Annotated in this window: 58 protein-coding genes, 1 tRNA gene, 1 other RNA gene and 1 pseudogene (1 of these 61 only partly in view); 23 read left to right on the top strand and 38 right to left on the bottom strand. The window is 63.0% G+C overall.

Features of this window, described 5'->3' with window-relative positions:
• Together I8N66_RS09085 and pnp are read right to left on the bottom strand one after the other, a co-directional pair.
• Positions 1 to 529: the 5' portion of a class I SAM-dependent methyltransferase gene (locus I8N66_RS09085; protein WP_291152606.1), read on the bottom strand. Its footprint begins 488 nt before the window's first position; 529 of the gene's 1017 nt are visible here — the first part of the coding sequence; it begins with the start codon at positions 527 to 529; its stop codon lies beyond the left edge, outside the window.
• A gap of 81 nt (positions 530 to 610) precedes the next feature.
• Positions 611 to 2764 carry a polyribonucleotide nucleotidyltransferase gene (gene pnp / locus I8N66_RS09080; RefSeq protein ID WP_113538860.1) on the bottom strand — a complete coding sequence of 718 codons (2154 nt, stop codon included), beginning with the start codon at positions 2762 to 2764 and terminating at the stop codon, positions 611 to 613.
• 65 nt (positions 2765 to 2829) lie between these two features.
• Here pnp and I8N66_RS09075 point away from each other — a divergent pair, with 65 nt between their 5' ends.
• Complete coding sequence (locus I8N66_RS09075; RefSeq protein WP_291152603.1) at positions 2830 to 3096, top strand: hypothetical protein; 267 nt, start codon at positions 2830 to 2832, stop codon at positions 3094 to 3096.
• A 17-nt stretch (positions 3097 to 3113) separates the two neighbouring features.
• Here the strand turns inward: I8N66_RS09075 and rpsO are convergent, their stop codons facing one another.
• From rpsO to rimP, 9 genes are all read right to left on the bottom strand, one after another.
• Complete coding sequence (rpsO, locus tag I8N66_RS09070) at positions 3114 to 3383, bottom strand: 30S ribosomal protein S15 (protein WP_029742369.1); 270 nt, start codon at positions 3381 to 3383, stop codon at positions 3114 to 3116.
• 533 nt (positions 3384 to 3916) lie between these two features.
• A complete protein-coding gene (locus I8N66_RS09065; protein WP_291152598.1) occupies positions 3917 to 5704 on the bottom strand; it encodes a sensor histidine kinase in 1788 nt (595 codons plus the stop codon).
• A 106-nt stretch (positions 5705 to 5810) separates the two neighbouring features.
• Positions 5811 to 6746 (bottom strand): tRNA pseudouridine(55) synthase TruB, encoded by a 936-nt coding sequence (gene truB, locus I8N66_RS09060; protein WP_291152596.1) that lies wholly within the window; start codon positions 6744 to 6746, stop codon positions 5811 to 5813.
• An 8-nt stretch (positions 6747 to 6754) separates the two neighbouring features.
• Positions 6755 to 7162, bottom strand: a complete 408-nt coding sequence (gene rbfA, locus I8N66_RS09055) for a 30S ribosome-binding factor RbfA (protein ID WP_104662459.1) — start codon at positions 7160 to 7162, stop codon at positions 6755 to 6757.
• 82 nt (positions 7163 to 7244) lie between these two features.
• Complete coding sequence (locus tag I8N66_RS09050) at positions 7245 to 7697, bottom strand: hypothetical protein (RefSeq protein WP_291152592.1); 453 nt, start codon at positions 7695 to 7697, stop codon at positions 7245 to 7247.
• Positions 7697 to 10408 (bottom strand): translation initiation factor IF-2, encoded by a 2712-nt coding sequence (gene infB / locus I8N66_RS09045; RefSeq protein ID WP_291152590.1) that lies wholly within the window; start codon positions 10406 to 10408, stop codon positions 7697 to 7699. The genes I8N66_RS09050 and infB overlap by 1 nt, the downstream gene beginning before the upstream one ends.
• 105 nt (positions 10409 to 10513) lie before the next feature.
• Positions 10514 to 11221 carry an RNA-binding protein gene (locus I8N66_RS09040; RefSeq protein ID WP_113538853.1) on the bottom strand — a complete coding sequence of 236 codons (708 nt, stop codon included), beginning with the start codon at positions 11219 to 11221 and terminating at the stop codon, positions 10514 to 10516.
• 5 nt (positions 11222 to 11226) lie between these two features.
• The gene (gene nusA / locus I8N66_RS09035; protein ID WP_113538852.1) at positions 11227 to 12846 is read right to left on the bottom strand and encodes a transcription termination factor NusA; all 1620 of its coding nucleotides are present in this window, start codon (positions 12844 to 12846) and stop codon (positions 11227 to 11229) included.
• A gap of 46 nt (positions 12847 to 12892) precedes the next feature.
• Positions 12893 to 13513, bottom strand: coding sequence for a ribosome maturation factor RimP (gene rimP, locus I8N66_RS09030; protein WP_113538851.1), 621 nt, complete (start codon positions 13511 to 13513; stop codon positions 12893 to 12895).
• A 272-nt stretch (positions 13514 to 13785) separates the two neighbouring features.
• Between rimP and I8N66_RS09025 the strand changes: the two genes are divergently transcribed.
• The gene (locus tag I8N66_RS09025; RefSeq protein WP_291152587.1) at positions 13786 to 15420 is read left to right on the top strand and encodes an MFS transporter; all 1635 of its coding nucleotides are present in this window, start codon (positions 13786 to 13788) and stop codon (positions 15418 to 15420) included.
• Between the two features lie 121 nt (positions 15421 to 15541).
• Here I8N66_RS09025 and I8N66_RS09020 read toward each other — a convergent pair whose 3' ends face one another.
• The 6 genes from I8N66_RS09020 to ffs all read right to left on the bottom strand — a co-directional run bounded on the left by I8N66_RS09020 (position 15542) and on the right by ffs (position 20721).
• Positions 15542 to 16780 carry a lytic murein transglycosylase gene (locus tag I8N66_RS09020; RefSeq protein ID WP_113538849.1) on the bottom strand — a complete coding sequence of 413 codons (1239 nt, stop codon included), beginning with the start codon at positions 16778 to 16780 and terminating at the stop codon, positions 15542 to 15544.
• Between the two features lie 42 nt (positions 16781 to 16822).
• Positions 16823 to 17428 (bottom strand): recombination mediator RecR, encoded by a 606-nt coding sequence (gene recR / locus I8N66_RS09015; RefSeq protein WP_113538848.1) that lies wholly within the window; start codon positions 17426 to 17428, stop codon positions 16823 to 16825.
• Positions 17429 to 17505: 77 nt separating this feature from the next.
• Positions 17506 to 18117, bottom strand: coding sequence for a LysE family translocator (locus I8N66_RS09010; RefSeq protein WP_113538847.1), 612 nt, complete (start codon positions 18115 to 18117; stop codon positions 17506 to 17508).
• Positions 18118 to 18347: 230 nt separating this feature from the next.
• Positions 18348 to 18671: a YbaB/EbfC family nucleoid-associated protein gene (locus tag I8N66_RS09005; RefSeq protein ID WP_029742357.1), complete on the bottom strand. Its 324-nt coding sequence runs from the start codon at positions 18669 to 18671 to the stop codon at positions 18348 to 18350.
• 39 nt (positions 18672 to 18710) lie between these two features.
• Positions 18711 to 20579, bottom strand: a complete 1869-nt coding sequence (locus tag I8N66_RS09000; protein ID WP_291152574.1) for a DNA polymerase III subunit gamma/tau — start codon at positions 20577 to 20579, stop codon at positions 18711 to 18713.
• Between the two features lie 45 nt (positions 20580 to 20624).
• An RNA gene (gene ffs / locus I8N66_RS08995) (signal recognition particle sRNA small type) lies at positions 20625 to 20721 on the bottom strand.
• A gap of 64 nt (positions 20722 to 20785) precedes the next feature.
• Between ffs and I8N66_RS08990 the strand changes: the two genes are divergently transcribed.
• The 4 genes from I8N66_RS08990 (at position 20786) to I8N66_RS08975 (ending at position 23398) form a co-directional block, all read left to right on the top strand.
• Positions 20786 to 21235, top strand: coding sequence for an HIT family protein (locus tag I8N66_RS08990; protein ID WP_162768814.1), 450 nt, complete (start codon positions 20786 to 20788; stop codon positions 21233 to 21235).
• Positions 21236 to 21237: 2 nt separating this feature from the next.
• Complete coding sequence (gene nudC / locus I8N66_RS08985) at positions 21238 to 22218, top strand: NAD(+) diphosphatase (protein WP_291152570.1); 981 nt, start codon at positions 21238 to 21240, stop codon at positions 22216 to 22218.
• Positions 22219 to 22246: 28 nt separating this feature from the next.
• Positions 22247 to 22954, top strand: coding sequence for a YafY family protein (locus tag I8N66_RS08980; RefSeq protein WP_113538843.1), 708 nt, complete (start codon positions 22247 to 22249; stop codon positions 22952 to 22954).
• Positions 22955 to 23029: 75 nt separating this feature from the next.
• Complete coding sequence (locus I8N66_RS08975; protein ID WP_291152565.1) at positions 23030 to 23398, top strand: VOC family protein; 369 nt, start codon at positions 23030 to 23032, stop codon at positions 23396 to 23398.
• Between the two features lie 106 nt (positions 23399 to 23504).
• On the opposite strand, the gene I8N66_RS08970 is transcribed toward I8N66_RS08975, so the two are convergent.
• The 3 genes from I8N66_RS08970 to I8N66_RS08960 all read right to left on the bottom strand — a co-directional run bounded on the left by I8N66_RS08970 (position 23505) and on the right by I8N66_RS08960 (position 25734).
• Positions 23505 to 23642, bottom strand: a complete 138-nt coding sequence (locus I8N66_RS08970; protein WP_064817013.1) for a DUF1127 domain-containing protein — start codon at positions 23640 to 23642, stop codon at positions 23505 to 23507.
• A gap of 454 nt (positions 23643 to 24096) precedes the next feature.
• A complete protein-coding gene (locus tag I8N66_RS08965) occupies positions 24097 to 24951 on the bottom strand; it encodes a prephenate dehydratase (protein ID WP_113538841.1) in 855 nt (284 codons plus the stop codon).
• 18 nt (positions 24952 to 24969) lie between these two features.
• A complete protein-coding gene (locus I8N66_RS08960; RefSeq protein ID WP_113538938.1) occupies positions 24970 to 25734 on the bottom strand; it encodes a 3-deoxy-manno-octulosonate cytidylyltransferase in 765 nt (254 codons plus the stop codon).
• Positions 25735 to 25890: 156 nt separating this feature from the next.
• On the opposite strand from I8N66_RS08960, the gene I8N66_RS08955 reads away from it, so the two are divergent.
• On the top strand, positions 25891 to 26580 hold the full coding sequence (locus I8N66_RS08955; protein ID WP_291152552.1) for a cytochrome c family protein: 690 nt from the start codon (positions 25891 to 25893) through the stop codon (positions 26578 to 26580).
• A 165-nt stretch (positions 26581 to 26745) separates the two neighbouring features.
• Here I8N66_RS08955 and I8N66_RS08950 read toward each other — a convergent pair whose 3' ends face one another.
• A complete protein-coding gene (locus I8N66_RS08950) occupies positions 26746 to 27690 on the bottom strand; it encodes an AEC family transporter (RefSeq protein ID WP_291152549.1) in 945 nt (314 codons plus the stop codon).
• 241 nt (positions 27691 to 27931) lie between these two features.
• On the opposite strand from I8N66_RS08950, the gene I8N66_RS08945 reads away from it, so the two are divergent.
• From I8N66_RS08945 to I8N66_RS08925, 5 genes and pseudogenes are all read left to right on the top strand, one after another.
• The gene (locus I8N66_RS08945) at positions 27932 to 28204 is read left to right on the top strand and encodes a BON domain-containing protein (RefSeq protein ID WP_113538937.1); all 273 of its coding nucleotides are present in this window, start codon (positions 27932 to 27934) and stop codon (positions 28202 to 28204) included.
• Between the two features lie 154 nt (positions 28205 to 28358).
• On the top strand, positions 28359 to 29159 hold the full coding sequence (locus I8N66_RS08940) for a nucleotidyltransferase domain-containing protein (RefSeq protein ID WP_291152545.1): 801 nt from the start codon (positions 28359 to 28361) through the stop codon (positions 29157 to 29159).
• Positions 29160 to 29364: 205 nt separating this feature from the next.
• Complete coding sequence (cml, locus tag I8N66_RS08935; protein WP_113538837.1) at positions 29365 to 30561, top strand: CmlA/FloR family chloramphenicol efflux MFS transporter; 1197 nt, start codon at positions 29365 to 29367, stop codon at positions 30559 to 30561.
• Between the two features lie 122 nt (positions 30562 to 30683).
• A complete protein-coding gene (locus tag I8N66_RS08930) occupies positions 30684 to 31577 on the top strand; it encodes a MerR family transcriptional regulator (protein WP_291152543.1) in 894 nt (297 codons plus the stop codon).
• Between the two features lie 16 nt (positions 31578 to 31593).
• A pseudogene (locus I8N66_RS08925) lies at positions 31594 to 32523 on the top strand (hypothetical protein).
• A gap of 116 nt (positions 32524 to 32639) precedes the next feature.
• Here I8N66_RS08925 and I8N66_RS08920 read toward each other — a convergent pair.
• From I8N66_RS08920 to I8N66_RS08910, 3 genes are read right to left on the bottom strand one after another with little or no spacing between them, the layout of a single operon-like run.
• Positions 32640 to 33260 (bottom strand): dihydrofolate reductase family protein, encoded by a 621-nt coding sequence (locus tag I8N66_RS08920; RefSeq protein ID WP_291152540.1) that lies wholly within the window; start codon positions 33258 to 33260, stop codon positions 32640 to 32642.
• Between the two features lie 12 nt (positions 33261 to 33272).
• The gene (locus I8N66_RS08915) at positions 33273 to 33749 is read right to left on the bottom strand and encodes an SRPBCC family protein (protein WP_291152537.1); all 477 of its coding nucleotides are present in this window, start codon (positions 33747 to 33749) and stop codon (positions 33273 to 33275) included.
• Between the two features lies 1 nt (position 33750).
• On the bottom strand, positions 33751 to 34083 hold the full coding sequence (locus I8N66_RS08910; RefSeq protein WP_291152619.1) for a metalloregulator ArsR/SmtB family transcription factor: 333 nt from the start codon (positions 34081 to 34083) through the stop codon (positions 33751 to 33753).
• Between the two features lie 188 nt (positions 34084 to 34271).
• Between I8N66_RS08910 and I8N66_RS08905 the strand changes: the two genes are divergently transcribed.
• Positions 34272 to 34694 (top strand): DUF6636 domain-containing protein, encoded by a 423-nt coding sequence (locus tag I8N66_RS08905; RefSeq protein WP_291152535.1) that lies wholly within the window; start codon positions 34272 to 34274, stop codon positions 34692 to 34694.
• 132 nt (positions 34695 to 34826) lie between these two features.
• Here the strand turns inward: I8N66_RS08905 and I8N66_RS08900 are convergent, their stop codons facing one another.
• Positions 34827 to 35180, bottom strand: coding sequence for a MerR family transcriptional regulator (locus tag I8N66_RS08900; RefSeq protein WP_291152532.1), 354 nt, complete (start codon positions 35178 to 35180; stop codon positions 34827 to 34829).
• A 92-nt stretch (positions 35181 to 35272) separates the two neighbouring features.
• On the opposite strand from I8N66_RS08900, the gene I8N66_RS08895 reads away from it, so the two are divergent.
• A complete protein-coding gene (locus I8N66_RS08895) occupies positions 35273 to 36088 on the top strand; it encodes an aminotransferase class IV family protein (RefSeq protein ID WP_291152529.1) in 816 nt (271 codons plus the stop codon).
• 48 nt (positions 36089 to 36136) lie between these two features.
• Here I8N66_RS08895 and I8N66_RS08890 read toward each other — a convergent pair whose 3' ends face one another.
• The 7 genes from I8N66_RS08890 to I8N66_RS08860 form a co-directional block, all read right to left on the bottom strand.
• On the bottom strand, positions 36137 to 36775 hold the full coding sequence (locus tag I8N66_RS08890) for a class I SAM-dependent methyltransferase (protein WP_291152526.1): 639 nt from the start codon (positions 36773 to 36775) through the stop codon (positions 36137 to 36139).
• A 131-nt stretch (positions 36776 to 36906) separates the two neighbouring features.
• Complete coding sequence (locus I8N66_RS08885) at positions 36907 to 37764, bottom strand: sigma-70 family RNA polymerase sigma factor (protein WP_291152523.1); 858 nt, start codon at positions 37762 to 37764, stop codon at positions 36907 to 36909.
• A gap of 125 nt (positions 37765 to 37889) precedes the next feature.
• Entirely contained in the window at positions 37890 to 38195 is a 306-nt protein-coding gene (locus I8N66_RS08880; RefSeq protein WP_291152520.1) for an antibiotic biosynthesis monooxygenase, read from the bottom strand.
• 185 nt (positions 38196 to 38380) lie between these two features.
• Positions 38381 to 39013 (bottom strand): ATP-dependent Clp protease proteolytic subunit, encoded by a 633-nt coding sequence (locus tag I8N66_RS08875; protein ID WP_223726063.1) that lies wholly within the window; start codon positions 39011 to 39013, stop codon positions 38381 to 38383.
• 44 nt (positions 39014 to 39057) lie between these two features.
• Entirely contained in the window at positions 39058 to 39414 is a 357-nt protein-coding gene (locus I8N66_RS08870) for a hypothetical protein (RefSeq protein WP_291152518.1), read from the bottom strand.
• Positions 39411 to 39725: a metalloregulator ArsR/SmtB family transcription factor gene (locus I8N66_RS08865; protein WP_113539964.1), complete on the bottom strand. Its 315-nt coding sequence runs from the start codon at positions 39723 to 39725 to the stop codon at positions 39411 to 39413. The genes I8N66_RS08870 and I8N66_RS08865 overlap by 4 nt, the downstream gene beginning before the upstream one ends.
• A 188-nt stretch (positions 39726 to 39913) precedes the next feature.
• Positions 39914 to 40003, bottom strand: a tRNA-Ser gene (locus I8N66_RS08860).
• A 379-nt stretch (positions 40004 to 40382) separates the two neighbouring features.
• Between I8N66_RS08860 and I8N66_RS08855 the strand changes: the two genes are divergently transcribed.
• From I8N66_RS08855 to I8N66_RS08845, 3 genes are all read left to right on the top strand, one after another.
• Positions 40383 to 40700, top strand: a complete 318-nt coding sequence (locus I8N66_RS08855; protein ID WP_291152516.1) for a hypothetical protein — start codon at positions 40383 to 40385, stop codon at positions 40698 to 40700.
• Positions 40701 to 40741: 41 nt separating this feature from the next.
• Positions 40742 to 41395 carry a peptide-methionine (S)-S-oxide reductase MsrA gene (gene msrA / locus I8N66_RS08850; RefSeq protein WP_113539963.1) on the top strand — a complete coding sequence of 218 codons (654 nt, stop codon included), beginning with the start codon at positions 40742 to 40744 and terminating at the stop codon, positions 41393 to 41395.
• A 404-nt stretch (positions 41396 to 41799) separates the two neighbouring features.
• Positions 41800 to 42792 (top strand): BMP family ABC transporter substrate-binding protein, encoded by a 993-nt coding sequence (locus I8N66_RS08845; RefSeq protein WP_113539947.1) that lies wholly within the window; start codon positions 41800 to 41802, stop codon positions 42790 to 42792.
• Positions 42793 to 42867: 75 nt separating this feature from the next.
• Here I8N66_RS08845 and I8N66_RS08840 read toward each other — a convergent pair whose 3' ends face one another.
• Both I8N66_RS08840 and I8N66_RS08835 read right to left on the bottom strand, forming a co-directional pair.
• Positions 42868 to 43077 carry a SlyX family protein gene (locus I8N66_RS08840; protein ID WP_113539946.1) on the bottom strand — a complete coding sequence of 70 codons (210 nt, stop codon included), beginning with the start codon at positions 43075 to 43077 and terminating at the stop codon, positions 42868 to 42870.
• A gap of 94 nt (positions 43078 to 43171) precedes the next feature.
• Complete coding sequence (locus I8N66_RS08835; protein WP_113539962.1) at positions 43172 to 43909, bottom strand: sulfate transporter family protein; 738 nt, start codon at positions 43907 to 43909, stop codon at positions 43172 to 43174.
• Between the two features lie 198 nt (positions 43910 to 44107).
• Between I8N66_RS08835 and I8N66_RS08830 the strand changes: the two genes are divergently transcribed.
• From I8N66_RS08830 to I8N66_RS08820, 3 genes are read left to right on the top strand one after another with little or no spacing between them, the layout of a single operon-like run.
• Positions 44108 to 45469: an amidase gene (locus I8N66_RS08830; RefSeq protein ID WP_113539961.1), complete on the top strand. Its 1362-nt coding sequence runs from the start codon at positions 44108 to 44110 to the stop codon at positions 45467 to 45469.
• A complete protein-coding gene (locus I8N66_RS08825; RefSeq protein ID WP_113539945.1) occupies positions 45466 to 46377 on the top strand; it encodes an ROK family protein in 912 nt (303 codons plus the stop codon). Before I8N66_RS08830 ends, I8N66_RS08825 begins: the two co-directional genes overlap by 4 nt.
• Positions 46374 to 47108: a copper homeostasis protein CutC gene (locus I8N66_RS08820; RefSeq protein ID WP_113539944.1), complete on the top strand. Its 735-nt coding sequence runs from the start codon at positions 46374 to 46376 to the stop codon at positions 47106 to 47108. The genes I8N66_RS08825 and I8N66_RS08820 overlap by 4 nt, the downstream gene beginning before the upstream one ends.
• A gap of 75 nt (positions 47109 to 47183) precedes the next feature.
• Here I8N66_RS08820 and nagA read toward each other — a convergent pair whose 3' ends face one another.
• From nagA to I8N66_RS08800, 4 genes are read right to left on the bottom strand one after another with little or no spacing between them, the layout of a single operon-like run.
• Positions 47184 to 48344 (bottom strand): N-acetylglucosamine-6-phosphate deacetylase, encoded by a 1161-nt coding sequence (gene nagA, locus I8N66_RS08815; protein WP_113539943.1) that lies wholly within the window; start codon positions 48342 to 48344, stop codon positions 47184 to 47186.
• Positions 48341 to 49363: an SIS domain-containing protein gene (locus tag I8N66_RS08810; protein ID WP_113539960.1), complete on the bottom strand. Its 1023-nt coding sequence runs from the start codon at positions 49361 to 49363 to the stop codon at positions 48341 to 48343. Before I8N66_RS08810 ends, nagA begins: the two co-directional genes overlap by 4 nt.
• A 28-nt stretch (positions 49364 to 49391) precedes the next feature.
• A complete protein-coding gene (locus I8N66_RS08805) occupies positions 49392 to 50156 on the bottom strand; it encodes a GntR family transcriptional regulator (protein WP_034804855.1) in 765 nt (254 codons plus the stop codon).
• Entirely contained in the window at positions 50153 to 51037 is an 885-nt protein-coding gene (locus I8N66_RS08800) for an N-acetylglucosamine kinase (RefSeq protein WP_291152499.1), read from the bottom strand. The genes I8N66_RS08805 and I8N66_RS08800 overlap by 4 nt, the downstream gene beginning before the upstream one ends.
• A 199-nt stretch (positions 51038 to 51236) precedes the next feature.
• Between I8N66_RS08800 and I8N66_RS08795 the strand changes: the two genes are divergently transcribed.
• From I8N66_RS08795 to I8N66_RS08785, 3 genes are all read left to right on the top strand, one after another.
• Positions 51237 to 52133, top strand: a complete 897-nt coding sequence (locus I8N66_RS08795) for an N-acetylmuramic acid 6-phosphate etherase (protein ID WP_291152496.1) — start codon at positions 51237 to 51239, stop codon at positions 52131 to 52133.
• A gap of 58 nt (positions 52134 to 52191) precedes the next feature.
• The gene (locus I8N66_RS08790) at positions 52192 to 53451 is read left to right on the top strand and encodes an ABC transporter substrate-binding protein (RefSeq protein ID WP_291152493.1); all 1260 of its coding nucleotides are present in this window, start codon (positions 52192 to 52194) and stop codon (positions 53449 to 53451) included.
• A 348-nt stretch (positions 53452 to 53799) separates the two neighbouring features.
• Positions 53800 to 54375 (top strand): sugar ABC transporter permease (locus I8N66_RS08785; RefSeq protein ID WP_291152489.1); only part of this gene is annotated, 576 nt, incomplete at its 3' end.

Below are 54375 nucleotides of genomic sequence, written 5' to 3'. Positions count from 1 at the left end.
CGTGCGAGAACATGCCGGGCGAGGCCTCGAACAGGCCCTCGACGCGCACCGGCACCTTGGCGAGCTTGTGCACGGCATCGGTTACATCTTCGGGACGAGTGAACCAGAAGGCGACGCCGTGATACTTCGGCAGGTGATCGCCATCCCATTCGAACTTGGCAATCCGCTTCTTCAGCGACTGGATGCCGTCTTCCTTGCCGCCGGCAACGACGATCAGGCCGCCCTCACGCGTGCGCTTCAACGCCTCGGCGATACGGTCCTCGTTCTCACCCTTGTGCTTGCCACAGAGCACCAGCGTGACGTCGTAGTCCTCGCCGGTGACCTCAGGCGTCACATCGGCGCGCACGGCCTCCAGGGCGCGATAGAGCGGCCTTGACGGCTGAACGGCTGCTATCGAGGCTTCGAAGCCCTTGGGCAACCGGTAGCCCGCCTCGGCGCCGAGAAAGAGCACACGCTCGCCCTCGCCCGGCGGGTCGATCACGCCGCTATCGAACGGGTAAAACAGGGTCTTCAACGCATCTCGGCTCATCGGTCTATCCGTCATCTTCCTACAAGAAAGGGGCGCGGAGCGATCCGCTCCGCGCCCCGAATGCTTTCGGGTGAAGCCCGCTTATTCGGCGGCTTCGCCGTCGCCCTTCTTCTCAGACTTTTCGGCAACGATTTCCTTGCCGGTGGCCTGATCGACAACCTTCATCGACAGGCGAACCTTGCCGCGCTCGTCGAAGCCCATGAGCTTGACCCAGACCTTGTCGCCTTCCTTGACGACGTCGGTCGTCTTGGCGACGCGCTCGGAGGCGAGCTGCGAGATGTGGACGAGGCCGTCACGGGCGCCGAAGAAGTTGACGAAGGCGCCGAAGTCGGCGGTCTTCACAACGGTGCCTTCATAGATCTGGCCGACTTCCGGCTCGGCGACGATCGAGTGGATCCACTTGCGGGCCGCTTCGATTTCCTTGCCGGACGAAGAGGCGATCTTCACGGTGCCGTCGTCTTCGATGTTGATCTTGGCGCCGGTCTTTTCGACGATTTCGCGGATGACCTTGCCGCCCGAACCGATGACTTCGCGGATCTTGTCGACCGGGATGTTCATGACTTCGATGCGCGGAGCGAACTCGCCGAGCTGGCCGCGGCTTTCGGAGATGGCCTTTGCCATTTCGCCGAGGATGTGGAGACGGCCGCCCTTGGCCTGGTTGAGCGCAATGCCCATGATCTCTTCGGTGATGCCCTCAATCTTGATGTCCATCTGGAGCGAGGTGATACCGGCTTCGGTGCCTGCAACCTTGAAGTCCATGTCGCCGAGGTGGTCTTCGTCACCGAGGATGTCGGAGAGAACGGCGAAGCGCTCATCTTCCTTGATCAGGCCCATGGCGATACCGGCAACCGGCTTTGCGAGCGGAACGCCGGCATCCATCAGCGCGAGCGAGGTGCCGCAGACGGTGGCCATCGAGGACGAGCCGTTGGACTCGGTGATCTCGGATACGACGCGCAGCGTGTAGGGGAACTGTTCGGCTTCCGGGAGCATCGGGCGGATCGCGCGCCAGGCGAGCTTGCCGTGACCGATTTCGCGGCGGCCCGGGGAGCCCATGCGACCAGTTTCACCGACCGAGAAGGGCGGGAAGTTGTAGTGCAGCATGAAGCGTTCTTTGTACATGCCGGTCAGGCTGTCGACGTACTGTTCGTCTTCACCGGTGCCGAGCGTGGCAACGACGATCGCCTGCGTTTCACCGCGGGTGAACAGCGCCGAACCGTGGGTGCGCGGCAGGAGGCCGACTTCCGAGACGATCGGGCGAACGGTTTCCAGATCGCGGCCGTCGATACGGCTCTTGGTGTCGAGGATGTTCCAACGAACGATCTTGGCCTGCAGGTGCTTGAAGACGGCGCCGATTTCTTCGGCCGTGTGGGCCGGGTTCTCGATGCCTTCCGGCAGGAAGTGAGCCTTCACCTTGGCCTTGACGGCGTCGACGGCAGCGTAGCGAGCGGCCTTCTCGGTGATCTTGTAGGCGTTGCGCAGTTCGTCTTCGGCAAGCGAGAGCATGGCGTTCTCGAGAGCGGAATGATCTTCCGGTTCGAACTCGCGCGGCTCCTTGGCAGCGACTTCAGCGAGCTTGATGATGGCGTCGATGACCGGCTGGAAGCCCTTCTGGCCGAATACGACAGCGCCGAGCATGACGTCTTCCGGCAGTTCCTTGGCTTCCGACTCGACCATCAGCACCGCTTCCTGGGTGCCGGCGACGACGAGGTCGAGGGTCGATTCGTCCATCTCGTCGAGATGCGGGTTGAGAACGTACTGGCCGTTGATGTAGCCGACGCGCGCGCCACCGATCGGGCCCATGAACGGAACGCCGGACAGCGTCAGCGCAGCGGAAGCTGCGACCATCGACAGGATGTCGGGATTGTTTTCGAGGTCATGCTGCATGACCGTGACGATGACCTGGGTGTCGTTCTTGTAGCCATCGGGGAAAAGCGGGCGGATCGGACGGTCGATCAGGCGGGAAACGAGCGTTTCGTTTTCGCTCGGACGGCCTTCGCGCTTGAAGTAGCCACCCGGGATCTTGCCGGCGGCATAGGTCTTTTCCTGGTAGTTGACGGTCAGCGGGAAGAAGTCCTGGCCCGGCTTCGGCGACTTGGCCGAAACGACGGTGGCGAGAACGACGGTTTCGCCGTAGGTGGCGAGCACGGCACCATCAGCCTGGCGGGCGATCTTGCCGGTTTCGAGCTTGAGCGGACGCCCAGCCCATTCGATTTCAACCGTGTGGGTATCGAACATGTTCTGTCCTTCGTGTGCGGCGGACCTTTCCGCGGCTGTTGCAGCGCGGGTGGTCGAAGGGCCGCATGAAATGGCGCATCACGGGCAAGACAACGGGAGGCTTCACGCTTGAAATCGGCTTGTTTCCGCTTCACCGGCCGCTGCTCTGCGGCATCTCGGCAAACGGGCCGAAGCATCCTGCAATCCTGCCCCATGACGGGCCATCGGTTGATCCGCGAAACCGGCCCATCCGGTTCGCTGGATTCTCTCCTTTAGCCACGTTTCCTATGCGGCCGGAGAGTTTATTCCTTGAGCGCCCAGCGCTCCATAAAAAAGCCGGCGGGCCGCAATGACCCGCCGGACAAGTCGCTTAGCGACGGATGCCCAGGGCACCGATCAGCTTGGTGTAGCGCGCTTCGTCTTTCTTCTTCAGATAGTCGAGGAGCGAACGACGGCTGGAAACCATCGCGAGAAGACCACGGCGGGAATGGTTATCCTTCTTGTGGCCCTTGAAGTGTTCGGTCAGGTTGTTGATCCGTTCCGTCAGGATAGCAACCTGGACTTCCGGGGAACCGGTATCGCCTTCAACGGTTGCAAATTCCTTGATGAGCTGAGCCTTACGCTCTGCAGCAATCGACATCGGATGATCCTTTCGATTTCGAGGATTTAGGGACGCCTTCAGCCGGGATGTCGTCCAGCTGCGGCCGTGAATGCAACCGGCATGCGCCTTTTGCTGGCGTGCCTATAAACGAATTGGATGAAAAAGGAAAGGGTCATGAACCGGCACAAAGAAGGGCCAACGGAGAGCGCTAGTTGCTTGTCGGACGCGGCCGCATCGGCGCGGATTTCTGCTGATCGCGATTGACGGAGATGTAGTCGAGATGGGCAGAGAAGACCAGCCAAGCGGCCCCGCTTCGTTGGCGACCAGAGACCAGCGCTTGCCCCTGTGGTCGCGCGCTCCCGCCTGGCCCACCTTCGCCCCGTTTGACAACGTCATGACGACGCGCCCGTTTGGCGCGTCGCGCACATTGAGCGGTGTTCTGGTCGGATCCGCGACCGTGCAGGCGATCTCGGCGCCACGTGCCGGCCCTCCCGCCGTCAGGATCACCATCGAAACGGCGGCAAGCTCCAGCGAGCGAAAGAGCATTTCATCGCGTTCCCCTCAGGTGCGCCTCACGAACCTTCTTCCTTCGCATCGCGCGGAATGGTGATCCGCCACTCGATGCCATCGGCATGCATCACCCGCTCCAGAGTGGCGTTCAGCGCCATGCCGAGCATGCGCTCCAATACCAGCGTCCCGAAACCCTTGCGGACGGGGTCCGACGGCTTGCCTGCGAGATCGGCGCCCTCCTCCCGCCAGCGAATGGCAATGCCTTCATCCTCCAGCGACCAGCTCAGCTTGACGACCCCGGTGGTGTTGGCGAGCGCACCGTATTTGGTGGCATTGGTCGCCAGTTCGTGCAGGGCCATGCCGAGCGTCTGCGAGATCTGCGTGTCGAGCCTCAGTGCCGGGCCGGACAGGATCACACGCGTCGGATCGTCAGGCGTGAAGGGCTGCAACTGGTTCTGGGCGAGCTCGCGGAAATCGACGCCTTGGGCGGCGTTGGCGATCATCAGGTCGGTCGAGCGCGCGAGGCCGGCAATGCGCTTGCGGAAGGAATCGGCAAAGTCCGACGCACTCTCGGCCGAATAGACCGACTGGTTCAGCATGGACTGGATGACGGTCAGCTGGTTCTTCGAGCGGTGCGCCACCTCGCGCATGAGGAAGCGGATCTCGTTTTCGGCCTTGCCGCGCGCCGCTGCTGCGCGCGCCAGCGCTGCCGAGACCTGCTCGACTTCTGCGATCATGTGCGGGCGGGATTCGATCCGTTCACCGGCGCCGAGGCGACGCGCATCCTGCGCCACGAGCTTGACGCCCTGTGACAACAGCCGCGCAATTGCCAACGATCCGGCGATCGCGATGCCGGCAAAGATGATGCCGCCGAGCGACAGCCAGAGGAACGACCAGACCGCCGGAGCATCGACCGTCGCGCGCGGCGCCCAGGCGATGATCCGCCAGCCGGTCACGACCGAGAACTCGGTCGCGACCCGGTACTCCGTGCCGTTTTCCTTGATATTGCGGACCCCGATGCTGATCGCCGGCACCTTGTCGAGGAAGAACGGTTCTCCGGCCTTGACCTTCGCATCCGACGAAATGATGACCTTGCCTGCGCCATCGACCAGTGCTGCGCTCCATCCGGGAGAAAGCGTGTCGCGGTTGACCGCCTTGGCCATGTTTTCGGCGTTTTGCGTCAACGTCAGCAGATATTCCTCGCCGGTCGACAGCTTCGCCGGCAGGTAGACGTTGAACACCCATTTTCCCGCGGTCTGGCCGAAGAACACGTTGGAGACGAGCGGCGAGTCATTGTTGGTGAAGGCGCGCTCGACGGAATCAGGGTCCGAAGCCTTGCTAAGCTGCGCGCCAAAAGGAACCCGGGTGTTGAGCCGCTGGTTGTGATTGCGATCGATGACGATCAGGTAGGAATCCGTTCCGGCAAGCGCCGTGGCGGCCCGGCCGTAGAAGGCCTCCATGTTGCCGTCTTCGATCTCTTGCGAAGTCGACAGCACCTTCAGCGTCGTCAGCATGCCCTCGATGTCACGTTCGACGATGCGCGTCACCGAGCCGGTCGAGGCCTGCAGCAGGGCGGTGATCACCTGTTCCTGCTGATCGACGCTGCGCTTCAGCACCACGAGCGAAAAGATGAAGGCGGGGACGATGGCCACAAGCAGCAGCGACGTCAGATAGAAGCTGAAAGGCCGGGTCAATCGATGACGGACGAGGTCGCTCACCGCCGCCAGGCCATTCGCAGCCTTTCGCTTTCCTTCGTCCAACACGCCGGTCACCTCAGTCGCCCTTCTTCCTGCCGCGCCAACGGCACAGCCGCCTTCGGCGCGCGCTGCCAAATGCGGTGCGACCGCCATTCGGTTCTGCAGCACGGCAAGGAAACGGAATCACCTCGGATGGATTGGAAGCCCATGCCGGGGATCATGCGTCAAGGATGGCGCAAAGGCAAACGCTTCCGGGTGCTTAGCCCGTGGCAAAAACCCGCTTCGGGCGGAATTCGCCTTCGGCAATTTCACCGATGGCGATGAGCTTGCCGCGTGCCGTCGCGTAGGCTTCAGGCGTCGCAAGCGGCGCATCGCGACCGCGCAGGATGATGGGATTGCCCATCCTCAGGCGGTGCGCCTGATCATCGTTGACGGCAACATGCGGCAGGCTGGAAAGCGCTTCACCGGTCTCGATCAGATAGGCGTCGAGCGCCGCCAGGCGTTCCTCGTCGCTCTCGATCTTTTCCAATGCCACCAGATCGGCGAGCGGCACCATGTCCTCTTCACCGAACGGCGCGACAAAGGTTCGGCGCAGCGAGGCGATGTGGCCGAAACAACCGAGATCGCGACCCATGTCGCGAGCGAGCGAGCGCACATAGGTGCCCTTGCCGCACTCGATCTCGAAATGCGCGAGATTGGGAGTGGCACCGAGCAGCGTCAGGCGGTGCACCTCGACCTCGCGGGCCGGAATCTCGACGGGTTCGCCATCGCGGGCCAGATCGTAGGCGCGCTCGCCATCGATCTTGATCGCCGAGAACTGCGGCGGCACCTGGCTGATGACACCGGTGTATTTCGGAAGCAATGCGCGGATCGCCTCTTCGTTCGGCCGCTCGCTCGAGGAATGCGTGACCTCGCCTTCGAGATCGTCGGTCGAGCGTTCCTCGCCCCAGGCAACGGTGAATTCGTAGATCTTGCGTCCGTCCATTACATAAGGGACGGTCTTCGTCGCATCGCCGAGGGCGATCGGCAGCATGCCGGAGGCCAACGGATCGAGCGTGCCAGCATGGCCGGCCTTCTGGGCCTTGAACAGCCACTTGATCTTCGAGACGGCTTCGGTGGAGCCGAAGTCGAGCGGCTTGTCGAGGATCAGCCAGCCCGAGATCGGGCGGCCCTTGGGCTTACGCGGTTTGGACATGAAATCTACTATTCTTCGTCTTCGCTGGTCTGGTCGAGATCGCGGCTGACTTCCGGCGAACGCAGGAGCTCGTCGATCTTCTTGTAGTTGTCGAAGCTCGTATCGTCACGGAAACGAACGTCGGGCATGTATTTCATCTGCCGGAGCTGCGGGCCGAGGCGGCCGCGAATGTACTTGGCATTGCGGTTGAGCGCCTCGATGACTTCGGCATGGTTGGGCACGCCAAGCGGCGTGACATAGGCAGTAGCAATCTTCAGGTCGGGCGACATGCGCACTTCCGAGATCGCGATGACGGTCTTCTCGATCACGGGATCGCGCACCTCGCCACGCTGCAGAACCTGCGTGATCGCAGCGCGCACCTGCTCACCGACGCGCAGCATGCGCTGGGAGGGGGCTGAGGATGTAGCTTTGCTCATGGTCGTTGACTTTCCAAGGTTCTGCACCCTCCCGGGGCGCGGAAAACCGTTTTGCTCTCTAGCGTAATATATCGTCTGTGCCTCAGGCGCGGATAGTTCCAATTGACCGGGCCCGCCGTCGTTGGCGCAGGGCCAAGAAAACACCCATGGCGGTCAAAGCCGACGCGGACAGCAGGTGGATCAATTCGAATTGCGGGTGAGCGCAACCCTCTTTGATGGCGGACTGCCATACCTCGTGCTCGGCATCACCTCGGGACGTTATGGCTATCAACAAGAGCAAACCGCCGAGAAGGCTTCCGACCCAAAGCAACGCCCGAAGGCGCAATACCGTCGAGCCGATCGCCAGACAGAAAAGCGCCGCCAGACCGACCCAGTTGGTCAGAAACGCGGCCGCCTCATTGAAAACGGAGAAATCCTGCCCATCCCATCCGGGATAGATCTTGTCGCAGACTTCCGCAAAGGCCGTCTCCCACCAAAACGACACAACAGCGGCCAAGGCCGCCGTTGTGCAGAATTGCCGGGCTTTCAGCCCCATCAAAGCGTCCGCGTGATGTGCTCGACGCGGAAGCACTCGATCGTATCGCCGGCGCGAATGTCTTCGTAATTCTCGAAGGCCATACCGCATTCCTGACCGACGTTGACTTCCGAGACTTCGTCCTTGAAGCGCTTGAGGGTCTTGAGCTTGCCTTCGTGGATAACGACGTTGTCGCGAACCAGACGGACGCCGACGCCACGCTCGACCTTGCCTTCGGTGACGCGGCAACCGGCAACCTTGCCGACCTTGGTGATGTTGAACACCTCCAGGATTTCGGCATTGCCGAGGAACGTTTCGCGACGTTCCGGCGAGAGCAGACCCGACATCGCCGCCTTCACGTCATCCACCAGATCGTAGATGATGTTGTAGTAGCGGATTTCGATGCCGGCGCGCTCGGCGGCCGAACGGGCCTGCGAGTTGGCACGGACGTTGAAGCCGATGATCGCGGCGTTCGACGCTTCGGCGAGCGAGATATCGGACTCGGTGATACCACCGGCACCCGAATGCACGATGCGCGCACGAACTTCGTCGGTTCCGAGCTTGTCGAGTGCACCGGCGATCGCTTCGATCGAACCCTGCACGTCGCCCTTGATGACCAGCGGGAACTCCTTGAGACCGGAGGTCTGGAGCTGGGTCATCATCTGCTCGAGCGAGCCGCGCGAGCCGGACTGACGGGCAACCTGCTTCTCGCGGGCGAGACGCTGGCGGTATTCCGAGATCTCGCGAGCGCGGCCTTCGTTCTCGACGACGGCGAACTTGTCGCCCGCAGCCGGCGTGCCGGAAAGGCCGAGAACCTCGACCGGCATCGACGGACCGGCTTCCTTGACATGTTCACCCTTGTCGTTGACCAGCGCGCGCACACGGCCCCACTGATCACCGGCAACGATGATCTGGCCCGGACGCAGCGTGCCCTTCTGGACGAGGACCGTCGCAACCGCACCGCGGCCGCGGTCAAGTTCAGCTTCGACCACCGTACCTTCGGCCGTCCGGTTCGGATTGGCGCGCAGGTCGAGGATTTCGGACTGAAGCAGGATCGCTTCCAGCAGCTTGTCGAGGTTGGTGCCGTTCTTCGCGGAAACTTCCACGTCGAGAACTTCACCACCCATGGATTCGACGAAGACTTCGTGCTGCAGCAGTTCGGTGCGAACCTTCTGCGGGTTTGCCGTCGGCTTGTCGACCTTGTTGATCGCAACGATGATCGGAACGCCGGCAGCCTTGGCATGGTTGATCGATTCGATCGTCTGCGGCATCACGCTGTCGTCAGCCGCAACCACCAGGATCGCGATGTCGGTCGCCTGGGCACCGCGAGCACGCATCGCCGTGAACGCCGCGTGACCGGGCGTATCGATGAAGGTGATCTTGTTGCCGTTCTGCTCGACCTGATAGGCGCCGATGTGCTGGGTGATGCCACCAGCTTCGCCGGCAACCACGTTGGCGTGGCGGATCGCATCGAGCAGCGAGGTCTTGCCGTGGTCGACGTGACCCATGATCGTAACGATCGGCGGACGCGGCAGCATTTCCTCTTCCGAGTCCGACACGTTGAAGATGCCCTCTTCGACGTCGGATTCCGAGACGCGCTTGACCGTGTGGCCGAATTCGCCAGCGATGAGTTCAGCCATATCGGCGTCGATCAGATCGCCGGGCTTCATCATCTGGCCTTCCTTCATCAGGTACTTGATGACGTCGACCGCGCGCTCAGACATGCGCTGCGACAGTTCCTGGATGGTGATGGTCTCCGGCAGGATGACTTCGCGGGAAATCTTCTCGCGGGTTTCCTGCATCTGGCTACGCTTGAACTTCTCCTGGCGGCGACGCATCGCCGACAGCGAGCGGGCGCGCTGACCTGCATCCTCGTCGGCAGCGGTGCTCAGCGTCAGCTTGCCCTGGCGGCGACCGTCGTCGCCCTTCGGGCGGGCCGGAGCCTTGGCGGGCTCGGGGCGCACGACCTTGCCGCGCGCCGGACCGGCGCCCGGGCGCGGACCACGATCCTCGTCCTTTTCGTTGTCGACCTTGCGGCCGCGCAGGGCACCAGCCGGTGCCGGCGTCGGAAGGCCGGCTGCCGGAGCAGCAGCGGGACGTCCTGCCTGCGGGCGATTATCGACGCGACGCTCGGCGGAAGCCGGCGTGTGAGCAGCCACGGGGCGCTCTTCAACAACCTCTTCAACCTTTGCTTCGGGCTCGACTGCCGGGCGGGCAGCTTCCTCGGCGGCACGACGTGCGGCTTCTTCCTTCTCCTGCTGGAGACGGGCTTCTTCCTCACGCTTGCGGCGCGCTTCGTTTTCAGCACGGATGGCCGCTTCTTCGGCTTCGCGGATCTGGGCCTCTGCCAGGGCGCGGCGGCGCGCATCGATCTCACCGGCGGAAAGCTGGTTCAGGACAACGCCGACGCGCGGACGGTTGGCCTGATTGGCTTCCTGACGGGTCTGATGCTGCTGCGGCTGCGGAGCCGGACGGCCGGAAGGCTGCGGCTGAGCCGGACGCTGTTCAGCCGGCCGTGCGGCAGGTGCCGCGCTCACCGGCGTGATCGTACGCTCTTCCTTGGGGCGATGGAAAGAAGTCGGGCGTTTCCTGGTTTCGACCACGACCGCCTTGGTGCGGCCACGACCGATGTCCTGACGCACGGTCCCCTGCGAAACCCCGTGGGGCTTCAGGGTCAGCGTCTTCTTGCCTGCTGCGCTGCCTGTCTTGTCGTCGTTGTTGTCGTCAGTCATTCCGTTCCGTTCCTAGCGATCAGGCCCGGATGCGTATCACCCGACCCCGTCTTCTAAATTGTCTCGAACAATACCCGCGATGCCGGCATTCGCCGGTGACGCGTGTCATTGCTGTGGCTTGCCAGCGCCGCCTTCGGCCCGGACCGGGACGGATCCTCGGTACTTTTCGAGCATGATTGCGCGCTTCACTACACCTTCACCCGCCTGCCCTGCAAGCGCTGCGGCATGGATAAAAGCATTACTTCCTAAAAGGCCCTCCATTTCCGCCCCGGTGAAGGGACGGAACGAAGGTATTTCCATTTCGTCGTCGGCCACGAAGCTCATCGCCTTGCGAGCCTGGTCTATCTTGCGCACGCCGTCCGCCGCAGCATCGGCTGCATGGAACACGGCAAGCGCTGCAAGGCCGCGTACGGCCTGTTCCGTCTTCGTCGCGCCGGAGATGAACTGGGCCGCCTTGCGGGCCATGTTCATCATGCCGGCCAACTGCTCGCAGAGCAGCCGGTCGACGTCATCGGCAAGCGTTGCGTCAGCCTTGACGTCCGCTTTCAGGGCGCGGGCGAAGAACTTCTTCGCCACCGCCTTTTCAATGAGCACCCGCTCGGCCTTCACCCAACATCCGCGTCCCGGAAGCTGCCGCTTCAGATCGGGAACGACGCGACCGTCCGGCCCGGCAACGAAGCGGATCAACTCGTCGGGTGAACCGCTCTCGCGGGTGACGATGCAGGTCCGCGTGTTGCCGCTCCGATCCTTCGGGCCCCCGTCCGTGGGCAGAGTGTCCGAAGGCAGGCTGTCGGCATCATCAGAGGCGATCATTGTCCTTAAGCGTCCTGCTCGGCGCCTTCGGCAACTTCGATCGGCTCTTCGCCTTCGGCCTCATCGCTTGCCAGGTCCTCTTCCGTGATCCAGCCGGCCGCGAGGCGGGCCTGAACGATCATGGCTTCGGCTTCGGCGCGCGAAACGTCGAACTTCGAGAAGGTGCCCTCGAAGCGCTTGGTCTCGCCGTCCTTGCGTTCGCTCCAGCCGACGAGGTCGTCAGCGGCGCAGCCGGCAAAGTCCTCGATCGTCTTGATGCCTTCTTCGCCAAGGGCGACGAGCATCTGGCTCGTCAGGCCGTCGATCGAGCGCAGCTCGTCGGCGACACCGAGTTCCTTGCGCTTGGCATCCATTTCAGCTTCGAGCTTGTCGAGGAATTCGCGCGCACGGGTCTGGATTTCGGTCGCGGTCTCCTCGTCGAAGCCGTCGATCGACGCGATTTCGTCGAGATCGACATAGGCGAGCTCCTCGACGGCGGCAAAGCCTTCGGAAGCCAGAACCTGGCCGACCATCTCGTCGACGTCGAGCGCGTCCATGAAGAGGTTGGTGCGCTCGGTGAATTCCTTCTGACGACGCTCGCTCTCTTCCTGCTCGGTGAGGATGTCGATATCCCAGCCGGTCAGCTGCGAAGCGAGGCGAACGTTCTGGCCGCGACGGCCGATGGCGAGCGAAAGCTGCTCGTCCGGAACGACCACTTCGATGCGCTCTGCATCTTCGTCGAGAACGACCTTGGCGACTTCCGCCGGCTGCAGTGCGTTGACGATGAACGATGCCGGATCCTGCGACCACGGAATGATGTCGATCTTTTCGCCCTGCAGTTCGCCGACGACGGCCTGAACGCGCGAACCGCGCATACCGACGCAGGCGCCGACCGGATCGATCGAACTATCGTTCGAGACAACCGCGATCTTGGCGCGCGAACCCGGGTCACGGGCAACCGACTTGATCTGGATGATGCCGTCGTAGATTTCGGGCACTTCCATGGTGAAGAGCTTCACCATGAACTGCGGATGGGTGCGCGACAGGAAGATCTGCGGGCCGCGCTGTTCGCGGCGAACGTCGTAGACGAAGGCGCGGACACGGTCGCCGTAGCGCATGTTTTCGCGCGGGATCATCTCGTCACGACGGATGATGCCTTCGCCACGGCCGAGGTCGACGATGACGTTGCCGTATTCGACGCGCTTGACCGTGCCGTTGACGATTTCGCCGACGCGATCCTTGAATTCGTCGAACTGGCGGTCACGCTCGGCTTCGCGAACCTTCTGCACGATGACCTGCTTGGCAGACTGGGCGGCGATACGGCCGAAGTCCATCGGCGGCAGCGGATCGGCGATGAAGTCGCCGAGCTTGGCGTCCGGATTGCGATCGCGAGCAAGCTCGAGCGGGATCTGCGTGGAATAGTCGTCAGCCTTCTCGACCACTTCCAGAAGACGCTGCAGGCGGATTTCACCGGTCTTCGAGTTGATGTCGGCGCGAATGTTCGATTCCGACCCATAGCGCGAGCGGGCGGCCTTCTGGATCGCATCGGCCATCGCGGCCAGAACGATCTCGCGGTCGATCACCTTTTCACGCGCGACAGCATCCGCGATCTGCAGAAGCTCGAGCCGGTTAGCACTGACTGCCATGTCTTGTCTCCGTTTGGGTTGCAGGGGGCTTCACGCTCCGCCCGACTTATTCCTCAATAGGTGAATCTTCGTCTTCGAAATTCTCGTTCGCGGCGCGCTCGGCCTTCGCCTTCTTGTCGGCTGTCAGCGCATCACGGATCAGATCGTCGGTCAGGATCAGCCGCGCTTCGGAAAGCGTGGTGAACGGGATCACGACAACAGGTTCCTCGCCATACGCAGGCTGGTCACGCTCAAGCCGGAAACCATCGTCATCGACGGAAACGATCTTGCCGCGAAACCGCTTGCGGCCATCGACCAGAACCGACGTCTCGCATTTCAACAGGTGACCCTGCCAGCGGAAGAAGTCGGACTTGCGCACCATCGGGCGGTCGATGCCGGCCGACGACACTTCGAGATGATACGCCTTGTCGATCGGATCTTCCACATCGAGCACCGGCGAAATGGCCTTGGAGATCTCTTCGCAGTCCTCGACGGTCATGGTGCCGTCGTTGCGCTCGGCCATGATCTGCAGCGTCAAGCCGTTCTGGCCGGACATGCGCACACGCACCAGGCGATAGCCCATCGGCACGATGACCGGCTCGATGATGTCGGCAATGCGCTGGTCGAGGCCGGTTTCGGTGATCAGGCGCGGTTCATTTGCATTTTCAGCCGTTGTCGTATCGGACAAACGATCATCTCCTCATCGGACCGGCTAATAAAAAAGAGCGGGTCCTGACGGGCCCACTCTTCATCTACCGATCAAGAATTTGAGGCTCATATACGCTTCATCGCCGCAAATTGCAAGGCGTTGAGGCTCATGCTGCAAATGCAGCGATCCGCTCGCAACCGGCGATCTTTGACAACAAGGTCAGTTTCAGCGGGTGGCACTTCGCGTGCTCAGGCCTATAACAGGAATCGAACTGCTTCGAGACGACAATCAAGGACAAGAGAGAAGACGAGGTGCCCCACCGTATTTCGCCGCTTGCACCCTTCAAGCACGACATCTTCCGCACGATCTGGATCGCGAGCCTCGCATCCAATTTCGGCGGCCTCATCCAATCGGTCGGCGCTGCCTGGCTGATGACCTCGATCTCCTCCTCGGCGAACATGGTGGCGCTCGTGCAGGCATCGACCTCGCTGCCGATCATGCTCTTCTCGCTCGTGTCCGGCGCGCTTGCCGACAACTTCGACCGGCGACGGATCATGCTGGTGGCGCAGTGTTTCATGCTCTTCGTCTCGGCGCTCCTGACGATCTGCGCCTATGTCGGCCTGATCACGCCCTGGCTGCTCCTGCTCTTCACCTTCCTCATCGGCTGCGGCACGGCGCTCAACAATCCGTCCTGGCAGGCCTCGGTCGGCGACATGGTCCCGCGCGAAGACCTGCCGGCCGCCGTGGCGCTGAACAGCATGGGCTTCAACATCACCCGCAGCGTCGGCCCCGCCATCGGCGGCGCGATCGTCGCGGCATTGGGTGCGGCGGCTGCCTTCTTCGCCAATACGCTCAGCTACTTCGCGATCCTCTTCGCGCTGATGCGGTGGCGGCGTGAAGTGCCGACGAACACGTTGCCGCGCGAAACGCTGGGGCGTGCCATTTCCGCGGGCCTGCGCTATGTCGCGATGTCGCCCAACATCGGCAAGGTGCTTCTGCGCGGCTTCCTCTTCGGCCTTTCGGCAAGCGCGATCCTCGCGCTGCTGCCGCTCGTCGCCCGCGACCTCGTCCAGGGCGGACCGCTCACCTACGGCCTGATGCTCGGCGGCTTCGGCCTCGGCGCGATCGGCGGGGCGCTGCTCTCCGCCCGCCTGCGGGAGAAGCTTTCCAGCGAGGCAATCGTGCGCATCGCGTTCACCGGCTTTGCCGCCAGCGCCGCGATCACGGCCTGGAGCACCTATGCGTGGCTCAGCTGTCTCGTGCTGCTGATCTCCGGCGCCTGCTGGGTGCTGGCGCTGTCGCTGTTCAACACAACCGTACAGCTTTCGACGCCGCGCTGGGTGGTCGGCCGCGCTCTGTCGCTCTACCAGACGATGACCTTCGGCGGCATTGCCGGCGGCAGCTGGCTCTGGGGTACGGCGGCCGAACAATATGGCGCGGCCAACGCGCTGATGGGCTCCTGTCTGCTGATGTTCGCCGGCGTCGTGGTCGGCTTCCGGCTGCCGCTACCGGAGTTCACCTCGCTCAACCTCGATCCGCTGAACCGCTTCAACGAGCCGCCGCTCGAACTGGATCTGAAGCCGCGCAGCGGTCCAATCGTCATCATGATCGACTACGAGATCGCCGATGACGATATCCCCGAGTTCCTGACGACCATGGCGGAACGCCGGCGCATCCGCATCCGTGACGGTGCGGGCCACTGGGCGCTGATGCGCGATCTGGAGAACCCGACCACATGGACCGAGACCTACCACGTGCCGACCTGGGTCGAGTATGTGCGCCACAACCAGCGGCGCACCCAGGCCGACGCCGCCGTCGGCGACAAGCTGACGGCGCTGCATAGCGGTGCTGCGCCGCCGCGCGTGCACCGGATGATCGAGCGCCAGACGATCGTTCCGACGCATTACGAGCGCTACAAGCGACAGGTGAACGTGGACATGCACTAGGTGCTGTCGCCGACCCCCACGCTGACATCGATCCATGCAACAAAAAGGCCCCGTCATCGGGGCCTTTTTCGTTTTCGCACTTCAGCACGTAAGCGCGCGGAAGCGTCAGACTAGACTTACGTTAGCGCAGCTTCGCCTTCAGCGAGGCATCGGGGAAGCAGGTGGCGGCAAGCCCGCTCTTTGCCTGCCAGTCGCCGAGCGAGCGGCGCGTCTTGTAGCCGGGGAGACCATCGACCTTGCCGACGTCATAACCCTTGGCAACGAGCGCCTTCTGCATGGCGAGAACGTCCGAGCGCAGCATGTTGCCGACATCGCCCCAGTTGCCGCGGAATGCACCACCGCCGGTGGCGATGCGGTCGGCGAGGTTGCCGATGAAGAGCGCATAGAGATCCGAGTTGTTGTATTCCTTCAGCACATAGAAGTTCGGCGTGACGATGAATTCCGGCCCGTGCCGGCCGGCCGGCACCAGCATCATCGAGGATGCCGACAGTTCGTGCGACGGGAAGACCTTGCCGGAAATCCGCGTGATGCCCTTATTCGCCCAGCTTGAGAGAGGTTGGGCGAGATCCGGCCCTTCCTGCGCACAGGAGACCGCTTCGGGGATCGACACCTCGAAGCCCCAGTCGCGACCGCGCTGCCACCCCTTCTTGACGAGATAGTTGGCGATCGAGGCGAGGCTGTCGGGCACCGAATTCCAGATGTCGCGGCGACCGTCGCCGTCGAAATCGACGGCATATTGCAGGAAGCTCGACGGCATGAACTGCGGCTGGCCCATGGCGCCGGCCCAGGAGCCGCGCATCGCCGCCTCGTCGACGTCACCGCTGTCGAGAATATGCAACGCCGCGATCAGCTCGCGCCGGAAAAGATCAGGTCGCGTCGACATGAAAGCCTTGGTCGCCAGCACGTCGACCACCGGATAGGGGATCTTGGCGCGACCGAAGCCGGATTCACGCCCCCAGATCGCCACGACCACCGAACCGGGAACGCCATAGGTGCGTTCGATCTTCTTGAGCGTCGACGCATGGGTGGCGGCAAGGCTGCGGCCAGTCGCGGCGAGCCCTTGCAGGCGCTTCTCAGAGAAGTAGCTGCCGGGCGAAGAAAACTCCGCCTGGCTCTGCTTCTGTTCCTTCGGCTTCGGGAAGCCGGGAGGCGCCAGATCCGGCAGATCCCAGTTGAGCTTCACGTCGGAAAACGCCGCCTTGAACGAACCAGCGGAAATGCCAGCCTTTTTCGCCTCCGGCCAGAGGTCGTTCTGCAACCAGCTGCGGAATTGAGCTTCGACATCCGCCTTCGTTGCCGCTTGCGCGAGCCCCAGCCAGCCGCAGAACAGCAGTGTCGAAAGTGAAAGAAGTCTCAGCATCCGGCTTCCTATCGGTTGGATCGCGGGGTTCGAAGGCGCCGCTCAGATCGACGTGCGGGCGCGAAGCGCAGCCGCCAGCGTGCCTTCATCGAGATAGTCGAGCTCGCCACCCACCGGCACGCCATGGGCAAGCCGGGTGATCTTCACCTCCATGCCTTCAAGCTGGTCGGTGATGTAGTGCGCCGTGGTCTGGCCCTCGACAGTGGCGTTGACGGCGATGATCAGTTCGCGGACGCCGCCATTGGCGACGCGCTGGACGAGGCCCTTGATGTTGAGATCGTCAGGGCCGACACCGTCGAGCGGCGACAGCGTGCCTCCGAGCACGTGGTAGGCGGCGTTCATTGCGCCGGCGCGCTCCAGCGCCCAGAGGTCGGAGACGTCCTCGACGACGATGATCACGGACTGGTCGCGACGCTCGTCGGAACAGACGGTACAGGGATCGATCGTATCGACATTGCCGCAGCAGGAGCAGATGCGGACCTTGCGGTGCGCCTCGCCCATCGCATCGGCGAGCGGACCCAGCAGCTGGTCCTTCTTCTTGACAAGATGGAGGGCGGCGCGCCGTGCAGAACGCGGCCCGAGCCCCGGGACCTTTGCCAGGAGCTGGATGAGTTTTTCGATTTCGGGGCCGGTGACTCGTTTTGCCATGCCGCGCTTTTAGCCCATATCGGCCTGAAACGGAATCGTCTTCGAGAGAAGCGCTGCGACGATACCGGCAGAGGCGGCTACCGCGTGGCGATCGCTACCGCAGCACCGGCGATCGTCGCGGCACTCGTGCGGTTGGCGATGCGCACGGCGCGGCGGCTTTTCAGGAAGGTGCGCGCCTTCGACGCCATCGCCACCCAGCCGAAATCGACGACCACGAGCACGACCAGCATGGTCGCGACCAGCTCCATCCAGCCGACGACGGTCACCGAGCTGAGGTCGATGATCGACGGCAGCAGCGCGACATAGAACATCATCACCTTCGGATTGCCGAGCGTGACGGTGATGCCGGCGAAGAACAGCTTCATGGCGGAGCGCGACTGCGGCAGGTTATCGCCAGGCATATCCGGCTCGGCCGACCACATCTTCCAGGCGAGGTAGAGCAGATAGCCGACGCCCAGCCACTTGATCGCGAGGAAGAGCAGATGGAAGCTTTCGGCAATAGCCGCAAGACCGGCGACGGCGAAGGACAGCCAGATGGCCTCGCCGATCCAGAGCGCGACGAGGAAAGGCATGACATCGCGCGCACCCTTTGCCAGCACGCGGGCAACCAGTGCCGCAACGCTCGGGCCGGGTGAACCGGCCGCAACCAGCAATGCGCCGGCAAAGACAAGCAGGGACGTGAGTGTCATGGGCAGCCTCCTCTTGGAGGCTGCAACCTAACATGGATCGGCCCCGTTGGCAGCAGCGGCGGGCATGCGTGCGTTGCGGACCGGGCGCGATCCGTTGCTGATCGCTAGGTTGGCCGCTCACGCGCCAGAAGACGGGCCGGCGCGTTACCCGGCGATGCGCACGGCCAGGCACAACCGCAACATCTGCGGGCGGCGTTCCGCCCGCATCCTGAACTCAACCTTGGAGGCGATCAGAACGGCAGCTTCATGCCGGGCGGGATCGGCAGGCCGGCGGTCAGTTCGCGGGTCTTTTCCGCCTGGACGGCTTCGGCCTTGTCCTTGGCGTCCTTGTGGGCGGCAACGATCAGGTCTTCGAGGATCTCGACGTCGTCTTCCTTGAAGAGCGATGGGTCGATCTTCAGGCTCTTGAGGGTGCCCTTGCCATCGAGGCGAACGGTCACCAGACCACCGCCGGAGGTGCCATCGACTTCGAGCGCAGCGATTTCCGCCTGCATCTTCTCCATCTTGGCCTGCATTTCCTTGACCTTGCCCATCATCCCCATGATGTCGCGCATCGTCGTCTCCTGTTCTTTGGTTTCTGCTCGCAGACGGGACTATTCGATGTCGTCGCCAGGGACGATATCGCCATCGGCGGATTCGGCTGTCGCCGGAGCAACGCTCTCGGCCTCTTCCTCGACGGCACGAATGCGCACGTCGGTGATCTTGGCACCTGGGAACCGGGCGAGAATGGCAGCGACGTCGGGATCCTGGCGCGCATCACTGACGCGCTGCTCCTGCGCCCGCTGTTCCTGCTCGATCAGCGTCGGCTCGCCGGCCTCGCGGCTGTAGCTGACGATCCAATGGATACCGGTCCACTCCTTGAGCTTGACGGCGACCTCGCCGAGCAGCGTCTTCGGAGCATCGTCGGAAACGTTGACGTCGAGACGGCCAGCCTCGATGCGTACCAGCCGCAGGAAGCCGCGCACCAGCGTCTTGAGCTTGATGTCGCGGTTCTTGGCGCAAAGCTCGGCAATATCCGAGATCGAATTGACCGGCACCGACGGCTGCGGCTTGGCAGCCACGGCTGCCATCGGTCGCTCTTCGATCCGGCCGACTGCGACCGGTTGCGGCGCGACATCCGGCACCGCGCGCAACATCGTCGCGCCATTGCTCGTCGGGCGCTGCACCGGCATTGCCTGGGCTGCCTGCGTCGAGATCGAACCTGAAACCGAAGCCTGTGCTCCGCCGCCATTGCCACCGCCCGGGCCAAGACGGGCGCCGCCGCCTTCACCGCCAGAAAGCTCAAGCACACGCCGCGCAGCCTCTTCCGGCGCCGGCAGATGTGCGGCATGCGCCAGACGGATCAGCACCATTTCGGCAGCACCGGCCGGGCGCGCCGAGCTTTCGGCCTCGGGAATGCCCTTGAGAAGCATCTGCCAGATGCGCGACAGCGCGGTGACCGCGACGGTCTCGGCGAAGACGGCGCCGCGGGTGCGCTCGACCTCGCTCAGCGACTGATCGTTGACCGCCTCCGGCACATATTTCATGCGGGTGACGAGATGGGTGAAATCGGCAAGATCGGTCAGCACGACCGTCGGATTGGCGCCGGCCTCGTACTGTGCGGTAAATTCCTGGAGTGCTGCCGCGACATCGCCTTTGACGACATGATCGAAGAGGTCGACGATGCGGGCGCGGTCGGCAAGGCCGAGCATCGAGCGCACGGTTTCGACCTCGACCGCACCGCCGCCGTGGGCGATCGCCTGGTCGAGCAGCGACAGGCCGTCACGCGCCGAGCCTTCGGCGGCACGGGCGACCATTGCGAGGGCTTCCGGATCGAAGGAAACGGCTTCCTTGCCGAGGATGGTCGAGAACAGGCCGACGAGATCGGAGGCGCTGATGCGGCGCAGGTCGAAGCGCTGGCAGCGCGACAGCACCGTGATCGGAACCTTGCGGATTTCGGTGGTGGCGAAGATGAACTTCACATGCTCCGGCGGCTCTTCGAGCGTCTTCAACAGACCGTTGAAGGCCTGGGTCGAGAGCATGTGCACTTCGTCGATGATATAGACTTTGTAGCGCGCCGAAACCGGGCGGTAGCGCACCTGCTCGATGATCTCGCGGATATCGTCGATGCCGGTATGCGAGGCGGCGTCCATTTCGATGACGTCGACATGGCGGCCGTCCATGATCGCCTGGCAATGTTCGCCGGGAACGCGAAGATCGATCGTCGGCCGGTCGACATCCGATGTCTTGTAGTTCAGCGCGCGGGCAAGGATACGGGCGGTGGTGGTCTTGCCGACCCCGCGCACCCCGGTCAGCATATAAGCTTGGGCGATGCGACCGGTCTCGAACGCGTTGGTGAGCGTTCGCACCATCGGTTCCTGGCCGACCATCAGGTCGGAGAAATCCTTGGGGCGGTACTTGCGCGCCAGAACACGGTAGGCGGCCGGCTTCTCAACGGATGAAATGGACGTGTCGTCGCTCATCGACCCTGCCGCTGTTCGAACTCTTGTCCCGACAGGACGGAAAAGGTGGGAGGCTGGCACGATGACCCGTGCCGGGCTCGTTGGGGCTGCTTCCTTCCGGACCTGACCCGGTTGGCGAGTGGCTCGTCCACCACCAACCTCCCGGCTTCCATATCGGCAATATCGAAAGCAAATGCAAGCCAAGCCATCAAAAAACTGATATCGATATGCAAAACAAGGCGAATCCGTTGTCTTTGCCTGAGGAGAATGACTTGGCGACCTTCACCCTAGACGAGCGGCTCGAACGCGACGGCATCCCGATCGCCTCGATCGGGCTTTGCCAGATGCGGCTGATGAACGACCGCCGCTGGCCTTGGCTCGTGCTCATTCCGCAGCGTGAAGGCATCTCGGAAATCTTCGACCTGACCCCGCTCGACCAGACGATGCTGACCTTCGAGACGACGATGGCGGCGACCGCCCTGAAGAAGGTCACCGGCGCGCAAAAGATCAATGTCGGGGCATTGGGCAATATCGTCCGGCAGCTACATGTGCATATCATCGCCCGCAACGACGGCGACCCGAACTGGCCGGGGCCGGTCTGGGGCTTCGGCAAGTCGGAGCCATGGGACGAGAAAGAACATCAGGCCTTCGCAGCGCGCATTCTGGAAAACCTCTGAACATGACGAAATCGATCTTTGACCTTCGTAGCCCGCATCCGGAGCCAAGCACCCTCGTCGCCTTTTCCGAGAATCACCTGGACCGCCAGTCAGAGCACCGCACCGACGATTGCGTCGAGCTGGCGCTCAAGCATCCCGGCGCCCATTTTCTGGCCTTCTCGGGGCCGAAGCTGATCGTCAAGCACGACGAAAAGATCATCGATCCGCTGTTTGCTCCCTATGAACTCGAAGGGCTCGAACCGGTGCTCGACGAGACAATTCTGCTCGGCTACCTGCCGAACGGCGAGCCACGGCTCGCGGTCCCGACCGGCCTGACCGAAGAGACGATCACCGAGCCCTTCAAGATCGCCGACGGCCGCACGCTCTACAGGCAGCAGATGCTGCCGGAGGAACTGCTCGGCCAGTTCGCGCAGGCATCGAGCCTGATTACTTGGAACGCCAACAACCGCTTCTGCGGCCGCTGCGCCGGCCCGATGGAAGGCAAGTCCGGCGGCTATCGCCGGGTCTGCACCGCCTGCGGCCATATGGTTTTCCCGCGCACCGACCCGGTCGTCATCATGATGACGATCGACCTTGAACGCGACCTCTGCCTGCTGGGACGCAGCCCGCATTTCGCGCCCGGCATGTATTCCTGCCTGGCCGGCTTCGTCGAGCCGGGCGAGACAATCGAAAACGCGGTGCGGCGCGAAACGCACGAAGAGTCCGGCATCCATATCGGCCGGGTGCGCTACCATGCCTCGCAGCCCTGGCCGATGCCGCACACGCTGATGATCGGCTGCTACGCCGAAGCGAAATCGACGGTCATCAAGCGCGACGAGCAGGAACTGGAGGACGTGCGCTGGTTCACGCGCGAGGAAACGATCGCGATGCTCGAACGCTCGACCGGCGTTGCCAATACCGGCGACGAGCATATTCCGCCGCCGAAGGGCGCGATCGCGCACCAACTCATGCGCGACTGGCTCGCCTGGGGCGAGCGGGCGTAAGGCCAGCCTTCGACAAGGGGGATCGGAATTGTCCCGCTCCGAACGATTGCTCGATCTTCTGCAGGTGCTGCGCCGCTATCGACAACCGGTGAGCGGCCAGCGGCTGGCGGAAGAAACCGGCGTCAGCCTCAGGACGCTTTATCGCGACATTGCCAGCCTGCAGGCCCAGGGCGCCCACATCGAAGGTGAGCCGGGGCTCGGCTACATCCTGAAGCCGGGCTTCATGCTGCCGCCGATGATGTTCTCGCAGGAGGAAATCGAAGCGCTCGTGCTCGGCTCGCGCTGGGTTTCCAAACGCACCGACGACGACCTGGCGGGGGCTGCAGCGAATGCGCTCGCCAAAATCGCCGCCGTGCTGCCGTCCGAACTGCGCGACGAGCTGGAAAGCTCGACCCTTCTCGTGGGCCCAAGCCCGCCGGCCACCAACGGCATCGACATCGCCGCACTCAGGCGGGCGATCCGTAACGAACGCAAGGTGGAACTGCGCTACGTCGACAACGATGGCAGCGAAACGGAGCGGACGATCTGGCCCTTTGCTCTGGGTTTCTTCGAAAATGTCCGCATGGTCATGGCCTGGTGCGAACTTCGCCTGGACTTTCGCCACTTCCGGGCGGACCGCATGCGCCAGATGACCGTGACCGAGGCGCGCTATCCGCGCCGCCGTCAGGTGCTGATGAAGGACTGGCGCGCCAGCCAGAACATTGTCGCGTCAAACCGACAGACGGTGGGCTCCTGACACGCGCGCAGCATGCTGACAGAAACTGGCAGCGGCCGAACTTAGCCTGCAACTCCCGCAACAAGGAGGCAGAGCATGACCAAGGCAAATCTCATCGTACTTTATGTGAAGGACCCGCTGGAAAGCGTCGCGTTCTATCGCACGGTCCTCGCGCAGGAACCGAGCGTTACCTACCAGACCTTTTCGTCCTTCGAGCTGCCGGGCGGTTTCACGCTCGGGCTTTGGGCCGAACACACGGTTGCCCCGGAGCCGACGGCATCGGGCCATCGATCGGAACTGGCTTTCATGGTGGAAGATGAAGGCGCGGTGCGCGCGCAGTACGAAGACTGGAAAGCGAGGGGCCTGCCGATTGCGCAGGAACTGACCGAGATGGATTTCGGTCCGACCTTCGTCGCGCTTGATCCGGATGGTCACCGGTTGCGCGTCTGCCTCTATGATTCGTGATCGGGAAGGCAGCTGCGCGTATCCCGCCAGCCTCTACAGCGCCGCACGTCTGAACGTGCATGGATGGCTGTAACTGAATGGCGGCGGGATACGCGAATGATGCGGATTAGCGGCCGTAAACGGCGGCCTGGATCTGCGAACGGGAAAGACCGATGTCGCTCAGTGCGTGATCGTCGAGAGCGTTCAGCTCGCGGATCGCACGGCGGGTCTTCGCATATTCCATGATCTTCTGACGGATCTTCATCTTTAACACTCCTTACTTGTACGAGCGTCAAATAGGCATTTGCCTAAAATTTGTGTAGCGCCACGATTGCAAACTAGGCATGCACCAAACGCGTAGCCGGTTAACGAATTTTCGCCACTTTCATCACCGGGCATGCAGTTCGAAGCCAGTGATTCTCGCGGGAAATCCGGTCGGCACTCCGCCTGATTGCCCCCACATGCACGTGAAAGATGTTAGCCAGATGCGAGGTCGCACCTGAGGCAGGCCCATCAATTAGACAACCGGGAGTTTTAGGAATTGGTCAAAATTCAGGCAGTTCCAGTTCTGAACGCCCACCCACGAACGGAAGTTCCGACGCGATCCCCCTTGAAGAGAAGCGGCGCCGACCCGCATGCCCAACGAAGTTTGGAGGTCCGGCTGACCCGCACCTCCAAAGCGCAAGAGATTGGACCTCAGCTCGAGCTAGGCTGTCTGCTCAGAGCACGCCGCGCATCGGATGCGCCTTGTAAGTGCCGAGGATGCGGACCTTCTCGGAGAAGAAGCGAAGCTCATCCATGGCGTGACGCACGCCGATATCGTCCGGATGCCCTTCGATGTCGGCATAGAACTGCGTGGCCACGAACTTGCCGCCGAGTTGATAGCTCTCGAGCTTCGTCATGTTGATGCCGTTGGTCGCGAAACCACCCATCGCCTTGTAGAGCGCGGCCGGAATGTTGCGGACGTTGAAGACGAACGTGGTGATGATCAGTTCGTCGTCGCTGTTGCGGGCGATGCGCTGCTCTTCGCGGGAAAGCACGACGAAGCGGGTGACGTTGCTTTCGGTATCCTCGACATTCTCAGCGAGAATCTCGAGGCCATAGAGATCGGCGGCAAGCCGCGGCGCAAGTGCTGCCATCGAGCGATCGCCCTTTTCGGAGACGAGCTTTGCTGCACCGGCCGTGTCACCGGCGACAACCGGCTTCCAGCCATTGGATCGCACGATCTTGCGGCACTGGCCGAGTGCGTGGATGTGGCTGTGGACGGTGCGGATTTCGTCACGCGTGACACCCGGCAGCACCATCAGCTGGAAGCGGATCGGCATGAAGTATTCGCCGACGATGTGCAGCCGCGATTCGGGCAGGAGGTGATGGATATCGGCGACGCGGCCGGCGATCGTGTTTTCGATAGGGATCATCGCGAGATCGGCCTCACCGTTCTCGACAGCGACGAAGGCATCCTCGAACGTCTGGCAGGGCAGCGGCTCCATCGACGGGAACATGTCGCGGCAGGCCATGTCGGAATTGGCGCCGTAGTCGCCCTGGAAGGAAATCCTGTTGGTCTTGACGGTCACGGTAGCTTCCTTCTCAGGCTATTCGGAATGGGTAAGGCGGGCGGAGAGAATACGGCGGGCTTTTTCCAGTTCGACCGGCGTGTCGACGCCGAGCGGCACCGAATCGACGATCTCGACATCGATGCGCATGCCGGCTTCGAGCGCGCGCAACTGCTCCAGCGACTCGCGGCGCTCAAGCACCGAGGGCTGAAGCGCAACGAAACGCTCCAGCGCCTGGCGACGATAGGCATAGAGGCCGATATGATGGAAGAGCGGGCCCTGACCGTAAGGTGCGGTCGCGCGGGTGAAATAGAGGGCGCGCAACCGCGTATCACTCAGCGGCGAACCGACGACCTTGACGATGTTCGGGTTGGTCTTTTCGCTCTCTTCGGTGATCGCCACCGTCAACGTAGCGATATCGGTGCCGGCGTTTTCAAGCGGGTTCAGCGCGGCGCGGATCGATGCCGGCTCGACCGTCGGCAGATCGCCCTGGACGTTGATGACGATTTCGGCGTCGCCGTTGGGGTCGGCCTTCTGCAGCGCTTCGTAGATCCGGTCGGAGCCGGACTGGTGGTCGATCCGGGTCATGATCGCCTCGAACCCGGCGGCGCGCACCACATCGAAGACCTCCCGATCGTCGACGGCGACGACGACGCGACCGACATCCGCTTCGCTGGCGCGCTTCGCCACCTGGACGATCATCGGCAGGCCGCAAATGTCGGCGAGCGGCTTTCCGGGAAGGCGTGTCGAGGCCATGCGCGCCGGAATGAGCACGATGGCTTTGCCTGAATTTTCGCGATTCATGATCTTGCTTTCAAAAACCCCGCCGAAAGTGTCAATAAGTCTCAGTTCGGGGCCGATAATCACTGTTGCAACGCAGAGCCAAAAGACATAGGTTCCGCGCGATTTCAAGATAGGCCGGGTTTTTGTTTGCGCCGGTGGCAAAGGGAGCGTTTGCAGATGAATTCATATGTGAACATGGGCGTGGGTGCCTTTCTGGGGACGGTCTTCGTTCTGATGTCCGTGTCCATTGCGTCAGAAGGCATTTTCCATTCCGAGGCTCCCGAGAAGGAAGGCTTCACGATCGTCGCCGAAGAAGGCACGGCTGAAGCTGGCGCCGGTGGCAAGGAAGAAGCAGAAGTCGACATCAAGCCGCTGCTCCTCAAGGCCGACGCTTCTGCCGGTGAAACCGTGTTCAAGAAGTGCGCAAGCTGTCACACCGCCGACAAGGGCGGCGCAAACAAAGTCGGTCCGAACCTCTGGGGCCTCGTCAACCGTCCGATCGCCTCGCATGAAGGATTCAGCTATTCGGCTGGCATGAAGACCTTCTCCGAAGGCAGCAAGGTTGTCTGGGACTACGATCACCTGAGCTTCTTCATCGAAGCGCCGAAGAAGCACGTTCCGGGCACCGCCATGGGCTTTGCCGGCGTCAAGAAGCCGGACGAGCGCGCCAACCTGATCGCCTGGCTGCGCGAGCAGGCCGATTCGCCGGCTCCGCTGCCGGATGCGGCTGGCGGCGCGGCGGAAGCTGCACCGGCTGCTGGCACCGAAGGCGCAGCGCCGGCGACCGAAACCAAGCCGGCTGAAGGCCAGACTGCGCCGGCTACGGAATCCAAGCCTGCCGAAGGCCAGCCGGCACCGGCACAATAAGCTTAGCGGTTGGAACCAACCCATTCAAAAAGGCCCGGCTCGCGCCGGGCCTTTTTGCGTTTCCAGGGCGCATTGCACCACGCATCCGGGCACCACGCATCCGGCCGAATCGCCAGAGAGATTTCGCTCCTCCCGACGAAACTCTTTCCGGACATTCCGGAGCAATCACACCAGAAGATAGGCCCAGACCGAAACGCTGATGACGCCGAGCGCGGTCGTCAACGTGATGGTCGAGGAAGCGAGTGCGTGACCGACGTTGAAATGGTTGGCGATCAGCCAGGCGTTGACGCCGGTCGGCACCGCCGATGTCAGCACCAGCGCCTTCGTCCAGTTGTCGTTGAGGCCGAGCAGATGGCAGCTCGTGAACACGACCCCGGGCATGACGAGAAGCTTCAACGCGCTGGTAAACGAGGCCAGGCCGAGATTGCCGGCAAGGCCGTATTTGTCGAGCGCCATGCCGATCGAGATCAGCGCTGCCGGTGCAGCCATGGAGGCGAGTTGGTCGACGACGGTTTTCACCGGGCCGCCGAGCGGTTGGCCGATGAGATGGAACGCAGCACCGCAGGCAAGCCCGATGACCAGCGGATTGCGGACCAGGTTGCGGCCGACGCCGGCCAGAAGCTGCAGCGGACTTTGCCCCGGCTTTCCACTCGCGCGCCGTTCGGCCCGTTCCATCAGCAGCGTGCCCGCAATCATCATAACCGGCAGGTGCACGGAGAGCAGGATCGAAATCGCCACGATGCCCTCTTCGCCAACGATGCGTGAAACCAACGGCAAGCCGATGAACACGGTGTTGGCGAAGGCCGAGGAGACGCCGGCGAGGACCCCCATGCGTGCATCGCGGCCGAAAACGAGCGTTGCCGCCAGATGCCCGACGGTCCAGGTGACGGCGACGCCGGAGAAATAGGCGACCCAGAGCGGCCAGGGCGACCCGTCCTTGAAATCCGCTTCGGCAATGGTGCGAAACAGCAGAATGGGAACGGCGACGCGAAAGACGAAGTCCCCGAGCGCTTCACCGACTGCCGGTTTCAGATAGCCTGAGCGAACCAGGAGCCAGCCGGCAAGGATCAGTATGAAGATAGGCAGGACGTTCTGGAAGATATCGGACATGCACGGGCCCTGGATCACGATGATTTACGGCGTGTCGCCCCGAAATCACCGAACGTGATCGCTTCTCATGAGGTAGAGCGAGATGCGGGCGGAGGACCGCAGGCACTTGCCTCATCCCGCTCCTGGATGGTCACACCAGCAATAACCGCCTTCGCGCCCGGGCCGCAAGCGCATGTGCGGCCCCAACATCAAGGGAACCTTCGCCGGTTGCAGGCGTTCGGAAAAGCGTGAGGAACGGACCATGCCGCCAGAAAGACCCATATATGCCCACCGGGACGATGACCCGCATCTGAGGGATGACGCGCTCGCCGCCAAGGTGCTGCGCTTTATCGGCTATGCGACGATGATCGATACCAGCGCGGTCTCGGTGATGGCGCTCGGCGAGATCGTGGTGCTTTCCGGCGAGGTTGCAAGCGAAGCGGACATCTCCTGCGCCGGCGATGCGGCGGCACTCGTCGTCGGCGTCGCGAGCGTCGAGAACCGATTGACCACGAAGCCAGACGCGGCAGACTGAACCAAGCCCCTATCCACATTTTCTGGGCCACATTTCCTGGGCCAAATTCTGCAGGACAACTCCCGGGCGAAACGCTATCGATCCATGCACGAACACATGTTTCGATCGATTCGGATGGAAGTTGGAAATGGGACTGAGGGCTATTGCGCCGAACATGGCGCTGGACGTCGTGGCGAACATCGATCGGAGGCTTGAGGCGATCCGAGCGCAGAACCAAGTCGTAATCCCGATCGCCATCGAAAGCGGTAGCCGCGCATGGGGCTTCCCCTCCCCGGACAGCGACTATGACTGCCGCTTCATCTTCGTTCGCCGGCTGGAAGATTACCTGTCTCCCTGGGTCAAGCGGGACGTTATCGAAACGCCGCTCGAAGGCGTTTTCGACGTCAACGGATGGGACCTCGGCAAAGCGCTGAAACTGATGCTCAAGGGCAATGCCGTGATCCTCGAATGGCTGACATCCCCAATCGTCTATTGCGGCTCAGCATCCTTTCGCACCCGCTTTCTGGAGTTGGCCCATCTCTATGCGAGCAGGGACCTGATCGGGCGCCACTACCTTCACCTGGGCGAACGCCAGCGCAAAACCGATTTTGGCGACACCCAGAACGTTGCCCAAAAGAAGGTCTTCTATGCGCTACGGCCTGCGGCTGCGTTGAGATGGCTGCGCGGCCATCCCGATCTGGCCGTGCCTCCCATGCATTTTCCGACCCTCATGGCCGAAATCGACCTGCCACCCCAGGTCAGGGCGATCGTGGATGAACTTCTGTTGCGCAAGGCATCCAGTCGAGAACTGGGCTTTGCCGCCGTTCCACGCCCTATTCTCGACTTCATCGACAACGAGTTCCTGCTGGCGCAGGACGCATTTGGCGGTGGTCGCATACATGCCCCGCCGGAAGCCTACGGAGATGTGGAAACATTCTTTCAAGAAACGGTGCTCAGCTTCGCCGCGGGTTGTTGAAACCTGGCCCAGATGCTAAGCACGCCGACGTTTGATCGATGAACTCTTTTTTTGGATTGACCGCATGAGGACCGAAGCGTCAGCAACCAGGTAAGCCGCAACAACGGTTTGAAAAGTTGTTGCGGCGTCTGTCGGCTCACACTCCAAGATATGATGAAGTGGCAGATCGCCGCCGAATGTTACCCATTTGTGCGGATGTTTCATCATGCCCGATCATAACTCACCCACCTGGTCCTATTCGCTACCGGCAGCCCTGCTGCTGATGGCGCCTTTCGATATCCTGGCGTCGCTCGCCATGGACATCTATCTGCCTGTCGTGCCGGAAATGCCCGGCATCCTCGGCACGTCACCGGCGATCGTCCAGCTGACGCTCAGCCTCTACATGCTGCTACTCGGCCTCGGACAGATCCTGTTCGGCCCGCTCTCTGATCGCTTCGGTCGGCGTCCGGTCCTTCTCGGTGGCGCTACGCTGTTTGCGCTTTCGTCGCTGGGGCTTGCAGCCACGAGTTCGGCACCGGCCTTCGTGGCACTCCGGCTGGTGCAAGCGGCGGGCGCCTCGGCCGCACTGGTCGCGACCTTCGCGACGGTGCGCGACGTCTATGGCACGCGCCCAGAGGGCGTGACCATCTATGGCCTCTTCAGCGCCATGCTCTCGTTCGTGCCGGCGCTCGGGCCGATTGCCGGCGCGCTGATAGCAGGTACCTTCGGCTGGCAGGCGATTTTCCTGACGCTCGGCGTGCTCGGTCTAGCCGCACTCGGCCAGGCCTTGCTGCGCTGGTCGGAAACCCGGCCAGCCCAGGCGGGCAAGGTGACGCCCAGCTTCGCACCGATTCTCAGGAGTGGGGTGTTCTGGACCTACACGCTCGGCTTCAGCACGGCGATGGGCGCATTCTTCGTGTTCTTCTCGACCGCGCCACGCCTGCTCATCGATCGCGCCGGTTACTCGCAGTTCGGCTTCAGCCTGGCCTTTGCGACCGCCGCAGTGGTGATGATCACCTCGACGCGCTTCGCCAAGGGCTTCGTCGCACGCTACGGTATCCCGGGCTGCCTTGCCCGCGGCATGGGTCTGATCATGCTCGGAGGGCTGCTCCTTGCGGTCGGCGAGGTCCTTGCCACGCCTTCGTTCGTCAGCTTCGTGCTGCCCATGTGGGTGATCGCCGTCGGCATCGTCATGAGTGCCTCGGTAACCGCAAACGGCGCGCTCAAAGCTTTCGACGCGATCGCAGGAACGGCCGTGGCACTCTACTTCTGCGTCCAGAGCCTGATCGTCGGCCTCGTCGGCACCGGCGCCGTGCTGCTGCTCAGGGGTGACACGGCCTGGCCGCTCGTCGGCTACTGCCTGGTGATGGCAATGATTACGCAGCTGACGCTGGCGTGCCTGAACCGGCGTGAACGGCGCTAGGCCCGAGCTCCCGGGGCGGTCACCTGCTCCGGGAGCTTTCCACCGACATATCCGGCGGTGGCCGTGATGCTCAAAGGATGCCTCTTGACCTCGCCCTTGGGGCAAGCCCCAGACTTGTCCCCATGACCGATTCCTATTTCCTCGCCGGCCGATTCGGCGCCGCCACAAGACTGTCGCCGAAAGCATTGCGGCTCTATGCCGAGCAGGGTCTGCTCGTACCCGCCCATATCGATCCGGTAACCGGCTATCGCTACTACGCCGCCGAGCAGGCGGGTCGCGCCCGACTGATTGCCAGACTGCGGCAACTGGGTCTGCCGATTGCCCGGATCGCGCGCCTGATCGAGCTTCAGCCCGAGGTGCGCCTCACCGAACTGCGCGCCTGGCTGGAGGTACAGACAAAACGGCTCGAGGAGCAGAGCGAACTGGTAGAGGCAATCGTCAGGCAATCCACCGGTGGCGATGATGCACTGATCAAGGCCGTTCGCCTCCGTGACGTCGCCCCTTCGAAGATCGTCTATCGGCAGGGCCATGTGACCGTCGACGCGCTTGAAGCTTTCACGGAAAGCGCAGAAGCGGAGATCCGGAGCTATCTGGCGCAATGCGGCAAAAGCAACGACGGGCCGATGACGCTGCATTTCCATGAACCCGTGAACCATGACGGCAAGGGCCTCGTCGAAGTCGCGATCGGCTATGCCGGCAGTCTTGAGCCGGCAGGCGATCTGCGCCTGCGGCTTCAGCCAGCGGGGCGAGAGGCGTTCCTGCCGGTGCCCGAGGCGTTCGAAACCTTTCCGGCGGTGCTTCGTATCTACGACGCGATCGAGGCCTGGTTCGAACAAGGCAGCGATCTCGACTGTTTCGGCAGCCCCTACGAAATCTATCCCGGCAGCGACGGCGCCCGGTTCGACGTCGCCTATCCCATCGAGCCCGAGAATCCCATTCCTCAGGGAATACCACGTCCCCGGCCCCGGAAATGCTTGATCGAAGCCATTCCGCAAGCCACCTCGCACCTCCGATAACCCAAGGAACCAACCGATGCAGCACGTTCCCTATGTGGGCTCCGGCCCCTATTGCTACGCCAACTCCTTCGCCATGATGTTCGGCGAGGCGGCGCCCTCGCCCACCGTCATCGAATTTGCCACGAGCAGCCCGTTCGGCATGCAGCTCATCGGCGGCTCGCTGCCGTTCTTCGATCCCTATGGCTGGGATCCGGAAGCCGGGTTCGACGGCGCACTTGCCGCGCTCGGCTGGACCTCGGAGGTCAGCAAGGGTGACGATGCCGAGGACGCGCTTTCGCGTCTCCGCTCGGCGCTGAAGGACGGGCCCGTCTGGGTCGGGCCGGTGGAAATGGGTCATCTCCGCCATCAGCCCGGCATGACCGGGCCGATCGAGGCCGACCATTATGTCGTGATCCTCGCGCTCGACTAAGAACGGGTGCTGATGCACGACCCGCAGGGCTACCCCTACGCCTCGCTGCCCATCCGCGACTTCATGGCGGCCTGGAGCGCGAAGACGCTCACCTACGGCGATTCCTTCACGATGCGGTCCGGTTTCTCGCGCGTGACGGAGGTTTCGGAGGTGGAGGCGATCCGGGCCTCGCTGCCGGCTGCAATCCACTGGCTATCTATGGCGACGGACCGGCCGATGCCGCCTGATAGCCTCGGCAACGCCGACGCCGCCGAGACGCTGGCGACGCGCGTCGAACAAGGTTGTGACCAGGGTCTGCGCGCCCATTTCGTCCACTTCGCCGTTCGTGTCGGTGCCCGCCGCGCCGCAGACGCTGCAACCTGCCTCAAGCGCGCAGGCCTTCCCAGGTCCGCGGCGATCGCGGGCGAACAGGCGCAGCTCATCGGCGCGCTGCAATACCCGCTGGTTCTGCGCAGAGATGCGGAAGCCGCCGAAACACTGCGGCGGCTGGCTCCGACCTACGATCGGCTGCTCACCGCTCTGCGAAGCGGAGACTGATTGCGGTGACCACGGCATCGCGAACGGAAAACCGCCTCGCACTTTTCCTGGAGTTGGCTCATCGAAGTGACGCAACTCCGGACGGAAAACCGCCTCGCACTTTTCCTGGAGTTGCTTCAGGCGATAAGCTCAGAGAAGCTCTTCGGGCGTTCAGACTTCGCGTCGCGCACTGTCGCGTAGTGAAGGCCGACGACACCGTTGTCGTAGTTTTCGCTGCCGATGAGCCGCAGGTCGTTCTTATCCCTCAGCCGCGCGAACCACGGTTCTCCCGGCGAGACGACGGGATAGACGAAGAAGTGGTAGCGATCGACCAGTCCGAGGCCGATGATCGTCTGCGCCAGGCTTGCTCCACCCGAGAGATGGATATCGCCGCCGGGCCCGGCCTTGAGATCCGTGAGGTAGCGCGAAAGCGCCTCATCATCGGCAGCCACGACCCGCTCGGCATTGTGCCAAGGGCTGATCGGTTCGCCGGTGCGGGAGAACACGATCTTGCGGTAGTCGTGCATGCGTTTGGCCATTACGCGGTTCGTCTCGCCGCCCGCCTCGTCGTTCAGCGCGCCCGGCCAGTAGCCGACCATCTCCTCATAGGTGGTGCGACCGACGAGAACCGTGTCGTAGCCGGCGTAGAGACGGTCGATCGCCCGGTACTGCTCGTCAACGACCGTGCCCATCCAGGCAAGCGGATCGTCCAGGCGACCATTGAGCGTCGTCATCATCTGCAGCACGATATTGCGCATGTCATTGCCTCCTCAGTGGGTTTGCTCGACGAAGCGGGCCAATTGCTCGGCCACCGTTCCCCAGCCGTCGTGGAAACCCATCTCCTCGTGCATCTTCCGGTCCGCACCGTTCCGGTGCATCACATGGGCGGCATATTCGGTGCCGGCCGGATGATCGCTCAGCGTGATGATTGCGGTCATGAAGGCGTTTTCCGCCGGGCGCCAGCCGGCAAGCAGCGTGTCGGTGAAGACGATGCGCGAGAGTTCGTCGACCGCAAGGAAGCAGGCATTGATGTGCGGCACGAAATCGCCGCCGTCCTCGCTGATCCGGGTCACGAAGCTGCCGCCCGGCTTCAGATCCATGTCGATCACCTTGCATATGGCCGGCGCCGGCACCCACCATTGCTCAAGCCGGGTCCGATCGGTCCACGCGCGCCAGACGGCCGCGCGCGGCGCCTTGATGACGCGCGCCATCGTCAGGTCGAGTTCGGGGTCTAGAGAGCGGGTCATGTCATTCCTCCTCGTGTTCGGTGACGAATTTTTCCAGCCGGTCAGCACGGCCTTCCCAGAGCGCGCGCTGCGCCGAAAGCCAGGTCTCGACCACGGCGAACTGCGCCTTCTCAAGGGCGCAGGTGCGCACCCGGCCCTGCTTGTGCGTGCGGATCAGGCCGCTGCCTTCCAGGTAATGGATGTGCTTCATGAAGGATGGCAGCGCCATCTCGAAGGGGCGGGCGAGATCGCTGATGCTTGCCGGGCCGCCGCCAAGCCGCGCCAGTACGGCGCGCCGGGTCGGATCGGCGAGCGCCTGAAAGATCACGTCCAATCGATTTGAATACTGTTCCATAAGGCTAAGGATCATGGAGAAACACTTAGCAAAATGGATAACTATTAAATTCGACGCATGGAGCTTGTTGTCACACGGCGCCTTGCCGGCGACCGCAGGTAGAGAGCCGAAATCATTTCCCCAATCCTGCTGATGTGTTTTACTTGCTGCACCTTGCGGGTTCGACAAAGGTCGGGGGCCAAAGCTCGATGGTGCGCTTGCTTGTATTCGCGGTTGCCGCGCTTGCCGCATTCGACGGGAATGCGGCAGAGCAGACCTTCCCCGCCGATGGCGGACTGATCTATTTCAACATGCCGGCCGGCAACATCGGCTGCCAATACACGCCAGCCGGCGGCTCCGATGTTTATGTCCCGGAGGACGGCGGTCCGGAACTTGGCTGCGACCGCATCGAACCGACCTTTCTGCGGTTCATTCTGGGAAAGGCGGGCAAGGCCCGACGCTTCCAGAATGCCGGCGACACAGCATGCTGCGACGGCTCACATATCCTGAGCTACGGCAACAGCTGGAAGAAGGGGCCGTTTAGCTGTCGGTCCGGCAAAACCGGGCTCAGCTGCACGCGCAGCGACGGCCACGGTTTTTACATCAGTCGATCGAAGACCGACGTCTACTAAAGCAGCGGCAGGAAGGTGCCTACGGTTTGCCGTGCTCTGCGTTCTGGTGACGGCCAGAGCGGGTTTGGTCGCAATCTGAAGCGCTGACGGGGTCAACGACTACGGCCGCCGTGCAACGCTGCGGCTCGAAGCTCAGTTTTCACCGATCTCGGCCAGAAAGCTCGTCAGTACGCTGCGGCTCTGCGCCAACTTCTCCGCTTTCTCTTCAACGAGGCGTATCTGCTGGCGCAGGGTGACGCGCAGTTCGTCGCAGGGCTCGAAAATCGGACCTTCGCCGCGCACGCAGGGCAGGAACTGCAGGATCGTCGGAAGGGTCATGCCGCCGGCGCCCAGGAGCTTGATGCGCTCGACGGTTCTCACCTCCGCCAGATCATAATCACGATATCCGCTTTCGGTGCGCTCGGGCTTCAAAAGCCCTTCGGCCTCGTAGTAGCGCAACATCCTGACGCTGACGCCGGTGCGTTTCGACAGCTCGCCTATTTTCATTCCGATCCCTTCGCCGGGCGCTTGACTCTGACAGCGCTGTCAGACCTTAGACCTATTGGCTCCTTCATGTGAACACACCCGGGAGCAAGAACATGCCCAACGAAACAAGCCTCTATCCCGCAGCGCTCAACGGGCGACCGGCCAGCGCAGCCGACCTGATGCCCCTGGCCTTTGCCGGTTTCGCGCACTTCACCGCAATTCAGGTCAGGGATCGCAAGATCAGGGGTCTCGACCTGCATCTGAAGCGCCTGCGCAACGCTTCGCTTGCATTCTTCGACCGCGCCCTGCCCGACGAAGAATTGCGCACCCATATCAGGCAGGCGATCGATGCTGGTCCAGCAGACCAGTCGCTGACAGTCACGGTCTATTCACCGGACGGCGAGTTTACTGCCGACAGCATGCAGGGCGGCCTCGCCGTTCTCGTGCGCAGCGGCCCACCCTCCAATGGCCCGAAGGGTCCGCTTCGGCTTGCCGTCGTCGAGCACGAACGGCCACACGCTACGATCAAGCACGTCGGAGAATCCGGCAAAACCTATTACCTGCATCAGGCGATCCGGAAGGGTTTCGACGACGCCGCCTTCATCGACCGGCAGGGGCGTCTTAGCGAAGCCAGTATCTGGAACCTGGTCTTCTGGGATGGCGAAGCGGTTATCTGGCCCCAGGCCGAGATGCTGACCGGCACGATGATGGGTACAGTCCAGCGACAGCTCGAGCGCCTCGGCGTGCCGCAGCGTCAGGAAGAAGTCACCCTTAGCCGGCTCACGGAATTCTCCGGTGCAGCGGTCATGAATTCGTGGACACCGGGCATCGCCGTCAACACCATCGGTTCGACCGAAATCCCGCAGGCAAAGACGTTTGTGGATTTGCTGCATCGGGCGCACGCGGCAGAGCCGGCCGAAACTGTTTAGAGGTCTCGAGGTTGGCCAGGGCGGACAACAGTACCGCCGTGGCCCGCCTCACTGTTTGCGGGCGACGATGTATGGACGCTTGTCGTCGCCCCTGGTCGCGTGATTTTCGATATCCAGGATCTCAAAACCGGCAGCCATTATCGCCTTGCTCAGCGCGATCAGCCCGAAGGTTCCCGCATAGGGCGCTTGTCCGAGCGCGCGCATCGCCGGCAACAGCGCCAAACGGATCAGCGGGCTCATCTCTCCGACGCACGGCGTCTTGGAGATGAACAGCCCCCTCGATGCGAGCAGGGCATGGATGCTGCCGAGCGTGCCCGAGAGATCGCGCACCAGATGCAGGTAGTTGAAGGCCAGGACCGCGTCGTATTGCACGCGCTCGGCGGCAAGCGTTTCAGCGGTCGCGGTGCGGAAGACGAGGTTCGGCACCAGGTCGACGGCGTATCTCTCCCTGGCAATCGCGGTCATCTCGCCGGAAAAGTCGGCCGCAAGATAGTCCCGGACGTCGCCTGCGAGCCGAAACGCCGTTGTTCCCGTGCCGCAACCAAGCTCCAGCACGGCGTCGTCGGGCAAAAGCAACGAACGGGTACGGTCGAGCGTGCGCTCATATCCGGCGGGGTCCGCGATCGCCCCTTTGGCATATCGCCGCGACGTCCGTTCCCAAAAACGCGCGTCGCTCGCCGTGCTCATGCTGCCTGCTCCCAGATCGCGACCAGATCTCCGGACGGTCGAGGCCCGAGCCACGCCGTTCAAAGGATTCCGCCTACCGCGCAATCGTCAACAAATGGCGGAGAAAGAACCGCCAATCAGCGGACGCCTCTTCAGATCAGGCGAACCCAGTCGACGGTTTCAAGCACATAGGGCGCGAAAAGAAAGTCGCGGATCGCAGTGATCTCATCCGCGCGCCAGTCGAGAAGAACGAAATGCGCCGGTTTCTCCATCGGACCCGTGCTGTCGAAAACCAGCATGACGGGACGCCCTTCGATCGCTCCGAGCGCAAACCGCCACCGCGTCTCCTGCGCATACCGGGTGAAATAGCGGCCAATGCCCTCGCGGCCTTGCAGCCTCAGCCTGTTGACCAGCTCCAGCTTCACGTCGTCGGCCAGCATGGCGCGGATCGCATCGAAGTCACCCCCCTGGAACAGGCGCACATAGGCCGCCATCTTCTGCCGGTTCGCATCGGACATCAGCGGCAACCGCGTATCGTCCGGGCGCTCCGCCAGTTGCCGGAGGGCCACCCGCCCTCGCTGGAGCGCCGATTTGGCCGCCGCCTCTGTGCAGTCGGCAATCTCGGCGATTTCTTCGACCGAATGTCCGAGAACATCCTTGAGGATCACCGCACAACGCTGCAGTTCGGGCAATTGCAGGAAGGTTTGAAAGCCGACCGCGACGATATCCGCTTCAGGCAGCGGTGCGTCTTCCATGTCGTCGAGCAGCGGAACGATCTTGTGACGGGATCGACGGCGCAGGAAATCGAGGCTGGTGTTGTGGGCGATGCGCAGCAGCCAGCCTTCGAGATTATCCACCACCACGCCATCCGCCCGCGCCTGCACGGCCTTGATCAGCGTATCTTGCAACACGTCCTCGCCATCCACGGCCGAGCCGGTCATGCGCGCGCAATAGCGATGCAGCCGCGGCCTGAATGCCCGCAGGCGATCCTCGAAGTCTTCCTCGTTCATGTCTTGAGCCCCATTGGCCACTCCAAGCCGCCAGTCCACCGGAGAGGGCGGCACGATAGCGCGGGTCCGAAAAGATGTCCGCCGCCTTCTTGCAGGCCTCTGCAGGCGTCAGCGGCGGATAGACATCACCTGTTGTCGCTGAACACGGCCTCGCCCAGGATCGATTCGAGGCTCGCCAGTTCGAGGATCTGGGGGAAATAGGCCTTCATCCTGACATCGGACCGCATCGCCTCAACCGACGCCTGTGTCTCCCATTCCGAATAGATGATGACGCTGGTGCCGTCCCTTGCGGCAATCAGCCGGCTCGTCCGCCAGCCAGCAAGAGAGCGAATGACGGTGTCGATGTTGCGCTTCAGAAGCGCGATCAGCTGCGCCTGCTTATCGGGTTCGACCTTCAGAACGTTGACGAGTGTGACGGGTGCAGTGGTCATGGTGCTTCTCCTTCGTTGCGGATGCAGCAAAGACGAAGCGGAGAGGCGAAACGGATCGCAAGGGGAGAAGTTTTTTAGCGTTAGGCCATTCGGACGTCGGGAATACTCCCTCAGCGGGGGAGCGCTCGGCTCGTGCAGCGGGCCTTCTGTCCTCGGCAGATGGCCCGCCGAACAGAGACCGGCCGTCAGAGAGCAAAGCCGCTGGAAGCCGGCAGCTCGCCGTCGTCGCGAACCTTCAGGATGGTGTCGATCAGGCCCCATTCCAAAGCCTCCTCGGCAGTCATGAAACGGTCCCGGTCCATGGCGCGTTCGAACTCCTCGTAGGAGCGTCCGCAATGTTCCGCATAGAGCCGCGTCATGCGCTGCTTGGTGCGAAGGATCTCCTCGGCATGGATCTGCATGTCGGATGCCTGCCCCTGGAAACCGCCTGATGGCTGGTGCACGAGGATGCTGGCATTGGGCAAGGCGGCTCGCTGTCCCGGTGTGCCGGCCATCAGCAGAAACGAACCCATGGAGCGTGCGGTCCCCATGCAGAGCGTGTGCACCGGTGCCCGAATGTAGCGCATGGTGTCGTACATGGCGAAACCGCTGGTCACCACGCCGCCCGGCGAATTGATGTAGAGATGGATGGGCTTCTTCGGGTTTTCCGCTTCGAGAAGAAGCATCTGGGCGCAGACCAGCGCGGAGACCGTGTCGTTCACCTCACCATTGAGAAAGATGATTCGTTCGCGCAGCAGGCGGGAATAGATGTCGAATGACCGTTCTCCACCGTTCGACTGCTCGACGACCATAGGGACGAGTTGCATCGCTTCGCGCATCGGCGAACTCCAATTATCCAAAGTTTGTGGGGAAGCCCGTCGGCCTAGGCGGCGAGCATGAGAATATCGTTGTTGTTCGCGGCCGTCTTGGTCACGCGACCGCTGCGAACATTCGGGAGTTCGTGGACGATCCGCAGCCTGGTTCCGCCGGAACCGATCGGCGCGATCCGGAAGGTGACGGTACTTTCGAGAAACGGAGCTTCGGTTTCGCGCAGCCTGTAGCGAACTTCCTCTCCGGGAACGACGACGGCGCCTTCGGGGTCGGCCAATGCCTCCTTCGGTAGCCAGTTTTCGCGAAACGCCGGGATGCTGATCGCACGCCAGACCTTCTGCGGCGCCTCGTCGAGTTCGTATTCCAGCTCGAGGTTACTATCGTCCGAGGCGCTGCTTTCGCGGTTCATTGGTCCATATCCTTCAGCAAGATCTTGAGAGCTTCGATGCGTGCTGGCCAGTAGGCACGGTACTTCGCGAGCCACTGCGCAATGAGGGCCAGCCCGTCCGGGTCGACTTCGTAGTTTACGAACCGACCTTGCCGCTGCTCCTTTACCAACCCGGCATTCCGCAGCACGGAAATGTGCTGGGACATGGCCGGCTGGCTTATGTCCATACCTTCCCGCAAAGCGCTGGCATTCATGCATCCGTCAGCAAGCTTCTCGAAGATGGCGCGTCGCGTCGGGTCAGCCAGGGCCCTGAATATCTCGTTCTCGATCATGTCGACACATAAGCACGTACTTATCTCAATGACAAGTGCGCCGTTCAGCAGGCGGAGAAAAGAAATGGAGCGCGATTTTGACGCGCCGAACGACACGGTCACGGCGTCGCAGATCAATCCTGCCAGCGGATAGGACATGGGTAGCGCTGCGTACGCGCTGGCAATGGAAAACAGAACAAGAGAGAAAATGGCGGACAGAGAGGGATTCGAACCCTCGATACGCTTTCACGTATACACGCGTTCCAGGCGTGCGCCTTCAACCACTCGGCCACCTGTCCATCCGTCAGCAGCCGACGGTCAATCCGGCTGGATGGGAAGGGCGAGGCCCTTCGATGTCGCCAGTGTGAACCGGCGGACGCGCGTCTATATACCGATGATTTGCTTGGGATCAACTGCTTTCTGACAGATTGTTGACATCTTGTGAAACGAGCGGCCCGTCGTCCCCATTGTGCATACCAGACGGTAGGCTTATCTCTTGCACCGGGGCGCGCGTTACGCTCCCGGCATGAGCCGGATGCTGGCTCGGCACTATCGAGTTCACCGGCTAATTTCGTCGCCGGGCCTTGTCCGAGCCCCCTGCCATCGAAGAAGATGCGCCGGGACGCTGAGCCTGACCACGGCAGGGCGCGACCGGTGACATGAAGGGAATTTAGACCGATGCGGTTTCTATTGAGGCTGGCGAGCGCCATCGTGTTGTTTGCCGCCGTGCTTGCCGGCGCCGTCGATGCGATCCAGTCGGTCGCCGCATCGGAACTGGTGATGACCTCGCTTGGCGACGACCTGGAGGCGCTGGGCGCCGATACGGCGAGCTGGTTCCAGTTTGCACAACGCTCCGATACGGCCCCGACGATCTGGCACGCGATCCTGCATTGGGTGCTGGCGCAGCCGGCTTTTGCCGTGCTGGCGCTGGTCGCGCTCCTTCTGTGGATGGCCGGATACAAGAAACGGCCGGCAGCGGGCCGCTTCGCCGCCTGATTTTTGCGGAGTCTGCCTCCGTACCGACGAGGAGTATGCTGATGTTCCTGATCGACATGTTCAACAAGAAGACGATCATGCCGGACGCGCAGACGGCACTGCCGGGTCGCGACGAGGCTATCCCGACGGCCGAGACGCATTTCGTTTCCGGCCGGCCGCTGAAAGGCCCCTACCCCGATGGCACCAGGCAGATTCTGCTCGGCATGGGCTGCTTCTGGGGCGCCGAACGGCTGCTCTGGAAAATTCCCGGCGTTTACGTGACGGCTGTCGGCTACGCTGGTGGGTTGACGCGCAATCCGACCTATCAGGAGACGACCACCGGGCTTACCGGCCATGCCGAGGTGGTGCTCGTCGTCTATGATCCCGAGACGGTACCGCTCGCCACCCTGCTCAAGACCTTCTTCGAGGAGCACGACCCCACCCAGGGCATGCGCCAGGGCAACGACATCGGCACCACCTACCGCTCGGCGATCTACGCCTATGACGACGAGCAGCTGGCGGACGCCAAGGCCGCGCGTGCCGCGTTCCAATCGGCGCTGAAGTATGCCAATCACGGCGGTAAGATCACCACCGAGATCGGCAAGGCGGGCCCGTTCTACTTCGCCGAAGACTATCATCAGCAATACCTGGCGAAGAACCCGAGCGGCTATTGCGGTCTGCGCGGCACCGGCGTGAGCTGCCCCATCGGCCACTAGGCGTGCCCGGTCCAATCGACCCAAACCATAAATGCGATCCCTGTGCATAGGTCGGAGCGGGATGCGGGTGGCAAACCACGCGCCCTTTTTCTCGTCCCGTCCCGAAGCAGGCCCGCTTTGGGTATCCCGAACATAAGAGCAATGCCCACAACCCAGAGGCCGCTCAGGACGGGAGCATACACTTGTCTGCGATCTCAAAAGCGCAACAGAACCGGTGCCTTACGGGTAGCCGCTTCCGTGGCTTCAATTTTTACCATCTGAAAAATTTTGAGTGTTTTTTTGCCGTGACCGTGCAAGGATGCGCCACCCTAGCCCCAAGGAGAAGGGGGTGGGTTCCGCAGACAGGCTCCTCTCGGGGCCAGCGGGAGGACCCAATAAGATCAATAGCGACACAGGGCTGCACGATGAAAAAAACAATTCTCGGTCTCTTTGCCTTTTCGATGATGTCCGCGACGGCACTGGCCGCCGACATCAAGCCGGCGATCATCTACGATCTCGGCGGCAAGTTCGACAAATCCTTCAACGAGGCTGCCTTCAACGGCGCCGAGAAGTTCAAGACGGAAACGGGCGTCGAATACCGCGAGTTCGAAATCGCCAACGACGCCCAGCGCGAACAGGCGCTGCGTCGTTTCGCGAGCGACGGCAACAGCCCGATCGTCATGGCCGGCTTCAACTGGGCGGCTTCGCTCGAAAAGATCGCGCCGGAATATCCGGATATCAAGTTCGCGATCATCGACATGGTCGTCGAGAAGCCGAACGTCAAGTCGGTCGTCTTCAAGGAACAGGAAGGCTCCTACCTCGTCGGCGTTCTCGCCGGCCTCGCCTCGAAGTCGAAGACCGTCAGCTTCATCGGCGGCATGGACGTTCCGCTGATCCACAAGTTCGCCTGTGGCTATGTCGGCGGCGCCAAGTCGACCGGCGCTGACGTCAAGGTTCTGGAAGCCTATACCGGCACCACGCCGGACGCCTGGAACGACCCGGTCAAGGGCGGCGAAATCGCCAAGTCGCAGATCGACCAGGGCTCGGATGTCGTCTACCACGCTGCCGGCGGCACCGGCGTCGGCGTTCTGCAGGCGGCTGCAGATGCCGGCAAGCTCGGTATCGGCGTCGACTCCAACCAGAACGGCCTGCAGCCGGGCAAGGTACTGACCTCGATGCTGAAGCGCGTCGACGTCGCCGTCTACGAAGCCTTCACCGCTGCCAAGAACGACAAGTTCGAGTTCGGCATCTCCAACCTCGGCCTCAAGGAAGATGGCGTCGGCTATGCGCTCGACGACAACAACAAGGCGCTGATCACGCCTGAGATGCTCGACGCAGTGGAAAAGGTGAAAGCCGAGATCATTGCCGGCAAGGTCGAAGTTCACGACTACATGAGCGACGAGTCCTGCCCCTACTAAGAGCAGCAGCAGGATAACAAGAAGGCCGCCGGTTCACTCGACCGGCGGCCTTTTTGTTTGCCCTGCCTTGCGCGCTCAATAATGCGGCGGCCGGGTGATCGGCGGCGCATCGAGCGACTGTTCCTCGAGCGACAGGAAACGCTCGGTCAGGCGGTCGAGCTTGGCGCGCGTCTGTTCCACCACCTTCCATTGCTCGGCCAGCTGGTCGGAAAGCTCCTCGATGGTCTTGGCCTGATGGGCCACGGTTTCTTCGAGGTGGGTGATCCGTTCGTCCGTCTTGTTCATAGGGGGAAACTCCGTCTTGCCACGCGCCCGCGCAGCGCCATGGGGTTTTGCCGGCAGATTGGCCACGGCAGGCACGATGTCAAGCAGGAGCCCTTCAGGCCTTTGCCACAGCGCTGACCGACAGCGAAAATCCGGGATCCTTGGCCGAAAGCCGCTTGTGCAGATGCACCATCAGACCGGCGGCGAAAAGCGGCGTCAAAAGGTTGACGAGCGGCACCGCCAGGAAGGCGGCAAGCAGAAGGCCGGCGAGGAAGACGGTCGCGCGATGCTTCTCGCGGAAAAGCCGCGCCTCCGCCGGTGATCGATAGCGCATCGCCGCGAACTCGAAGAATTCCCGTCCGAGGAGGTAGCCGTTGACGAGAAAGAAGGCGACGAGATTGACGCCCGGGACGAGCAGCAGGAAAAGCGCGAGCAGGTTGCCGAGGATGACGACGCCGAGAAACTTGACCGAGCCAGTGATCGCTTCGCCGAGCGGCAATGGCCGGCCCTGCGGCTCGTTCGGATAATCCCGCTTCTCGATCACCTCGGCGACATCGTCGAGGAAGAAGCCGGCGATCAGCGCGGTGACGGGCGCCAGAAGCAAGGCGAGCGCCAGCGCCAGCCCAAGGCTCGCGAAGATACCGAGCACGAAGGTGAGCCAGCCGGCCCAGACCGGCGTGCCCGGCATCAACGTGTCGAGCCACGGCAGTGCCAGCCAGATGAACACTTCGCGCACGGCAAACCAGAGCGCGACGAGCGCGAGGATCGTCAGGCCCAATACCTTCCAGAAGACCGACCGGGTCTCGGGCGCAAGGAGATTGGCAAGCGAAAGTCGCGCCGCGTCCAGGATCATCATTGCTCTCCAGTATGGGCCAAGGTTCGATGATGCATGTAGGCAGGGTAGCCGCCAGCGACAAGACATGCCCGGCGGGGCCAGTCTTTATGCAAGATTCATCCGCCTCGTCTAAGGGAAGCATGGAAAACGCTGGGGGCGGCGATATTGTAGACGTACCGGATGACGGCAGCAGGCAGGAACTCCGCGGAGGATGACATGACAGAACAAAAGACACTCGCCAGCCTTTCGGTCCTGGTTCAGAGCGGCAAGCTGGATCCGGTGGACCTTGCCAAGGAAACCTATGCGGCGATCGACGCACATGGCGACTACGCCATCTTCGTCGAACTGACGCCCGAGCGGGCGACTAGTGATGCCGAGGCGGCATCGCGGCGCCTCAGGGCGGGGCGTTCGCTCGGCTTGCTCGACGGCCTGCCGGTTGCGTGGAAGGACCTGTTCGACACGGCCGGCAGCGTCACCACCGCCGGCTCGACTGTGCTGCAGACAAACGCGCCGGCCCCCGCCGACGCACCTGTCGTTGCCGCAGTCGCTGCCGCCGGCATGGTCAGTGTCGGCCGCACCAACATGAGCGAGTTCGCTTTTTCGGGCCTCGGCATCAATCCGCATCACGGCACGCCGCGGAACCCCGCGGCCAGCGACGTCGAGCGCATTCCCGGCGGCTCGTCTTCAGGCTCGGCTGTCGCGGTCGCAGCAGGACTGGTGCCCGCGGCGATCGGCACCGATACCGGCGGGTCCGTGCGCATTCCCGCGGCGATGACCGGCATCGTCGGGTACAAGGCGACGCGTGGCCGCTACGCGATGAAGGGCGTCTATCCGCTGGCCGAAAGCCTCGATTCGCTCGGGCCGCTCTGCCATACGGTGCAGGATGCCGTGTGGGTGGATGCCGCCATGCACGGGCTGACGGCCCCAACGGTGCGGCGCGCCGACCTTTCCGGTGTCGCGCTGGTGATCCCGGAAACGGTCGTCTTCGACGATGCGGAGCCGGAGGTCGTCGAGGCCTTCGAGGATGCGATCAAGCGTCTCGAAAAGGCCGGCGTTGCGGTCAGCCGCCGCGCCTTCCCGGCCTTCTCGGCGGTCTTTGGACTGATGGCGCGCCACGGCGCCCTGGTAACGGCGGAGGCCTATGCGCTTCATCGCGAACGGCTGGCCGGACCCGAGGCCAATGCGATGGATCCACGCGTCGTTGCCCGCACGCGCCTCGGCGAGAAGATCACCATGCCCGACTACATCGCCCTGCTCGACGCGCGCGACCAATTGATCCATGAGACGGTCGACAGCCTGAGGCCGAACGAACTCATGGCCCACCCGACGCTGCCACATGTGGCGCCGCCGATCGCGCCGCTTCTTGAAGACGACGAACTGTTCTTCAAGACCAACGCCAAGACGCTCCGCAACACCTCGATCGGCAACTTCCTGGATTTCTGCGGCATCTCCATCCCCTGCGGGCTGGGGGCTGCAGAAATGCCCGTCGGCTTCCAGCTTGCGGCACCGCACCACCAGGACGACAGGCTGCTTTCGGTCGCGCTTTCTGCCGAAGCGATCATCCGGGGTGAGGCATGATCGTCTGTTTCGATATCGGCGGCTCGGCAATCAAGGGCGCGATCACCCATTCGCGCGATCGGATCTTTCCGTTGCCGCGCCGAACCACGCCGCTCAACGATTTCCGGCAGTTCATCCGCGAACTGGAATCGGTTCTGGATGAGGCGGGCGGCCATCCCGATTGCGTGGCGATCTCGATCACCGGCGTCATCGATCCCGAGACGCGGCGGATCAAATGCGCCAACATTCCCTGCATCGACGGGCGTGAACTGGTCGCCGAACTCGAAGCGGCGCTGCATCTGCCGGTGAAGCTTGCCAACGACGCCGACTGTTTTGCGCTGGCCGAAGCCGGCGCGGGTGCCGGGCGCGGTCATCGTATCGTCTTCGGTGCAATCCTCGGCACCGGTGTCGGCGGCGGCCTGGTGATCGACGGCCGGCTGATCAATGCCGACGGTGGTTTTGCCGGCGAATGGGGGCACGGCCCGGCGATTGCGGCGGAGGCTGGCAACCCGCCGATCGCCATCCCTCCCTATGATTGCGGCTGCGGCCAAAGGCGCTGCGTCGATACGGTCGGCGGCGCCCGTGGCCTCGAACGGCTGCACCAGACCGCGCACGGCAAGACGCTTTCGAGCCACGAGATCATGGAAGCCTGGAAGGCGGGGGATTCCGAGGCGAAGCGCACGGTCGATATTCTCGTCGATCTCGTCAGTTCACCGTTGGCGCTCGTCATCAATATCACCGGTGCGACGATCGTGCCTGTCGGCGGCGGCCTTTCCAACTCCGAAGAACTGCTCGCCGAGATCGACAGGACGGTGCGTAGCCGGATTCTGAGGCAATTCGACCGGCCGCTGGTGGTGCGCGGCGAATGCCGGATCGAGCCCGGCCTGATCGGTGCCGCACTGCTCGGACTTTCAGGAGACAAGGCATGAGCGACATCAAACTCGAAGTCTGTGTCGACGATGCCGACGGGTTGAACGCGGCGATCGAGGGCGGCGCCGATCGCATCGAGCTCTGTACAGCTCTTTCCATCGGCGGCCTGACGCCCAATCCCGGGCTGATGGCGCTTGCCGGCCCGCCGCCGGTACCGGTCTACGCGATGATCCGGCCGCGGCCGGGTGACTTCATCTTCTCCGCCACCGAGCTCGATATCATGCGCCGCGACATCGATGCCGCACGCGACGCGGGTCTGGCCGGCGTTGTGCTCGGCGCTTCTCTCGCCGATGGCCGGCTCGACGCATCGATGCTGATCAAGCTCACCGGCCACGCGGCCGGGCTCGGCATGACGCTGCACCGGGCCTTCGATCTGGTGCCGGATTTTGCCGAGGCGATGGACGTGGCAGTGGAACTCGGTTTCGAGCGCATCCTGACCTCGGGCGGCGCGAAGAGCGCGCCGCAGGCGATCGATCGCTTGTCGGAACTGACCGAACGCGCAGCCGGGCGGCTGTCGATCATGCCTGGATCCGGAGTCACCCTCGATACGGTCGACGCCGTTCTCGACCGGCTGGCCGTCGGCGAAGTTCACTCCTCTTGCTCCGTTCGAGAGCCGGCTCAGGATCAGCGATTGATCGAGATGGGTTTCGTCTCGGCCGACCGCCGCCGCACCGATGCGGAGACGGTCCGGGCGATGAAGGCGAAGCTAGCGGCTCACAGCCCGCGATAGCAGCTGGCTGACCCAAAGAAAAAGACCCGGGCAGCTTTACGCTTCCCGGGTCCTTCGATGACGACGGTCGAATGATCAGGCAGCGTAAACCTGCGTGCCGCCAATCCATGTGGAGCCCATGCCGAGGTCCGGCGTCAGCAGCACGAAATCGGCATCGGCCCCGGGTTTCAGCCGTCCCTTGTGGGTGGCAAGCCCCATGGCATCGGCCGGATAGGCGGACGCCATGCGCAACGCTTCTTCGACCGGCAGGCCAAGCTTCTCGTGTACGAACCGGACCGACGAGAGCATGTCGATGTCGGCGCCGGCAAGCGTGCCGTCGGCGAGCGTCAGACGACCACCCTCGCGCAGAATCTCGCGGCCATTGAGCTGGAAGCTTTTCATGTCGGTGCCGATCGGCGACATCGCGTCGGTTACCAGGAAGATCTGTCCCGGCCCGACTTTCGCCCGCAGCGCGACGCCCATGGACGCCGGCTCGACATGGTAGCCGTCGGCGATCAGGCCCGCATGCAGCGTGCCGGTCGCAAGTGCCGCGCCGACCACGCCGGGCTCGCGATGACCGAGACCGCTCATGGCATTGAAGAGGTGGGTGACGGTGCGCGCGCCCGCCTTGGCATAGGCGACCGCGGTTTCGTAGCCGACATCCGTATGGCCAAGGCTGACGACGGCGCCCGCATCGGCGAGCGCCCGAACCTGTTCCTTGGTGGCGTTTTCCGGCGCCACGGTCACCATCAGAACGCCGAGCGCCCTCGCACAATCGAGCATTTCCTGGAGATCGGCATCGTCCATCGGGCGGATCAGCTTCGGATCGTGCGCGCCCTTGCGGGCGACCGAGAGATGCGGGCCCTCGAGATGCAGACCGAGGAAGCCGGGCACGCCGGCCGCCTTCGCGTCGAGGCCCGCCTTGATGGTGGCGCTTCGAACTTCGCGCGTGTCGGTGATCAGCGTCGGCAGCAGCGCCGTGGTGCCGAACTTGGCATGCGCCGAACAGATCTGCCGGATGCCCTCAACGGTCGGCTCTTCGTTCAGAAGCGCACCACCGCCACCGTTCACCTGCAGGTCGATGAAGCCCGGCACGAGCAGCATGCCATGGGCATCGATCTTTTCGGCATCGGCGGGAACATCGGCCGACGCCATGATGGCCTTGACCCGGCCGGCCTCGATCACGAGGGCGCAGCCGTCGTGCCATTCGACGCCGTCGAACAGGCGGGCGCCGGTGATTGCCTTCCTCTCGCTCATCTCGTCTCCGTTACCTTCTTGAGGCTTGCCGGTGCATCGGGGTTGAGACCGCGCGAACGCGACCAGGCCTCGACGAAACCATAGAACGGCAGGATCAGCGTCAGCGCGTCGGTGATCGGGTGGCCCGTCTCGACGAACGGCAGGCGCTTGGCCTTGGTCGCACGGCTCGATGTAGCATGAACCACCGCGCCCTTTTCCGCCATACCATCGGCGATGCCGGCGACCGAGGTTTCGGCCGCGTCTCGGGCAGCGAGCGTCAGCACCGGGAACTTGGCCCCGACGAGCGCCACCGGTCCGTGTAGCACTTCCGCCGCGGAATAGGCTTCCGCATGCATGCCAGAGGTTTCCTTGAATTTCAGCGCTGCTTCGCTGGCGATCGCAAGCGCCGGGCCGCGGCCGAGCACGTAGAGCGATTCCGCCTCGCCGAGATCATCGGCAAACGCCTGCCAGTCGAGCTTGACCGCCTTGGCAAACTGGTTCGGCAGGTCGGCGACCGCGCGCTGAAGTGCTGCGTCGCCGGTCCACTCGCCGAGCACCGCAAGGCCGGCGACGATCGAATTGACGTAGGACTTGGTGGCGGCAACCGCAATTTCCGGGCCGGCGAGAATGTCGAGCGGGTTGGTGCAGGCCTCGGAGATCGGCGAAGGCAGCGTGTTGGTGAGCGCGATCGAGACCGCGCCGGCATCGGTCGCGGCCTGCGCCATGGCGACGATGTCAGGGCTCTTGCCCGATTGCGAAATCGCGATCGCCGCAGCGCCACCGAGCTTCAGCTTGGCGCCGTAAATCGAAGCCAGCGACGGCCCGAGCGAGGCGACGGGCCGGCCGGCCTGCAGTTCGATCGCATATTTCAGGAACAGTGCGGCATGGTCGGAGGAGCCACGGGCGATCGTCACCAGGAAGGCCGGGTCCTTGGCGCGGAGTGCGGCGCCGGCGGCCTTCAGCTGATCGGCGGAGCGCTCCAGCAGGCGCTGGGCGGCCTCGGGGATTTCGTCGATTTCTCGGCGCATATTGGTCTGCATGGTCAATTCCTTTCTGCGGGCGGTCGCTTTAGGATTCCGACAGCGTCAGTTCCGCGACAAAATCATAGGCATCGCCCCGATAGAGCGAGCGGGTGAATTCGACGACGCGTCCCGATGCGAGATAGGACACACGTTCGATGGAAAGGCCGGCCGAGCCGACGGCGACGCCGAGCATCGAGGCATCCGGATCCTTGATGTTGCAGGCCGAGATGCGCTGCACGGCGCGAACCGGACGGGATCGCGTCTTGTCGAGCGCTGTATAGAGCGACGAGGTAACGGCCTGCGGGTCCGGCAGGAACTCCGCCGAGATGCTGGCGCGCTCGATCGCGAGCGGCATGTCGTCGGCAATGCGCAGGCGTCCAAGGCGCGCAACCAGCGCATCGGCCGGCAGGCCGAGCGCCATCATCTCATCCGGCGAAGGATGAAACAGGCCACGCTCCAGCCAGCGCGCGTGGGTGTTCAACCCGCGGCGCGCCATGTCTTCGGTAAACGAGGTCAGCCGCGACAGCGACTGCTGCACCTTGGAGACGGGCTTGACGACGAAGGTGCCGGAGCCGTGGCGGCGAACCAGCAGACCGTCGCGCACGAGGTCATCCACCGCCTTGCGCACGGTCACGCGGCTGATATTGGCGTAGTCGGCGAGATCGCGTTCCGGCGGCAGTGCGTCGCCGTGGTTGAGCTTGCCCGACTGGATGGCGTCTTCGAGCGATTGCCGAAGCTTGAGATAGAGCGGCCCCGATCCTCCGGACTGCAGGCCCTCGAGCGGCAGAATGGAAGCGAGCTGATGCGTCATGCGCCTGCCCTCGCCTGCGAACCGAACCGCTGGGCCGCAAGCGCGACCGACCCTGTCAACGCATCCGCTTCCGCTTCGACCAGCAGCGCCTTGTGCCGCTCCGCAAGCCAGGGCCGGTAAAGCGGAGCCAATCCACCGAGCAGACACAGCCGCTCGCATCCCCTTGCAACCACGGCGTCGAGCGCCTCGTCCACGGTGATGGCTGCAGCCTTCAAGAGCCGTACTGCGACGGGGTCGCCGGCGGCAGCGCCTTCGAACACCCGCGGCGCGTAGCGGCCAAACTCACCGGGTTTGGCGAGGCGGGCGAAATCGACGACGTCGCGGGCGTCATTGTTGAATTCGGCCATGACGGAGTCCGTGACCGGGGAGGCCTCGTGGATATTGTCGAAGGCGAGCAGGCTTTCCTGCAGGAGCGCGTGACCGATGCGGGCGCCGCTGCCGTGGTCGCCGATGGTAAAGCCCCAGCCGCCGACATAGCTGACGGCATCGCCCTGGCGCAGGATATAGATGGTGCCGGTGCCGAGAATCGCGACCGCGCCATCCTGGTTGCCGAGTGCGCCCTGCAGCGCGATCAAACCGTCGGATTCAATATCTGCGGCGGCGAAGGGCAGACGGCGCTTTACGTAATGCACGGCATCGCCGACATTGTGCCCGGCGACGCCGACAATGGCCTTTGCGGCGGCGATGCCTTCGGGATCGAGACCGGCCTCTTCAAAGGCAGCGCGCGCAGCCTCACCGATATTGGCGAGTGCGGTCTCCGGGTCCGTCAGGATGTTCGCCGCACCCGCCTTGCCGCGCCCGAGAATGCGCCCGTCTGCCGTTGCCACGGCAGCTCGGCAGCTGGTTCCGCCGCCATCGATTCCGATCAGGTAGTTTGTCATGAGTACCTCCGCTCATTGAGGATACCAAAAAAATACCAATAACCAAGTCTGAATCCGTCAACGCTTTCGATTTCGTTGCAATCCATTGAAATTTAATGGCTAATTTAGACGATTAGTTTTTTCGAGCGTCAAAAGTTAAATTCCGCTGGACAATTGGTATTTTTTTGGCATTAATTTCAACCGAGAGGAGACACGACCTATGCCGTCAGCAAAGACCGAAGAGCGTCACGACAACGCCAAGGGCCTGGATCTCATGCATCCGGCACTGGCGCTGCGGCTGCTCGCAGCCGGCCAGCAGGCCGCGGCCAAGGCCGTCGATGCGGCGATTGAGTCGATCTCCGCGGCCGCATCGATCGCAGCCGAAGCACTTTCCTCCGGCCGACGTCTTGCCTATGCGGGCGCCGGCAGCTCCGGCCTGATGGCGATGGCCGATGCGCTTGAGCTGCCCGGCACCTACGGCATTGCCCAGGACCAGATCGTCATCCTGCTTGCGGGCGGCGCAGCCAGCCTCAGCGACCTGGCGGGCGGCTATGAAGACGACATGGACCTCGCCCGCGAGGACGTGCGCAAGGCCGGCATCGGCGCCGGCGACTGTCTCGTGTCCGTTTCCGCCAGCGGCTCCACCCCTTACGCACTTGCCGCCGCCGACGAAGCCCGCAAGCGCGGCGCCAAGGTGATCGCGGTTGCCAACAATCCGGGCGCAGCGCTGTTCAAGGACGCCGACGTGGCGATCCTCTTGCAGACGCCGCCGGAAGTCGTCTCCGGCTCTACCCGCATGGGCGCCGGCACGGCGCAGAAGATCGCCTTCAACATGTTCTCGACGCTGGTCGGCATTCATCTCGGCCACGTGCTCGACGGCCATATGGTCAACCTGCGTGCCGACAACATCAAATTGCATGGCCGTGCCATCCGCATCGTCACCGACATCACCGGCATCAGCGTCACCGAAGCCGGACGGCTGATCAACGACGCCTCCGGTTCGGTCAAGATCGCCATCTTGCTGGCTTCCGGCGCGAAAGACGTGGCGGCAGCCGAGGCGGCACTCAGCCAGACCAAACAGAACCTGCGCCGGGCGATCGATATCGTCACGGCCTGACATAAGCCTGGGACTCAAACCGCGCCAAAAACGGCGCAATATAAGAGGGAGAAGCTAAATGACCCGTACGACTATCAAGGGCCTGCTGCTCGCGTCGAGCATTCTCGGCACGGCCGGGTTGGCACACGCCGAGGACGTGACGCTGACCATCGAAAGCTGGCGCAACGACGACCTGGCGATCTGGCAGGAAAAGTTGATCCCGGCCTTCGAAGCGAAGAATCCGGGCATCAAGGTCAAGTTCGCTCCGACCGCTCCGACCGAATACAACGCCGCGCTGAACGCCAAGCTCGACGCCGGTTCGGCAGGCGACCTCATCACCTGCCGTCCGTTCGACGCCTCGCTCGAACTCTACAACAAGAAGCACCTCGCCGACCTGACCGCGCTGCCGGGCATGGAAAACTTCTCTCCGGTTGCCAAGTCCGCCTGGACCACCGATGACGGCAAGGCGACCTTCTGCGTGCCGATGGCTTCGGTCATCCACGGCTTCATCTACAACAAGGACGCCTTCGACCAGCTCGGCATCCAGATCCCGACAACGGAAGCGGAATTCTTCGCTGCCCTCGACAAGATCAAGGCCGATGGCAACTACATCCCGATGGCGATGGGCACGAAGGACCTCTGGGAAGCCGCCACCATGGGCTACCAGAACATCGGTCCGACCTACTGGAAGGGTGAAGAAGGCCGCGCCAAGCTGATCAAGGGCGAAGAAAAGCTGACCGACGCACCGTGGGTCGAGCCCTACAAGGTCCTGGCCAAGTGGAAGGATTACCTCGGCGACGGCTTCGAAGCCCAGACCTATCCGGACAGCCAGAACCTGTTCACGCTCGGCCGCGCAGCAATCTACCCCGCCGGCTCGTGGGAAATCGGCCTGTTCAACACCCAGGCCCAGTTCAAGATGGGCGCCTTCCCGCCTCCGGTTAAGAACGCCGGCGACGCTTGCTACATCTCCGACCACAACGACATCGGTGTCGGCCTGAACGCCAAGAGCGCCCATGCCGAGGAAGCCAAGAAGCTGCTGACCTGGATCTCGTCGCCGGAATTCGCCGAAATCTATGCCAACGCACTGCCGGGCTTTTTCAGCCTGAACTCGACCCCGGTGAAGATGGCAGATCCGCTCGCTCAGGAATTCGTCTCCTGGCGCGAAAAGTGCAAGCCGACGATCCGCTCGACCTACCAGATCCTGTCGCGCGGCACGCCGAACCTGGAAAACGAAACCTGGGTGGAATCGGCCAACGTGATCAACGGCACGGATACGCCTGAGGTTGCCGCCGAAAAGCTGCAGAAGGGCCTCGACGGCTGGTACAAGCCGGCGAAGTAAGACTGACGTAAGCGCAACTGGTTCCCTCCCCTTGACGGGGGAGGGTCGGCCCTACAGCGCCGCGCGTCCTGGACGCGCAATGGGCACCTTAAACCGAACGGAACTTAAGGATGCTGTAGGGACCGGGCGGGGCGACATGCCGAAGGCGGCACTCCCCCAGCCGAAGCGTCACCGGCCTCCCCTTGTGGGAGGCCAACGACGCAGTCGTTTGCAAAAGAACGCGATAGACTTAACCTTCGTCATGAGCTCTCAAGAAAAGAGCAGATGGCATGCGGCGAGACCGGCCGTGTGGCGTCGGTGCGCATCGTGATTGTCTGGGGAACCGGTCTTCTAGAAACGGATGGATCAATGAGTGACGCTCTTTCAGTGCAAGAGGGACAGCCGACGGCAAGGCGGCCGAAGCGCTGGCACATCCTCGTCTTCCTGCTCCCGGCCTTCCTGATCTATTCGGCGGTCATGATCCTGCCGCTGATCGAGACGCTCAGGCTCTCGCTGTTCAACACGGTCGATGGCCAGTCGACCTTCGTCGGGCTTGCCAATTTCCAGACGCTGTTCGGTGACGAGCGATGGGCGCACGACTTCTGGAACGCGCTGAAGAACAACGTCATCTTCTTCATCATCCACATGTGCGTCCAGAACCCGATCGGTGTCGCGCTGGCTGCCATGCTGTCGATCCCGAAGCTGCGCTTCGTCACCTTCTACCGTACGGCGATCTTCCTGCCGACGCTGCTGTCCTTCGTGATCGTCGGCTTCATCTGGAAGCTGATCCTGTCGCCGATCTGGGGTGTTGCGCCCTGGATGCTCGATCTCGTCGGGCTGAAGTCGCTGTTTGCGCCCTGGCTCGGAAAGCCGGGTTCCGCGCTCATCACCGTGGCGCTGATCTCGGTCTGGCAATATGTCGGCATTCCGATGATGCTGATCTAC

It is taken from the genome of Ensifer sp. SSB1, assembly GCF_016652895.1.
Classification (GTDB): domain Bacteria; phylum Pseudomonadota; class Alphaproteobacteria; order Rhizobiales; family Rhizobiaceae; genus Ensifer.
Note: the sequence above shows the minus strand (reverse complement) of the source record. Positions and strands in the feature narration are given on the sequence as shown.

What these genes read in the sequence shown, in the direction of transcription:
- I8N66_RS09020 (WP_113538849.1), bottom strand. Translation starts at nt 16,780, where the DNA reads ATGCTGAGACTTCTTTCACTTTCGACACTGCTGTTCTGCGGCTGGCTG.
- I8N66_RS08805 (WP_034804855.1), bottom strand. Translation starts at nt 50,156, where the DNA reads ATGACGCATCAGCTCGCTTCCATTCTGCCGCTCGAGGGCCTGCAGTCC.
- I8N66_RS08895 (WP_291152529.1), top strand. Translation starts at nt 35,273, where the DNA reads ATGCCCAACGAAACAAGCCTCTATCCCGCAGCGCTCAACGGGCGACCG.
- rbfA (WP_104662459.1), bottom strand. Translation starts at nt 7,162, where the DNA reads ATGAGCAAAGCTACATCCTCAGCCCCCTCCCAGCGCATGCTGCGCGTC.
- I8N66_RS08890 (WP_291152526.1), bottom strand. Translation starts at nt 36,775, where the DNA reads ATGAGCACGGCGAGCGACGCGCGTTTTTGGGAACGGACGTCGCGGCGA.
- I8N66_RS08835 (WP_113539962.1), bottom strand. Translation starts at nt 43,909, where the DNA reads ATGATCCTGGACGCGGCGCGACTTTCGCTTGCCAATCTCCTTGCGCCC.
- recR (WP_113538848.1), bottom strand. Translation starts at nt 17,428, where the DNA reads ATGGCAAAACGAGTCACCGGCCCCGAAATCGAAAAACTCATCCAGCTC.
- I8N66_RS08900 (WP_291152532.1), bottom strand. Translation starts at nt 35,180, where the DNA reads ATGAAAATAGGCGAGCTGTCGAAACGCACCGGCGTCAGCGTCAGGATG.
- I8N66_RS08930 (WP_291152543.1), top strand. Translation starts at nt 30,684, where the DNA reads ATGACCGATTCCTATTTCCTCGCCGGCCGATTCGGCGCCGCCACAAGA.
- I8N66_RS08855 (WP_291152516.1), top strand. Translation starts at nt 40,383, where the DNA reads ATGCGGTTTCTATTGAGGCTGGCGAGCGCCATCGTGTTGTTTGCCGCC.
- cml (WP_113538837.1), top strand. Translation starts at nt 29,365, where the DNA reads ATGCCCGATCATAACTCACCCACCTGGTCCTATTCGCTACCGGCAGCC.
- I8N66_RS08945 (WP_113538937.1), top strand. Translation starts at nt 27,932, where the DNA reads ATGCCGCCAGAAAGACCCATATATGCCCACCGGGACGATGACCCGCAT.
- I8N66_RS09000 (WP_291152574.1), bottom strand. Translation starts at nt 20,579, where the DNA reads ATGAGCGACGACACGTCCATTTCATCCGTTGAGAAGCCGGCCGCCTAC.
- I8N66_RS08915 (WP_291152537.1), bottom strand. Translation starts at nt 33,749, where the DNA reads ATGACCCGCTCTCTAGACCCCGAACTCGACCTGACGATGGCGCGCGTC.
- I8N66_RS09040 (WP_113538853.1), bottom strand. Translation starts at nt 11,221, where the DNA reads ATGATCGCCTCTGATGATGCCGACAGCCTGCCTTCGGACACTCTGCCC.
- nagA (WP_113539943.1), bottom strand. Translation starts at nt 48,344, where the DNA reads ATGAGCGAGAGGAAGGCAATCACCGGCGCCCGCCTGTTCGACGGCGTC.
- I8N66_RS09005 (WP_029742357.1), bottom strand. Translation starts at nt 18,671, where the DNA reads ATGCGCGACATCATGGGGATGATGGGCAAGGTCAAGGAAATGCAGGCC.
- truB (WP_291152596.1), bottom strand. Translation starts at nt 6,746, where the DNA reads ATGTCCAAACCGCGTAAGCCCAAGGGCCGCCCGATCTCGGGCTGGCTG.
- I8N66_RS08875 (WP_223726063.1), bottom strand. Translation starts at nt 39,013, where the DNA reads ATGCGCGAAGCGATGCAACTCGTCCCTATGGTCGTCGAGCAGTCGAAC.
- I8N66_RS09050 (WP_291152592.1), bottom strand. Translation starts at nt 7,697, where the DNA reads ATGGGGCTGAAAGCCCGGCAATTCTGCACAACGGCGGCCTTGGCCGCT.
- I8N66_RS09065 (WP_291152598.1), bottom strand. Translation starts at nt 5,704, where the DNA reads ATGGCGGTCGCACCGCATTTGGCAGCGCGCGCCGAAGGCGGCTGTGCC.
- I8N66_RS08970 (WP_064817013.1), bottom strand. Translation starts at nt 23,642, where the DNA reads ATGAAGATCCGTCAGAAGATCATGGAATATGCGAAGACCCGCCGTGCG.
- I8N66_RS09075 (WP_291152603.1), top strand. Translation starts at nt 2,830, where the DNA reads ATGAAATGGCGCATCACGGGCAAGACAACGGGAGGCTTCACGCTTGAA.
- I8N66_RS08955 (WP_291152552.1), top strand. Translation starts at nt 25,891, where the DNA reads ATGAATTCATATGTGAACATGGGCGTGGGTGCCTTTCTGGGGACGGTC.
- I8N66_RS09010 (WP_113538847.1), bottom strand. Translation starts at nt 18,117, where the DNA reads ATGACACTCACGTCCCTGCTTGTCTTTGCCGGCGCATTGCTGGTTGCG.
- nudC (WP_291152570.1), top strand. Translation starts at nt 21,238, where the DNA reads ATGACGAAATCGATCTTTGACCTTCGTAGCCCGCATCCGGAGCCAAGC.
- msrA (WP_113539963.1), top strand. Translation starts at nt 40,742, where the DNA reads ATGTTCCTGATCGACATGTTCAACAAGAAGACGATCATGCCGGACGCG.
- I8N66_RS08940 (WP_291152545.1), top strand. Translation starts at nt 28,359, where the DNA reads ATGGCGCTGGACGTCGTGGCGAACATCGATCGGAGGCTTGAGGCGATC.
- I8N66_RS08840 (WP_113539946.1), bottom strand. Translation starts at nt 43,077, where the DNA reads ATGAACAAGACGGACGAACGGATCACCCACCTCGAAGAAACCGTGGCC.
- I8N66_RS08795 (WP_291152496.1), top strand. Translation starts at nt 51,237, where the DNA reads ATGCCGTCAGCAAAGACCGAAGAGCGTCACGACAACGCCAAGGGCCTG.
- I8N66_RS08920 (WP_291152540.1), bottom strand. Translation starts at nt 33,260, where the DNA reads ATGCGCAATATCGTGCTGCAGATGATGACGACGCTCAATGGTCGCCTG.
- I8N66_RS08865 (WP_113539964.1), bottom strand. Translation starts at nt 39,725, where the DNA reads ATGATCGAGAACGAGATATTCAGGGCCCTGGCTGACCCGACGCGACGC.
- I8N66_RS08830 (WP_113539961.1), top strand. Translation starts at nt 44,108, where the DNA reads ATGACAGAACAAAAGACACTCGCCAGCCTTTCGGTCCTGGTTCAGAGC.
- infB (WP_291152590.1), bottom strand. Translation starts at nt 10,408, where the DNA reads ATGACTGACGACAACAACGACGACAAGACAGGCAGCGCAGCAGGCAAG.
- I8N66_RS08905 (WP_291152535.1), top strand. Translation starts at nt 34,272, where the DNA reads ATGGTGCGCTTGCTTGTATTCGCGGTTGCCGCGCTTGCCGCATTCGAC.
- I8N66_RS08990 (WP_162768814.1), top strand. Translation starts at nt 20,786, where the DNA reads ATGCAAAACAAGGCGAATCCGTTGTCTTTGCCTGAGGAGAATGACTTG.
- I8N66_RS08885 (WP_291152523.1), bottom strand. Translation starts at nt 37,764, where the DNA reads ATGAACGAGGAAGACTTCGAGGATCGCCTGCGGGCATTCAGGCCGCGG.
- I8N66_RS08950 (WP_291152549.1), bottom strand. Translation starts at nt 27,690, where the DNA reads ATGTCCGATATCTTCCAGAACGTCCTGCCTATCTTCATACTGATCCTT.
- I8N66_RS08880 (WP_291152520.1), bottom strand. Translation starts at nt 38,195, where the DNA reads ATGACCACTGCACCCGTCACACTCGTCAACGTTCTGAAGGTCGAACCC.
- I8N66_RS08825 (WP_113539945.1), top strand. Translation starts at nt 45,466, where the DNA reads ATGATCGTCTGTTTCGATATCGGCGGCTCGGCAATCAAGGGCGCGATC.
- I8N66_RS08975 (WP_291152565.1), top strand. Translation starts at nt 23,030, where the DNA reads ATGACCAAGGCAAATCTCATCGTACTTTATGTGAAGGACCCGCTGGAA.
- rpsO (WP_029742369.1), bottom strand. Translation starts at nt 3,383, where the DNA reads ATGTCGATTGCTGCAGAGCGTAAGGCTCAGCTCATCAAGGAATTTGCA.
- I8N66_RS08810 (WP_113539960.1), bottom strand. Translation starts at nt 49,363, where the DNA reads ATGCAGACCAATATGCGCCGAGAAATCGACGAAATCCCCGAGGCCGCC.
- I8N66_RS08845 (WP_113539947.1), top strand. Translation starts at nt 41,800, where the DNA reads ATGAAAAAAACAATTCTCGGTCTCTTTGCCTTTTCGATGATGTCCGCG.
- I8N66_RS08820 (WP_113539944.1), top strand. Translation starts at nt 46,374, where the DNA reads ATGAGCGACATCAAACTCGAAGTCTGTGTCGACGATGCCGACGGGTTG.
- I8N66_RS08910 (WP_291152619.1), bottom strand. Translation starts at nt 34,083, where the DNA reads ATGGAACAGTATTCAAATCGATTGGACGTGATCTTTCAGGCGCTCGCC.
- I8N66_RS08790 (WP_291152493.1), top strand. Translation starts at nt 52,192, where the DNA reads ATGACCCGTACGACTATCAAGGGCCTGCTGCTCGCGTCGAGCATTCTC.
- I8N66_RS08870 (WP_291152518.1), bottom strand. Translation starts at nt 39,414, where the DNA reads ATGAACCGCGAAAGCAGCGCCTCGGACGATAGTAACCTCGAGCTGGAA.
- I8N66_RS08960 (WP_113538938.1), bottom strand. Translation starts at nt 25,734, where the DNA reads ATGAATCGCGAAAATTCAGGCAAAGCCATCGTGCTCATTCCGGCGCGC.
- nusA (WP_113538852.1), bottom strand. Translation starts at nt 12,846, where the DNA reads ATGGCAGTCAGTGCTAACCGGCTCGAGCTTCTGCAGATCGCGGATGCT.
- pnp (WP_113538860.1), bottom strand. Translation starts at nt 2,764, where the DNA reads ATGTTCGATACCCACACGGTTGAAATCGAATGGGCTGGGCGTCCGCTC.
- I8N66_RS08800 (WP_291152499.1), bottom strand. Translation starts at nt 51,037, where the DNA reads ATGACAAACTACCTGATCGGAATCGATGGCGGCGGAACCAGCTGCCGA.